The sequence below is a fragment of the Sharpea porci genome (assembly GCF_009695655.1).
Lineage (GTDB): Bacteria > Bacillota_I > Bacilli_A > Erysipelotrichales > Coprobacillaceae > Sharpea > Sharpea porci.
The window spans coordinates 1-40,475 of sequence record NZ_VUNM01000026.1 but is presented as its reverse complement, the minus strand read 5'-3'; the positions used below and the strand labels follow the sequence as shown (position 1 = coordinate 40,475).

General features: G+C 36.9%; 28 protein-coding genes and 2 pseudogenes. 6 read left to right on the top strand and 24 right to left on the bottom strand.

All coding sequences use genetic code 11. From position 1 onward, the window contains the following. Positions 1–345: 345 nt before the first annotated feature. The 8 genes from dcm to FYJ79_RS09830 all read right to left on the bottom strand — a co-directional run bounded on the left by dcm (position 346) and on the right by FYJ79_RS09830 (position 11,436). Complete coding sequence (gene dcm / locus FYJ79_RS09865; RefSeq protein WP_326803742.1) at positions 346–1,737, bottom strand: DNA (cytosine-5-)-methyltransferase; 1,392 nt, start codon at positions 1,735–1,737, stop codon at positions 346–348. Positions 1,738–1,808: 71 nt separating this feature from the next. Continuing rightward, positions 1,809–3,272, bottom strand: coding sequence for a Sau3AI family type II restriction endonuclease (locus FYJ79_RS09860; RefSeq protein WP_154517614.1), 1,464 nt, complete (start codon positions 3,270–3,272; stop codon positions 1,809–1,811). A gap of 191 nt (positions 3,273–3,463) precedes the next feature. Continuing rightward, a complete protein-coding gene (locus FYJ79_RS09855) occupies positions 3,464–5,926 on the bottom strand; it encodes a restriction endonuclease-like protein (RefSeq protein WP_154517611.1) in 2,463 nt (820 codons plus the stop codon). Positions 5,927–5,960: 34 nt separating this feature from the next. Continuing rightward, positions 5,961–7,742: an McrB family protein gene (locus FYJ79_RS09850; RefSeq protein ID WP_154517608.1), complete on the bottom strand. Its 1,782-nt coding sequence runs from the start codon at positions 7,740–7,742 to the stop codon at positions 5,961–5,963. Between the two features lie 404 nt (positions 7,743–8,146). Next, positions 8,147–8,659: an ABC transporter ATP-binding protein gene (locus FYJ79_RS12715; RefSeq protein WP_268233742.1), complete on the bottom strand. Its 513-nt coding sequence runs from the start codon at positions 8,657–8,659 to the stop codon at positions 8,147–8,149. Between the two features lie 248 nt (positions 8,660–8,907). Continuing rightward, entirely contained in the window at positions 8,908–9,465 is a 558-nt protein-coding gene (locus FYJ79_RS09840; RefSeq protein ID WP_154517602.1) for a hypothetical protein, read from the bottom strand. 40 nt (positions 9,466–9,505) lie between these two features. After that, positions 9,506–10,627, bottom strand: a complete 1,122-nt coding sequence (locus FYJ79_RS09835; protein WP_154517599.1) for an AAA family ATPase — start codon at positions 10,625–10,627, stop codon at positions 9,506–9,508. Next, positions 10,627–11,436: a DUF6414 family protein gene (locus FYJ79_RS09830; protein ID WP_154517596.1), complete on the bottom strand. Its 810-nt coding sequence runs from the start codon at positions 11,434–11,436 to the stop codon at positions 10,627–10,629. The genes FYJ79_RS09835 and FYJ79_RS09830 overlap by 1 nt, the downstream gene beginning before the upstream one ends. Before the next feature lie 461 nt (positions 11,437–11,897). On the opposite strand from FYJ79_RS09830, the gene FYJ79_RS09825 reads away from it, so the two are divergent. After that, positions 11,898–12,872, top strand: a complete 975-nt coding sequence (locus tag FYJ79_RS09825; RefSeq protein WP_154517593.1) for an Abi family protein — start codon at positions 11,898–11,900, stop codon at positions 12,870–12,872. A 438-nt stretch (positions 12,873–13,310) separates the two neighbouring features. Here the strand turns inward: FYJ79_RS09825 and FYJ79_RS09820 are convergent, their stop codons facing one another. From FYJ79_RS09820 to FYJ79_RS09750, 15 genes are all read right to left on the bottom strand, one after another. After that, on the bottom strand, positions 13,311–14,081 hold the full coding sequence (locus FYJ79_RS09820; RefSeq protein WP_154517590.1) for an ABC transporter ATP-binding protein: 771 nt from the start codon (positions 14,079–14,081) through the stop codon (positions 13,311–13,313). A 2-nt stretch (positions 14,082–14,083) separates the two neighbouring features. Continuing rightward, the gene (locus tag FYJ79_RS09815; protein ID WP_154517587.1) at positions 14,084–14,872 is read right to left on the bottom strand and encodes an ABC transporter permease; all 789 of its coding nucleotides are present in this window, start codon (positions 14,870–14,872) and stop codon (positions 14,084–14,086) included. After that, positions 14,865–15,788: an ABC transporter substrate-binding protein gene (locus tag FYJ79_RS09810; protein ID WP_154517584.1), complete on the bottom strand. Its 924-nt coding sequence runs from the start codon at positions 15,786–15,788 to the stop codon at positions 14,865–14,867. Before FYJ79_RS09810 ends, FYJ79_RS09815 begins: the two co-directional genes overlap by 8 nt. A 1-nt stretch (position 15,789) precedes the next feature. Continuing rightward, positions 15,790–17,865, bottom strand: coding sequence for an anaerobic carbon-monoxide dehydrogenase catalytic subunit (gene cooS / locus FYJ79_RS09805; RefSeq protein ID WP_154517581.1), 2,076 nt, complete (start codon positions 17,863–17,865; stop codon positions 15,790–15,792). 161 nt (positions 17,866–18,026) lie between these two features. After that, positions 18,027–18,839 carry an NAD-dependent protein deacylase gene (locus tag FYJ79_RS09800; protein ID WP_229771446.1) on the bottom strand — a complete coding sequence of 271 codons (813 nt, stop codon included), beginning with the start codon at positions 18,837–18,839 and terminating at the stop codon, positions 18,027–18,029. Positions 18,840–18,925: 86 nt separating this feature from the next. Next, complete coding sequence (locus tag FYJ79_RS09795; RefSeq protein ID WP_154517578.1) at positions 18,926–20,371, bottom strand: hypothetical protein; 1,446 nt, start codon at positions 20,369–20,371, stop codon at positions 18,926–18,928. A 91-nt stretch (positions 20,372–20,462) separates the two neighbouring features. Then, positions 20,463–21,767: a fused HPr family phosphocarrier protein/2-hydroxyacid dehydrogenase gene (locus tag FYJ79_RS09790; RefSeq protein ID WP_154517575.1), complete on the bottom strand. Its 1,305-nt coding sequence runs from the start codon at positions 21,765–21,767 to the stop codon at positions 20,463–20,465. A 137-nt stretch (positions 21,768–21,904) separates the two neighbouring features. Then, the gene (locus FYJ79_RS09785) at positions 21,905–24,013 is read right to left on the bottom strand and encodes a YhjD/YihY/BrkB family envelope integrity protein (RefSeq protein ID WP_195837069.1); all 2,109 of its coding nucleotides are present in this window, start codon (positions 24,011–24,013) and stop codon (positions 21,905–21,907) included. A gap of 68 nt (positions 24,014–24,081) precedes the next feature. Further along, entirely contained in the window at positions 24,082–25,014 is a 933-nt protein-coding gene (locus FYJ79_RS09780) for a carbohydrate kinase family protein (protein ID WP_154517569.1), read from the bottom strand. A gap of 12 nt (positions 25,015–25,026) precedes the next feature. After that, complete coding sequence (locus tag FYJ79_RS09775) at positions 25,027–26,223, bottom strand: class I SAM-dependent rRNA methyltransferase (protein ID WP_154517566.1); 1,197 nt, start codon at positions 26,221–26,223, stop codon at positions 25,027–25,029. Positions 26,224–26,230: 7 nt separating this feature from the next. Next, the gene (locus FYJ79_RS09770) at positions 26,231–27,424 is read right to left on the bottom strand and encodes a hypothetical protein (RefSeq protein WP_154517563.1); all 1,194 of its coding nucleotides are present in this window, start codon (positions 27,422–27,424) and stop codon (positions 26,231–26,233) included. Positions 27,425–27,609: 185 nt separating this feature from the next. Then, the gene (gene nadE / locus FYJ79_RS09765; protein ID WP_154517560.1) at positions 27,610–28,389 is read right to left on the bottom strand and encodes an NAD(+) synthase; all 780 of its coding nucleotides are present in this window, start codon (positions 28,387–28,389) and stop codon (positions 27,610–27,612) included. Positions 28,390–28,453: 64 nt separating this feature from the next. Then, the gene (locus FYJ79_RS09760) at positions 28,454–28,702 is read right to left on the bottom strand and encodes a hypothetical protein (RefSeq protein ID WP_154517557.1); all 249 of its coding nucleotides are present in this window, start codon (positions 28,700–28,702) and stop codon (positions 28,454–28,456) included. Between the two features lie 102 nt (positions 28,703–28,804). After that, positions 28,805–31,177, bottom strand: a complete 2,373-nt coding sequence (gene feoB / locus FYJ79_RS09755; protein ID WP_154517554.1) for a ferrous iron transport protein B — start codon at positions 31,175–31,177, stop codon at positions 28,805–28,807. Continuing rightward, on the bottom strand, positions 31,177–31,560 hold the full coding sequence (locus FYJ79_RS09750; RefSeq protein ID WP_195837067.1) for a metal-dependent transcriptional regulator: 384 nt from the start codon (positions 31,558–31,560) through the stop codon (positions 31,177–31,179). The genes feoB and FYJ79_RS09750 overlap by 1 nt, the downstream gene beginning before the upstream one ends. Before the next feature lie 247 nt (positions 31,561–31,807). Between FYJ79_RS09750 and FYJ79_RS09745 the strand changes: the two are divergent. The 4 genes and pseudogenes from FYJ79_RS09745 (at position 31,808) to FYJ79_RS09730 (ending at position 35,520) form a co-directional block, all read left to right on the top strand. Further along, positions 31,808–32,788, top strand: a pseudogene (locus FYJ79_RS09745) (siderophore ABC transporter substrate-binding protein). A 48-nt stretch (positions 32,789–32,836) separates the two neighbouring features. Continuing rightward, positions 32,837–33,769, top strand: a complete 933-nt coding sequence (locus tag FYJ79_RS09740; RefSeq protein ID WP_326803744.1) for an ABC transporter permease — start codon at positions 32,837–32,839, stop codon at positions 33,767–33,769. Next, positions 33,759–34,766 carry an iron chelate uptake ABC transporter family permease subunit gene (locus FYJ79_RS09735; protein WP_154517545.1) on the top strand — a complete coding sequence of 336 codons (1,008 nt, stop codon included), beginning with the start codon at positions 33,759–33,761 and terminating at the stop codon, positions 34,764–34,766. Before FYJ79_RS09740 ends, FYJ79_RS09735 begins: the two co-directional genes overlap by 11 nt. Before the next feature lies 1 nt (position 34,767). Further along, positions 34,768–35,520 (top strand): annotated as a pseudogene (locus tag FYJ79_RS09730) (iron ABC transporter ATP-binding protein). 145 nt (positions 35,521–35,665) lie between these two features. Here FYJ79_RS09730 and FYJ79_RS09725 read toward each other — a convergent pair. Further along, positions 35,666–39,802: an EAL domain-containing protein gene (locus FYJ79_RS09725; RefSeq protein WP_154517542.1), complete on the bottom strand. Its 4,137-nt coding sequence runs from the start codon at positions 39,800–39,802 to the stop codon at positions 35,666–35,668. A 455-nt stretch (positions 39,803–40,257) separates the two neighbouring features. Between FYJ79_RS09725 and tnpA the strand changes: the two genes are divergently transcribed. Next, positions 40,258–40,475 (top strand): IS200/IS605 family transposase (gene tnpA, locus FYJ79_RS09720; RefSeq protein WP_154517539.1); only part of this gene is annotated, 218 nt, incomplete at its 3' end.

The window sequence follows — 40,475 nt, the reverse complement described above, 5'->3', positions numbered from 1 at the left end:
CTGAGGAGAAGTATCTAGTCTCGCAGTTCGAACGATACAATGAGAAGTTCCTGAACCGCGTGCACAGGGGATTTGGAAAAGTCACAAGCTTCTGGTTCAATGACTCTTATGGAGAAAGCGCTTCCTGCAAGTAGCAGCATGTAACTGCATATTCAGCTAAGAATTAAATCATCAGACAGAAATCATGCGAAGAGGGATTATCAATTTACACAAAATTATTGACACTATCAAGTACCTGCCTTATGTTGCTACAAATAATATAAAATCAGCAAATTTTCAATTAAGCAAATAACTAAATAAATCAGAAATCACCATATTAATCTATACAACCACAAAAAAAGACACTTATTCAGCATCAATGATACTGCTAAGTGTCTTTTCCATATCACTTATTAAATTGACTACTAACGCATTTCCCATCATAAATCTACGCTTACGTAATGGCATTTCAACGACTTTTCCATCAACATCACAATACTTTGTATGTTCAGTAGGAAAGCCTTGAATTCTTTCTGCTTCCTCAGCAGTTAATAGTCTAATACGGCCTGTTTTTCTATCCCTCACAATGTGAGTGGAACGACTAAATGACCCTTCTGATGTAAGCATAGTTCTAGCTGGCTTATCTTCTTCATCAATCATAGCAATTGGGCCTTCTGAATATATATATTCGTGTCCATTAGCAGATTTTCTTAAAAGCTTCTTAGCACCTTTAAGATACTGCCAAGTCTTTCTTTGTTGGATTGGTAATTTTCCTTGTGATTCATCACTACGATTTATTTCAGGATCCGTGTAATATAATTGCTCTTCAGGAATGAAATAAGATTCATCAACATTCCCTGTTTCCATAACATCTCCTAAAGTGATTTGTTTTCCAAAATATTGAGGTGTAGTTTTGATTGTGTAAATTATACCATCTTTCATTACACCACAATTTTCAAAGTTAAACTGAAAAGAATCTGATATATCACCAAGATTTTCTGACAACGAAATTATCTTTATCTTGCTTTCTTGAATAGGTTTTATTGCAAAAGTCTTAGCAAAAAATCCTTCAGCTCCTAATAGCTTTGCAGCACTAGACTTACTGTCATTATCTTCGCTACTGCAACCAACAGTCTTTGAAATATGCTGAGCATATTTAGTCGTATTTTTATAAGCAAAAATAAATGTTCTACGTCTTCTTTGCTGATAGCCATATTCGGCAGCATTAATAACACGCCATTCTACAGTATAGCCTTCATCTCTAAAACAAGCGAGCATGATGCCGAAGTCTCTGCCTCTCTGACTAGCTGGAGATTTTAGCAATCTATCAACATTTTCCAATAAAACAAATGGTGGCTGCTTAACTTCAATCATTTTTCTTATCGACCACCACAAAACGCCTTTTTTACCTTCTAATCCTTTAGAAGTAGCCAATGATGAAGCAACTGAATAATCCTGACATGGAAATCCGCCCACAAGCAGCGAAAAATCCGGTATGGTTGATTTATCAACTTTTTCAATATCAACATTTGTAGTGTCATTACCATTCTTATCAAGACAAACTCCAAAATGATATTTGTAACAATCATGAGCATACTGCGTACTCTTTTCTGCAGGTTCCCATTGATTATACCAAACTGTCTTCCATTTTTCTTTAGCATTGTTTTCTGGAGAATAAACAACACTCTCTTTAATGTTATTAAGGCCACAACGGAATCCGCCTACACCAGCAAATAACTCACAAACTGTCTTTTCCACAAATAATTCTCTCCTAACTGCTTTTGTACTCCCATTATAGCAGTAGGTTTATATAAGATCAAGCATTACTTTTAATCAATACAATCTAATTGTTTTAATACATAATCATTGTTTAACCAAAAGCTCATTTTCGTCATATATTCCCCATTAGGAAGTTCATAAGCATCGCGATTTACATTACCATACTCTTCGCCATTTTTAAAGCGATACGCTGCCTTTATGGCATGTGGTCTAATATGAATAATTTTTGTTTGTTTTTTGTTAGGAAAATTATTCTTAAACTTGATTTCTCCATTTGAATTAACACACTTTGTGAATTTAACGCCTTCATTAATTACATGCTTTACGTCTTCCCACTCTTTTCGAACAGTATATTCTAAATCATCATGAGGCATATTCCAAAGCTGACAGCCCTTAACACGATATACATCACCATCTTGTACCCAAACAAAGAAGAACAATTGTGTTTGATCAAAATATTCATAAAGAGCCGAATCATCAAATTCTTCATTAGCTATATCCATAAACTTAAAAGTTGAAAAAGACATATTTTCTCGAATAGAATGATTTTCGTTTATTCTGATTGTTTTAACTCTAATATTTGCTTTTTCAAATTCATCAGCATGTTCATTACGAACTCCTAGAATCTTAAAGGCCAAATCATTCCATTGTGCTTTATTATTGTTATATTCACGATGGAAAATCTTGCATAATTCTTTATCTGAGAAATCTATATATTTTTTTACAATATCCTTAAGGATTTCACTAAATGATTTCTTTTTTAATTCTTCTACATTTTTTACAATTGCATCATTTGCTTCTTCGCCTGCAATATAATGATTAAGAACATATGTCATATAAGAATTCTTAAAACAAAATGCTCTCTTTTTTGCTGGTAGTTTTTCGCCATAGAATTGTGGCACAATACTTTTCTTTGCTGATGCTCCTTTAGTACACGCTCCAAGATACATTGTATCCCCTTCTGAGAGCTCATGTGCTTTACCATCTTGTATTTTTTTTACAATGTACTCATAATCTTTTTTTATTATCGCTAAGTCCTGTTCTGGTGGAGTAAACATTTGGACATACTTTATCTGATAATCAAGGTTACGCTTTAAGGCCTTATTTCTCCAATAATATATCAAGAGTATTAAATGCATTTTATCCCATGCATGTGATTGATAAAAATCGTTTTCAACAGGACCATCATAATTAATCATGGTAATGACCAATCGTTCACCTGCTCTTAATTGCCCCTTCTTGGTATATTCAAAAGGTGTTGCTTTTAGCTCCACACCAGCTTCAGGAAAATCTGATTCTTGCTTTGAGTTAGCTTTGTATCCAAAATAACCTTCTTCTAATAAATTTCCTAATCCACCTTTTCTTAACTTATTTGCATAGGATTCAATATCCTCGCTTGTTATTGAATCGTTTTCACTAATGACTTCATAAAAAGTTTTGTCTTTAAGACCCTCAGCAAATTGTTCTATGCTATCAGGACTTGCAGGGTCATAACCCAATTTAGCATCAAACATCTAACCACTCCATTCATTATTTAACATTTATACATAATCATATTTAACAGTAATACATCACAAGAAAAAAAGCTAAATCTCTCAAATGGGAACACCAATTCCTATATCACTAATTATATATTTAATGGCTTCATAATGGCAAATAAAGATGGTCATGCTGATAATCAAAGAAGTTAGATCCGGATAATTTCCTATTCATTTTCTTTAGCAACGTACCTCTGTAACCTTCTAAACATTGCATTTGGATGTCTTGAAAAATCTTTTAGTGTACAACAATCCAAAAGTTTCCCATCGCGGAAAAGAGTAATATCCCCATCCTCAAACAATACTTTCAGACTTCCAAGTTCAAATCCAGTTTTTGTTTTGTTTTCTTCTAACACCTTTCCTGTCCGACGCTTAAGTTCCGTATATAATCTATATTCCTCTTCAGATTGAAGTAAAAGCTCAGGTATGAATTCACAATTTTCAAGTAAAAATGAGTTTGTAAACTCATTAGCAAATCCTGATTCTTTAGGAAGTATCGGTTTATCTAGTGAAATCCATTCACTCACATCAAACCTATAATAGGGTTCAACTGGATTAGTATTACTATTTATTGGAAATTCTTGGATATCCTTTCTTTGTTCAATTGTTGAGCTTAAAACTTCTCCGTAATAATATATACCTGCATTGTTTGAAAAAATACGGGGTATTTGGAAAAGAGCCACATAATGAATTGGTAAATCATTATTTTTAATATTTTTACATGGTATATAGTAAAAATTATTTTTTAGACATGCTTCAAATTGTGCATGACTTTGTAACCCACCAATTAAAACATCCCTCTTATTCCAATCTACTCGTGCAAGACGTTCTTCAATACCTATCGGCAATGTTGCACGTTCAAAGGCTGACTCAGGAGAGTCAGAAATCAATTCATCAAGCATTTCCGTAACAAGATCTGTAGCTGATGGTAAAAAAGGCAATCCACCAATATTAACTTGATCAATACTTTTATAAAATCTATGTTGTTTATACTCTTCTTGATTTCTATAAGGGAATAGCACATAGGCTCCAAACATAGTACGCTCATATGGAGAAGCATCATTTTGATTGACAATTGCATCTCTATAACGGTGCATTGTATTGATATCTTCTTCTTGAGGTCCAGGTGTATTATACATTTGTTGATACATACTACCCTTGAGTGCTGGATTTATTTTATATTTCGCATCAAACACATACTCATAATTGAATTTTGCACCTTTCTTTTTCAAACTCAACACATTATCCGGCTTTTGTGGAACAGTTGCTCCTGCAATTTCCTTAGGATTATATGAAAGCGTTATGAGTTCTCCATTTTCTGGATTGCGATAGCGAACCCTACTACGTTGTCCTTTAACTAAAGAAACAAATAACCCATTCCCAACTACTTTTATAATATCTTGCGAGATTAACTCATAACGTTCCTTCATTAAATTATTAAGTTTAATAAAGCACCAGTACTCGTAAAGAACTGCCAAATCTTTAACTGAGACATTGAATATACTACCACTTATATAAAGACCATGCTGAAGAAGCAAGTAGTATCGATACAATTCTCTGTATCCAGGTGCCATACTAAAGACCAATGACATACTTGATTTGGTTGGAATAGCTTCAACTTCTCTCATAAAACCAGTGCTATATCTTCTACGTATTCCTTGAATCATATTATCAAGTTGATTTATCAAACTTACGTCTGTTTCTCTAGCTAACTTCATATATTGAGATTTAAAATTTTCAAGGCGTTTCATTGTGGTTTTCAGGATGTATTTAGTCATACGATTCTCATTCGTATCATATGTAATGTGTTTCTCCACAGATAAGGCTCGATCAATCATTATACCCTTATTTGTCTTTAAAACTTGCTCAGGATGTTTCTCAATCCAGCGAACAGTTCGATTATCCGTCCGCTTAACTTTATATCCAGGAAGTACTAAATATTCCCTTTCAAGAACATGGTTAGGCTTTGCGTTAACCATGTCAGCTGCAGTAACAAATTCCTTATATATTTTACGAATGATTGAAAAGAACTCTACTGGTGTAGATTGTTGTTTTGAAGAAATATCAAATGAATCATATGTCTTTTTTAAAAAGTCGAAAATGAGGCTATAAAGTTCAGTCATCACATCAGCCATAATTGCCTTATAATCATCTTTATAACCTATTTTTGAAGGAAATACTTCTATCGTCATTTTAAGATAGTTTGTACCATCCACTTTGATAAATAAATCAGAATATCCAATATCATTTCCAAAATTGATAATTCCAGAAAGCATATTTGATTTACGGCCAACTGGTGTGACGTTTTTACGAATATTGTAATTTTCATGCCAAAACTCTACAATATGACCTTCCTCTGGTTCAATTACAATCTCATATTGTTGCTGCTCAAAGAATACTGGAGAATGCCGATATTGTTCTATGCAAGACTTTCCTAAATGCTGTTTTGAAATAGGGGTAGAATCCACTGCCATGTTTAATTCAAAAATATCATCACATGATATCTGTAACGTTGCATCTTTATCGACAAAGTTAGTTCCTGGGAAAGAAGGATGAGAGGCATTACCTTTGATTGTCACTGTTAAAATATCTGTCTGTATATAAATTAGCTCATCTGTATTTTTACTCATGGTTTTTTATTCCTTCTTTAATTTGAATGATTATTTATAACCAATATGATGTAAATCCGTCCTCTTCAAATCTTCTAACCATAAGTTCTAGTTTTTCTGCACTCTTTCTGTATTTACAACTAATGTCTTGATCTACTAGAATTTTTTTCATTTTCTCAGAATCACTATCACCTGTTTTTTGTGTATAATCAGCTGCACAAACTTTAAATAGTTCACAAAGCATATCATGTATTGTATTAGAACTTCCTTGAATTCTAGGAAGTATCTTTTGCATAATTTCATTATCCATTGCTTGATCATGAGAAAGAAGATCTCCAGATTGTTTGTTGTTAAGTAGGTAAAAGACTATTTCATCTCTTACACGATATCCTACGTGAGCATTTGCTTCTAACAAAATTTCATTTATCTTTTGTAATTCATTACAAATATCTACAACATAATTTGCTTCAGCAATGCAATCCTGACCTAACACAAGATAGTTAGTACAAAGAAAACTATTAGATAGCTTTAAAGGATCCACACTATTACCAACATCACTAAAATCAGGGACAAGGTCAACGAAGCTAAATTCAATTGTATTTGCACGATCAAGAACTTTCTTACTAAATGGGAATGTTGTTTCATCCATGTTAACAGTACCAACGATATACAAATTATCAGGTATACCTTCTTGATACTGAGCAATTGCTGTAGTTACTATTTTGTCTTGCTCCCTCTCCCTTGATTCAATTACAGAAAGAAAATCACTAAGATAATACTCTACCCTAGCTAGGTTCATTTCATCTAAGCAAAGAATCACAGGAATATCAGGATTTTTAATTGCATCCTGAAAAGCACTACAAATTGGTCCTTCAATAAATCTGCCATTTAAATCTGTATGACCAAAAAGATCACTCCCATCACTCCAGTCTGGACGCACTGAGACCAAGTGATATTTAGCAGAAATTGCTTGAGAAAAAAGCTTAACTAATCGCGTTTTACCAGTTCCTGAAGTACCTGCCAAAATAACAAATGGTTTGCTTTTCAGACAAAGGTAAAAGTTTTCAATCAAACCATCAGGATAACTAAATCCTTTTGATACTATATAATCTTTAATCTGTGCAATTGCATCTGTCGTTGATATAGACATAAAAGATACCTGCTCTTTCCCATCATCTTGTTCATTTGTTTTATCTTTTACTTTTTCATCCTTATTATTAAATAGATATTCATAATAGGGTATTAATAATCCCGCAGCTTTTAAAACTTCTTTTTCAAAAGAATCATCATCTGTATACTGTTCATCTTTAAATACATAAGATACTTGTACCTTTTTTAATCCCATTGCTTTCACAATGCTATTATCTCTCTCATTTAATACTCGGAATTCATCTTCATTGTTACCGCCTGAAATATAAACTAACTCTTTTTTAAGAGGTATGTCCAAGAGTCTTTTATACGTTTCTAAATCATCTTTTTGAGCCTTATCAATAGCAAGTTCAATACTTAGACGAAATCGAAAAACGTCATCTGCTTTTTCAGCAAATAAAGAGAGACTTATTTGGCTGTTTTTATGACTTGAACGTTTCATTTGGCACCAAAAATAACTTACAAATGTACCACTATTTTGCCACTGAGAAATACGTTCATGAGTAAAATCATATTCTTTTTCTATTATTCCAACCAATGATGTAAACGCATTTCGCGCTTCTTGCCCGGCTTTTTTTGCCTCATTCATATATAATTTTTCTTCTTCAGTACATTTTTCTTGTTTTTTATATTGCTTACCATGATACTTTATTAAAAATGATAATAAACGTTGATAATTATTACTCATATAGTAACCTCTTCATAATAGTTATTTTGTATTTTTTATAAGTCTTGTTTCCTCTGTTCACTACAAAGTATGATGCATTTATTATACCAGCTTCTTATTATTGATAACAGAGCCAAGAAATAATAAACATGTAAGAAAAAACAAGCCTTAACTTGTTAAATATGATATTCAAGGTCACAATCAACTTTCTTATTGAAGATTTCAAAGACCAAGCCCTCCCAACATAAGTAAAGGAAGCATTGTAGCATATTATTATGTCAATAGAGGTATATGGTTTGAGGATGCATACTTGAAAGAGCCAAAGAATCTGGTTCCTTTTAAGATTAATGATTGTTCTCATGATAAGAATCTATAATCCATTACTTATTGGTAGGCGTATGCAATAAAAAACAGGCCGTAGCCTGTTAAATATAATATTCAAGATCACGATCAACTTTCATATTGAAGATTTCAAAGATTTTGTCTCTGATGTGAATAAAGTCATCGGAAGTACGGTCTCTTTCAAAAGGCATGTGGACATCCACAATGCTTTTAATACGACCTGGATTAGGTGATAATACGACAATACTATCAGCTAAATAGACAGCTTCTTCAATATCATGTGTGACAAAGATAATTGTTTTCTTTTCTTTCGTAGAAAGAAGACGGGTATCATCCTGAAGCTTCATTCTTGTGATGGCATCTAATGCCGCAAAAGGTTCATCCATGAAAAGTATATCTGGATTAATTGCCAGTGCTCTTGCAATTGCTACACGCTGTTGCTGTCCACCTGATAACTGATGTGGATGACGGTCTTTATAGTCTGATAGTCCAACAAGTTCTAAATAGCGCTTGATGCGTTCATCTTGTTCTTGTTTGTTTAAGCCCTTTGTTTCTAAAGGTAAAGCAACATTCTTTTCAACACTACGCCATGGCAGCTGAGCGGAACTTCTGAGTGCGGAACTGTTCAGTTATCAAGAATCAGTGGGAAACTTTATCGCTTCTCACTAACTTGATGTGGACGGCTTGCGCTCAGGTCGCTAAAACTTTTTGAAAAACTTTTTCTGTGGGATTTGGAATGAGCCGAAAGGTTCGGAGACATGAAAAAAGCCCTTGACTATCGGTTAGGATAGCCAAGGGGCTCTGACTTGGTTTACTTATTTTTAATGAATGAATTTCTTTCTACTTACTGCTGTTTTTCGACCGCAAATACTAGATCCTGCAACGTCTTACCTATAACAACCTCTGCATTGTTTCGGTCAATATTTCGCCTAGCCTCAAGAACTTTTTTATAGGCTGCCAAATTAATTTCAACATGCTCAGTGTATTTCCTTACGGCAGAGTGATATTTTATATCTATCGAGATTTTATTCTCTTCACCAGATACATTATCCTGTCGAATACATGTCATAAATGAGTAGTTTGGCGGAATAGTGTTTCCACAAAAATCTTCGAAGACCGTAATATAATCTTCCACTTGAACTCTCTCTGCATTTTCATCTAATTCGATATTATCGATAATCGCTGCTGATTGCCCGTAATTCTTAAAACGAAGATAAAAAGCATTACCAATATGCTCAATCTGAGCGGTTATATAAGGTCTACTCGATTCTTCGAGCATTTTAGAATTTTGGCGAAGCGTTCGCAAAGAAATACAGACAGACACAATCGCAGTTGCTGCAGTAATTACTGACAACACATTTTCAGATATAAATTGTAAAATACTATTTAATATATTTCCCAAATCGCTCCCCCCTTGTCTGTTTTTACATTTCCGAATATAGCTATGGAAGAATTTTCTTGGCTCTCAATATTTCAAAATATATACTTTCTTCTATATCACTTCTCAGCATTCGAATATTATTATATGCTCCTTTTTGAATCGCATTCGAATAGAAATCCAGCAATTTTTCTTTAGGAACCATTCCTTGTTCTTCCGGGCTTAATTCATCAAACACTCTATTAAATGATATCTTCGCAATGCGAATACGGTCTGCTTCACTTATCGGTTCAAATCGAAGAACCTTGGTAAATCTTGAGTAAATGGCTGAGCCCAGATTTTTCTCTGCATCTTCCTCCGTCAAAAAATTTGAAGTGCATATAATAATACAATCAGACACATCGACTCTATAGTTTTTATCGACAAATTCTCCTTCATCAAACATCTGATAGAAAGCATTATAAAATCCGGGTGACACCTTATCAAACTCATCGAGTAATATAAGGTTACTCTTTCGCCGGATTAATCGCCGGGCCAAGCTATCTTCACCATGTCCACCTCCAAAAATATACTGTACAGCATTGTTGGTCTGTTGCATTGAGAACTGGATTCTAACCATGCCATTTCCGATACAGTCCCCGATGAAATTCGCGGTTTCTGTTTTTCCAATACCTGAAGTGCCCAAAAATAAAAGTGTTGCTGGTTTTTTTCTATGCTTCTTAATGAGTGAATATATTGCAGGTAAGATATCTTGAATTACATGCGGTTGGCCGATGACTGCCTTATCATATCCTTTAGATATTTTCATGAGAGCCTCTTCTGTAATTTTAGGATATTCAGTTTTATGTTCCTCAATCTTGCCTACGTATGTTCGTTTAATATCATCATAGATCTGAAGCGGTGGATTGCACATCCATACATTGCTAACTTTTAATCGAGGATTCTCGATAACATTAATTGAGAATCCCATCAAAGCCCATTCCTGAATGCCACCATAGTCATCAGTATGAATAATGAGATTTTCCACTTCCAGCGGCGAATCTGTTTTATTAACTCCATCGACTTTAACCTTTGTTTGATTTATATGGTTAAACACATCAACAAGATAAGTAGGATGCTGTATTCCAGCTATTGCATCTTCAAAGTCCTTATCTGATCCCCAGAAAACTTCTACCTTTTCGACCATTACTGTAAAACCCCCGATATTACGGCATCATAAACATCCAGAACATCTGCTTTTTCAGTCTCATTCTGTCGTTTATAGTCAAATCTCTCCGGGGTCTTCGCTCCAAACTCAAACTCTTTACTCACATCCAATTCATCAAGCGAAATCTGCCCCACTTTGATTGCATAATAGGTAAGTTCCATTTTGGGCAAGTCAGACATTGTATATCCGTTTCTGAAAGCTTGACGATTAAATCTAATAATGAATTTTTTGCCATTAGCAACACCAACAAATTCGTAGAATCCACGTCCCTTATCTAATGCCTGTTCCAACTTTGCGGGATCAATCTTTAGTGTGCTCCCATCAAGATCAACTTTGCCATCCATCATTGACATATATGGTGCTATAAGCATGAAGTACGAAAAAGAATTCTTGACCGGTTTTACTGTGATTTTCTTGAATACCTCAATTCCTTCACATCTTTTGTTTTTCGGTCGTCTATCATCAGCTTTAAGAATCGATACAAAATCAGACAGTAATGTATTTTCTAAAATGTTCTTTACTATCCTATCCCTTTTATGCGATATTTCAGCACTGGCCTTTCCTGATACAGTAAGATCTATTCCGGAAAAAATGCTGAAAATCTTTGCGATACCTTTTGTATCAGTTCCAGCCTTTGCATCGATAGCTGCTTCAGCATCAGCATTTGAATGTAGTTCACTTAAAAATTCACTAGTTTTCTTTAATTCCCCACCCGCTATAATCTGTAAAAAATCAGAGACGAACGGCTCATCAAAATATATAACTTTAAGGAAATCTCCGGCTTTCATTCTCATTCCTCCTATTTAATATTTTCATTTTATACTATTTATTATACTACAAACATATTTCATTTTCCGGACTCAATTACTTTACTTCCACAAAAAAGTGCCAAATATGAGGTCCTCACAACGGATGAACTGGTGACGCTTATGGGGTATCCTTCGCATGTCCAAGTTCATGGCCGCTCACGGAATCCAGCGCAGCAAAGGCGGAAGGAAGAAAAAATGAACGCAAAAAAGACAGGTCCGGACGCACTGATACCTCTACATATCATCAACTTGTAATTTGCAAAGTTTTTAAGTTATCCAGATCTGTCTTTTCTAAAAATCAGGCTTTATCTTATGTTTTATTTTTCAACCGCACATTACTATTTAAGCATCCATATGCCTTCTTTCTTGTACTAAACAGCTTTTTCTGATATCATTTAAGAAAATTATATTGATCATAAATTTAGAAAGAAGGATAGCGAATGGCTTCTCCTCAAACAATAAATGGACTAATGCGTCACCTGCGGAATGATTGCAATGTTCAAATCAATGGAAGTAAACAAAAAAAGCAGCTTGTAAGTTATGGATACTACCATGGATATAAGGGTTATCGCTTTGTCAAACAACAGAACACCCAGATCCCTTATACCGACTTCAGTGAAGTTGTAGCAGTTATCGAATATGATAACAATATGAAGGCTGCACTATATCCCACACTGATGTTTTTAGAAACTGCACTTAAAAACATTGTTTGTAACACATCAGTAGAAGGCTTGAGACAGGGAACGTTTGACTACGTCTACAAAGAACGAATGTCAGATAATCCATCCAATGCAAAATTGCAGCTCAAACGATTAAAGCTCCGGAACTCTGTATATTCTCAGGTATCCAGAAGATACAGCGACGAAGCTCGTCGAGAAAATCAAATGGTACGCCATTTTTATAACCGAGGTGAAGATGCACCTCTATGGGCAATTTTTGAGTTTTTGTACCTCAAAGATCTCGCAAGTTTTTTTGAATGCCTCAATACTGCAACTCGTGAGGATATTCTGAATCAGATTGATTTATTTGATGTTTCAATCGATACTAATCGAGGACTGCTCTCTACTGTTCTCTTCACCTTAAAAGCATTACGTAATGCAGTTGCTCACAACAACATTATTTTTGATACAAGATTCAAAGATCGCAAAATCAGTAATGTTCTCAAAAGGTGGGTTGAGAAAGAAACCGGAATACAAAATATCACGCTTTACTCATTGGTAGATTACATAATTATCATCTGTTGTTTACTTAAGCGAATTGACTTCAACAACACACGAGCAAACGATTTATTACGGCAGTATAAGGAACAGAATGATCTTCTTAAATCCTCGGTTACACCGGAGATTTATAGCATGATCATCCAGCAGAATGTTGCTTCCAAAATCACCTCACTCAAAGCATATTTGAACTCATAGTCCTATTCTCATACCCCCCACATTAAGCAAATAAAGCTTGCCTTCAAGTCTATGTTTTGGTATAATGATTTCACGATTGAGGTGTATGTTTTCGGACTGCACTGGGAGAGTCACTCTGTGGCTCTCTTTTTGTTGCCCAAATTTGAGCATATCTATATATTACTGATCTCTCAGTACTCTCATCCCCCTTCCCGTTTTTTATATCTCCAGTTTCAAGAACATATATGTATTCTGCCTCGTTTACCCTGGCCCGGCACCCGGCCAAAAGAAAAGACAGGTCCGAAAAAGCCTTATTTTAAGCGGCTTTTCGTCCTGTCTGTATTATTGTATCGTCCCCTGTGCTTGATAGTGGCAAGGCCTTATCAACACGATCTGTTCTGAGCTGAAGGATGTTTTTGATGAATGCTTCTTGCATTTTATTTGGTACAAGCTTGCCTGTTAAATATAATATTCAAGATCATGATCAACTTTCATATTGAAGATTTCAAAGATTTTGTCTCTGATGTGAATAAAGTCATCGGAAGTACGGTCTCTTTCGAAAGGCATGTGGACATCCACAATGCTTTTAATACGACCTGGATTAGGTGATAATACGACAATACGATCAGCCAAATAGACAGCTTCTTCAATATCATGTGTGACAAAGATAATCGTTTTCTTCTCTTTCGTAGAAAGAAGACGGGTATCATCCTGAAGCTTCATTCTTGTGATGGCATCTAATGCCGCAAAGGGTTCATCCATGAAAAGTATATCTGGATTAACTGCCAATGCTCTAGCAATTGCTACACGCTGTTGCTGTCCACCTGATAACTGATGTGGATGACGGTCTTTATACTCCGATAATCCGACAAGTTCTAAATAGTGCTGGATGCGTTCATCTTGTTCTTGTTTGCTTAAGCCCTTTGTTTCTAAAGGTAACGCAACATTCTTTTCAACACTACGCCATGGCAGCAAACCATAGTTCTGGAAGATGGTCACATAGCGTGTATCAGGTTTTGTGACTGGTGTGCCATCAATGGTGATTGTGCCACTTGTCACTTTCTCAAAGCCGGCTATGGCATTCAACAAGGTTGTCTTGCCACATCCTGATGGGCCTAAGAGACAGATGAATTCGCCTCGTTCAATAGCGAGATTGATGTGATCTAAAGCAAGAAAGCTGGTATTGTCTTGCTTGTATTCTACACTAACATCATGAATATCAATATACATATTTAGCCTCCAAATCCCCATGTTTTTCTGATGGCCTTTTCGAAAAGACCGATTGCTTGATCTAAGATCAGACCAATAATACCTATCGTAATGATGACAGCTAACAAGGCATCGGGACGCATAGTATTTTTGGCATCCATGAGCAGAAAGCCAAGTCCTGTCTGACTGCCAACCATCTCACCTGAGACTAAGAATATCCAGCATGTTCCTAGCGCTAAATGTAAGCTATGGAAGATTTGTGGAAAGGCAGCTGGCAAAACAATCTTGAAGATAGTCTGTAATTGTGTTAAGCCAAATGTTTTAGCGACTTTAAGATAAACCGGATCAACATTAATAACAGCTTTTACTGTGGATAAGAGAATGGGAAAGAATCCCGCAATAAAGATAATCGCAATGGCTGGTAGATTGCCAATACCAATCACTAAGACAAGAAATGGCAGCCAGGCAACTGGGGCAATGGGTCTAATAAGCTGGACAATCGGATTGACATAGCTGAAGGCTTTAGGAAACCATCCCAGCAATAAGCCAAATCCTATTCCTAATAATGCCGCCAGTAAATAGCCAATGAAGAATCTGACTAAGCTATCTTTGATATGAATCCATAGAATAGCATCGGTTGTTGAACCGGAGAGACCTTTTGTCGCTAAGCCAACAAAGGCATTGAAGACTTTTATAGGTGAAGGAAAGAGTGCTGTATTCATTCCCCCAAAGCTTATGGCAAGCTGCCAGAGAATGATGAGAATAAGAAATGAGATGAGTATGGTTCTTGTTTGTTTCAGTGTTTTAATCATGGGCAGTGACTCCTTGATAGATGAAATCTTGATAGCTTGGTGGATTAGGATTAATGCCATCCTGTTTCACTTTTAATGCCAAGTTATCATAATCTTCTTTGGTCAATGTTAAATCATCAAAGTGAATCCAGGCTAGTGACTTTTTGAGAACAGCTTTGTCTTGTCCAAGATATTTTGAAGCAATACGCATTGCTTCTTTTCCTTTTGCAAGTTTCTTGCCAGCTTGTTTATAAGCTGAGATGACTTGATTGATTTGTGTTTGTTTCTTCGTAATGGCAGCATTATTGAAGACCATCGCGCAACAAATAGAATTCTGCCAGAGTTCTTCCGATGTCTTGAGAACATGACCTATTTTCGTATTAATGGCTACTGCCCCAAATGGTTCTGCAACACAATAGGCATCAATAGCGCCACTATTTAATGAAGAAGGCATTTCGCTAGGAGCAAGCTGAATGATTTTGACATCATTCTTTGTAAGATGAGCTTTTTCTAAAGCGAGCTGAATTAAGATATTGTGGGAAGACTGGGCATGGGGTATGGCAATAGTTTTGCCTTTTAAGTCAGACATCTTCTTGATGTCCTTCTTGGCAATAATGACATTGCCATCTTTATGGCCTAATGCCACTGCTTTAAGATCAATGCCATTGCTTTTCGCTTTCATTGCCAGTTCGACAAGAACGGATGCTCCATCAATTCTTCCCGCATTCAAAGCATCCATTAAATCCGCCCAGTTACTAAATTTAGTAAGTTTTATATGAACATTTGTTTGATCTAAGATTTCTTTTGTTTCAAATACAGATAAGGCATGGGTGATAGGCAAATAGCCAAGGTTGATTGTCTTGTTGTTTTCAGCTTTACTGCTGCAGCCAACAAGAAATGATAAAACAAGAAGTAAAGCAGTAAGCTTACGGATCATTTTAATCCCAACCTAATTCTTGACGCTGTTTCTTGAAATCTTCAACAATCTGTTCACCCAATGCTTTTGGATCGACATTGACAATCATAGCTGATCCAAGTAAATCTTTTGTTTCTTCTTTGAGGAAATTGATGACATTGGCAGAGCCATGAATAGGCGCTTCAACGCAATGATAAGAATTCAATCCCATCAAACGGAAGCCAAGTGCCGCATCAATGCCCTTCTCATTCCCCCATTCAGGTGAGGAGAAGGCAAATGGCAAGTCACATAGTTTTTCACCAAGTTCACTGGCAATACCACCAAATATTGCTGAAGAACGCGCATTATCAATACATTCTCCTACATGCCATACTGGTGGTAAATCATCACCTAGTATTTCATGCAATCCTTCCCCCGCTAGGACGCCTGCACCTTTCTTACAATAACCTAGCTTCATGAGTGGGAAAGAAGCACAGCCATTTGTGAGAATAAGGACATTATTTTTAATCAGTACATCAGCAACATCGACAACTGTACGTTCATAAGGCACCTTAGGATTATTACAGCCAACCATATTGACAATACCTAGAATCTTGCCACTCTTAAGTGCTTGTGCCAATGGCTTCATTGAGCCAAAATGACGATGCACATATTCGAGCGAGAAGCCGACTTCAGCTTCAACTTCATATGGTGGAATATGTACTGGTGTGCCCTTTCTTGCCGCAAAGCTTTCAATCGCACGTGTGACAATCTTTCTGGCAATAGCCTTTGTTTCACCAATATTGGAATGATGATGATCATAGGCAATATGTTCTGCCCCTGGCAAACGTGCGGAATCACTTGTTGTAATGACAGTTGTCTTAAAGCATCTTGCCACGTCCATGATTGCTGGGAAGACATCCTGGACATCTGCCACCCATAAATCAAGTGCCCCTGTCGCAAGAACAAGTTCGGCAGTCACTGCATTGGAAAGCGGAATAACCCCTTCATAGCGATACATTGCTGATAGACCGCTGCAGCAGATTCCATAGAAACGGATGCCTTTAGCTCCAACATCCTTTGCCATCTTGATGAATTCTTCACTCTGTCCTGTCTTAACAATCTGACTGACAAGAGTAGGCAAATGGCCATGAACCGCAATATTGACATAGCCTTCCTTTAAAGCCCCCATGTTTGTCTTCGATGTCACACGATCACCAACACCAAATAAACCATCCGTGGCAATGCTTGTCGCTAATACCGTACTGAAGACAAATGTCAGACCACAACGTAAGAACTGCTGCATGACATTCTTCCAATCGCCATCCGTACCTACCCCTGTACGGTGATAAGCTTCAAATGTTTCATGGTAGGCGGAAATAGGCAGGATATCGAGCTGCTTCCAGATTTCCTGACGTTCTTTTGGGGCACAGGCTGTAATTGTCTTATATTCATCAGGCTCTGTTCTTGATAAATCTTCCAATAAAATATTAGCCAGGTCAATCGTGATATTTTTGATTTGACGATGTTCTGTCTTAATGCCAAACTGCTTGGCAACAGCACGAATCTTATTTTCGCCAATAAGTGGTAGATCGAGCTTTCCTTCAGCCGCCCACTTAAGTGAAAGAATCACTTCTCTGGCATGAATACCATGCTGGGCAACACCTGAAGCAGCTGAACGCAAGAGATTTCTTGCTACAATCAGATCAGCATCCGCGCCACAGACACCTTTAGGGCTCTTCTTTGTAATCTTACAAGGTCCCATATTACATATCTTACAACAAACACCGGATAAACCAAACGCACACTGTGGTTGCTGGCTATCAAAACGATCAAAGGCCGTTGGCATATCGAGCTCCTTCATTCTCACCAGCATCTCCTTAACAGCTGGATCAGGTGTTTTCTCTAAGACTTCATCAGCTTTAGGGAATGTCTTACGATAATCATTGACGGCCTGCATATAGTCAGCTGTAAATTCCGCTTCATGAATGTGGGTATAAAGATGTCCATGTTCATCCTCATGAGTATGTTCATGATGATCTGCAGGAACAATGACGGTAGGAACACCGTTCTTATCAAAGCCAATTAAGGCACGATGGGAATGCTTTTCTGTACTCATAGTCTTCTCTCCTCTATTTCCTATCTCTTCGGTAGGTATTTATGTTATTGGGGATATCATACGGGAGAAGAGAATATTCGTCAATACTATTTTTTATAGTTATTTATTATTTTTCTAAATGTTATTGTTTTTTGTCTTATAAATAAAAAAAGAGCTAACAACTAGCTCTTAAGAATAATATAATCCATTACTTTACCAATATTATCATTAAAAACAAGATCAGCCCCCGTTCTTCTACCTACCTCACCTTTATTCATAAGAATCAGATAATCCCCATGGAAATAGTCAATAAGATTAGCAGCTGGATAAACATTTAAGCTTGTCCCACCAATAATAAGGCAATCTGCCTGATTAATAAGATCTCTTGCATGCATCCAGGCATCACCAGGCAATCCTTCGCCATACATTGTCACATCAGGACGAATCATTCCCCCACACTCCGGGCAATAAGGCACTTCCTGTTTACAATTGAAAATATAATCAGCAGGATAGATTTTCTTACATTTCATGCAATAGTTACGATATGTTGTGCCATGAATTTCAAAGACATTCTTGCTGCCAGCCTTTTGATGAAGACCATCAATGTTCTGGGTAATCACGCCATCAAGCTTGCCCTTCTCTTCCATCAAGGCAAGCTTATAGTGCGTACGATTGGGCTTGATGGATCTTGTATCAAGTTTCTGACGATAGAATTCAAAGAATACTTTAGGATGATAGACAAGGCATTCATGGGAAAGAAGATATTCTGGTGAATATTGATCAAATTCCACATCATGTTGGTTATAAAGCCCATCTTTGCTACGGAAATCAGGTATACCACTTTCCGTTGAAACCCCAGCTCCGCCAAAGAAGACAATATGCCTACAAGCATCAATGATGGCATTAAGTGCCTCATATTTCTCATTCTCGCTAAGTCTTGATAGATAAGCACTTCTTTCTTTTCTTCCTTGCTTCATCCAATCTTTTTCAAGCATGATCATCACCTCTTGTCTCCATTATAAACCTTTATCTTATTAAGCGTACAAAAAAACGATCTTGTCATAAGATCGTTCTTTCATTATTAACGTGATGTCCAATAGCCATAAATGCCTAAAATAATCAATAAGCCAAACATGATTGCTGACTGCATGACATTAAAGAAGAGTGATGCAAATAAACCAACAATACCAATACCAATCACAACGGAGAACCAGTTGTGTTCTCGCTGAATGCGTTTAGCTGTGCGGCTCTTATCAAGCTCTAATGGCAATTTATCATGCATGGCATTTCCTTTAAGCATACTGCCCATCGATTGTGTTTCATACTGTTTAAAGATATAAGCTGATTTTTGTGTTTTTGTGGGAGCATGCGTATGATAAAGCATCTCTTTAGCCTGCTTGCTTTTGAGTGAAAAATGAGGCTTTGTCACACCACGATCCACCTGTTTATATGTCTTGCGCTTAGCGAGGGCAATACTTGGGAAAGTGATTTTCGTAACAGCCTTACTTACAGGCTTCGTCATTTTATAGTTTTGTTTATTGTAGCTTGAGAAGCTTATCTTTGTAGTAGCCTTACTTGAAGCCTTCTTGGGCTTAAGAGAAGACTCATGCGTAAAGTGAATTGTATAGTCATTTTGTTTTTTCTTAACTGGCTGAGGAATAACAAAATGAATCTTTGGTAGTTCTGCTGGTTTCTTAACCGGACGTGTCTCATGAATGAAATGAATCTGTGGGATAGCCGCTTGTTTACGTATTGGTTTTTCTTCACTTCTAAAGTGAATCTTAGGAATACTTTCAACGACTTTCGTTTCCTTATGTTCATTCTGAAAATTAATCTTAGGAATCTTATTAAGCGATTGTTTTTCTTTAAGTGTTTGTTCAAAATGTATTTGTGGCAAAGTCCTGTCAGGGGCTTTCTTGAAACTACGTTCTTCTTTGAAATGAATGTTGACAAGATCGGATTGTTTTTTCTTGAATTCTAGTTTTTGTCCAAAATGTATTTGTGGAAGTGTTTGTGATGGCTTAGGATTTGTGCGTTTTTGTGTTTGAAAGTTGATTGTAGGAAGCGGTGTGCGCGGATGAGCTACATGCTGATTGCTTTCAAAATTGATATGTGTCTCTTGTTTTAATTGTGGTTCTTTTAATGTCCCTCTTTGAAAGTTAATAGTAGGAAGAGGTGCTTCATAATGTGTCTTGTTGAGAAGTGATTCTCGTTCGAAATTTATATGTGACTGAGTGCCCGCTGTTTCTTTAGCTTGATAGGTTCTTTCATAATGACGATTGATATCACGTGACAACATTTCTTCATCATGAGTTTCATAATGCTTTGTGGATGTTGTGAGGTCAATCGAATCTTTCATTCTCTTTCTTTTATAGATTTCTAATAAGGAAGGTTTTCTAATACCTCCTGTTTGTTCATCTTTATAGGGACGCTTATATGCATTAGAAATCATATGAGATTGTTTTGTATAATATCGAGGTTCTCTTTCTAAGGGAGAATCGTCAAAAGTTTTCTTTTTTCTAGCCATGTCTTTCACCTACGTAAGTAGTATATACGAATTTCCCTTAAGAAACAACATAAGAAAAAAGGTGGCATAGCCACCTTTATGTATGAAAATATTATTTAGCTTTGACTTCAGCAGCACCTAAGTCACGGCCTTCATTGAAGTTACGTGCATTTTCCATAGTTGTTACTGCGATAGCCTGTAATGCTTCTCTTGTGAAGAATGCCTGGTGTGAAGTTAAGACAACATTAGGGAACATTGTTAAACGAGCTGTGATTGAAGAATGTAATCTTTCATCACTTCTGTCAGTGTAAACGTTAGCGTCTTCACCTTCATATACATCCAATGCAACAGCATGGAATTTACCAGCTTTTAATGCAGCAATTAAGTCTTCAGCATCAATTAATGGTCCACGTGCAGAGTTTACTAACATAACATCATCTTTCATCTTAGCAATTGTTTCTTTATTGATGATATGATATGTTCCACCTTCACCCATGATAAGTGGTAAATGTAATGAAATTAAGTCAGCTCTTTCAAATAATTCATCTTTGCTGACATAAGTTAATAAGCCTTCTTCTTCAAGCTTCTTATTAGGGAAAGCATCCCAGCCAATAACAGTCATGCCATATCCCTTAGCAATTCTAGCGAAGCATTGACCAATCTTACCTGTACCTAAGATACCACAAACCTTATTATGTAAGTCAACACCAAGTAAGCCATTTAAAGCGAAGTTATTATCTTTTACTTTGTTATAAGCTCTGCCAAGTCTTCTATTAGCTTCCTGAAGAATAGCCATTGCATGTTCAGCAACTGCATATGGTGAGTAAGCAGGAACACGAGCTACTTTAATACCACATTCCTTAGCAGCCTGTAAGTCAACATTGTTGAAGCCAGCACAACGTAATAAGATTAACTTAACACCACATTCAGCCAATGTTTCAACAACTGAACGAGGAGCTTCATCATTAACGAAGATACATACTGCATCGTAGCCTTTAGCTAACTGAGCTGTTTCAGGAGTTAAACGAGTAGAGAAATATTTAATATCTGAATTATAAGTACCAGGACCTTTATCTTTAACTAATTCTGAGAAGAATACTCTGTCATAGTCCTTTGTACCAAAGAAAGCAATCTTTAATACTTTTGCAGGTGCTTTTTCTTCGAAATCGCCATGTAATAAATCTTCAACCCGTTTAACTGCTTCTTCTTCATCAACACCTTCAACTGTTACATTCAAAGTATCGCCCTTCTTAGCTTCAAGAGCTAAAACCTGAAGTACGTTGTTTCCTCCAGCAGTCTTACCATTGCATTCAATTGTAACGGCACTTCTTAAACCAACACATAACTGTGCTAATAAAGCAGCTGGACGTGCGTGTACACCCATAGGGTTGACAACAACATAAGAAAATTTTTTCATCTGTAATAAGCCTCCTAATATTTTTACAATTCAATAATAGCACAAAATAATACACACGTTTAATAAAAACGTACTTTTCTCCAATAATTTAATAGCGTTAACAGAGATGCTTTGAAAGCGTCTCAAAAACGTTTATCTCATTTACGTAGAAAGACAAAAATGCCACCTATTTGAGGCGTATAGGGACTTGGATCAAACCCTTCAACTAAGACAAGTTGGTAACTGCTTTGTAAGCGCATCGCATCATAGTAATAAATAGATTTTAGAAAAGCATAAACATCTTCACTAATAATAATGACTTTCTTGATATTTGAGTGATAAAAGGATTGCGAAAGAATACTTGAGAACTGATGATCTGATAAATGGACAATGACTGTATCATAGTGATGGTGCGAGAGAAGCAGACTGGCACGCTGTTCAACAGGCCCCTTGTAAAGATGCATGTTGCTAAGATGTAAGTTCTTCTTGTTTCTCACTGCATCCTCAAATTCATAATCTTCTTCAAAGATACAACTCACATCACCTCTCAGTCCATATTCCATGATACCATTTCCACAATAAAGCGACAGAATCGTTTCCTCTTGATCGACAAGCTTTTGCATTCTTTCATTCCTGTCAGGATGAATTGTAAAGTCAGAGAGAGAAGAGAGGCGATAAGATCTATTTTCTACAACAAGATGATAATGATGACGACCATATATTTGTAAAGGCTGACTCAGTCTTACATAATGTCGCACCCGATTGACAGGACGTTTATAAAGGCCAAGGATGTGTTGATTGGCTTTAAGCCTATTGACAAGTTCCTCACTTAAATCGCCTCGACCACTTTGAATAAAGACAAGACAGCCCTCTTCGACACGCTTAATACGAACACCTTTAATACCCTTTTGGGTGGGATCATCATATGTTGAAACATGGCACTTATTGAAGGTGTCTTCAAGAAAGTGAAGGACATCATTGATCATTGTATCATTAAGGAGGCACTGACTTTTAAAAGTGATGCTTTCTTTAGTAAGTTCACCAAAATAAAGCGTTCCTTCATAATCATAGAGATCATATTGGACTTCTTGTAAATAATGAAGTGGGTTAAGCGGAGGCATGAAAGAAATATTGTCATTTTTAAATGTTGTAAAGCGGTTAATAAGCAAGGCAATTGTTTCTTTCTTGTGGGTTATTTGGGCAGAAGATGCCATATATTGGAACGAACAGCCTTCACAAAGATCTGCCTGCAGGCATACTGGTTGCAAGCGCATTACTGAAGGAATAAGAATCTTTATTGCTAGAGCATCAATGTCATGGGCTCTTTCTTTTTTGATGGCAATCTGTACAATTTCATGAGGGAGTACATTTTTAAGGAAAATTTTCTTTCCTGCTAGCGTTGCAATCCCCTGGCCAAGATGGTTAATCGTATCGACCTTAACTATACTAATAGAATGGGCTAAACGCTTTTCATAAAAGAGATGCGTGACATACATACCAACATAGAAAATCTCACAACCCCAATTCAAGACAAAGAAAACCATAACAATGGAAGCAAGTGGGCCATAGACATTGGAGAAGGACACATTCTTGAAATAATAACGAATAATGAAATAAAGAATGATATCTCCTAACGTTGTCACGACAGCCCCCTTCATAGCTTCGTTGAGAAAGATATGAGGCTTAGGAATAAGTTTATAGATTAATGAAAAGAAGAGAATGAATAAAGAAAACAACAAGATCTGACGCAACAATAGGTAATCATAGAAGACATTAAAGAATGCCGCAATAGGTCCAACGGCCACAAAGAAAACAAAGCCAATCGCAAAGAGTAATAAAAGAATAGTGATTTCAAAAGTATAAGCATAATAGCCAATAATTGTATCTTCGTCATTCTTTGCATCAGGAAAGAGTTCTTTGGAGATCTGATAGACATTGCCAACACCTCTACTTATGGCATAAAGAGACAAAGCAAAGACAACGAATGATCCTAATGAAATGGTTGGATTTTCGATAATATCTACCAACATAATGGCATAAGGACTTGTCAGGTATTGTTCTAATAAATCCACAAGTATATCCGAATTAAAATGAAAGAGACTTGTCGTAAAGGCAACAATAGAAATAGCGGGAACAATTAAAATAATCAAATAGAATGTTAAGGCAGCTGGCGCATAAGAGGGGACGTAATGACGATAATCTGAATAGATTGTGGCTGCTTTTTGATAATAAGCTTTGATCGTTTTCATGATTTCCTTTGTCTTCATTTCCATCCCTCCATCGTTATTATATCAAAATAAAAAAGAACATCCTAAGAAAAGGATGTTCAAAGCGATTATTCCTCAACATCAATATTCAAGCCAAATTCAGACGGTAAAAATCTCGGGCAAACATTTTCTTTTGTCGCAATGACACTTGATGCAAGTCTTGTCCCAATCGCACAGGCTTCACCCAAGCTCTTGCCATATGTTAAGCCAATCACAACCCCGGCAAAGAAGCTATCACCACAGCCTGTTGTATCAATGACTGAGACTTTCTGAGCAGGAATATAGCCATATTCCCCATCACAAGAAGCATAGACGGCGCCTTGTGATCCCATTGTGATAATCATTTCATTCAGTTCAGCACTTTGAATCTTGACCTTAAGAATATCACACATCTCTTCAGGTGTTTTGCCTTCGTAGTCATCAGAGAAGAAGATACCAGCTTCCTGAAGATTGCAGACAAAACAATCCGTACGTTTAATCAAGTCTCTGCGTTCAACCGCAATCGACATATTGGAAACAAGGGCATAGACTTTCTTATGATACTTTTCTGCCAAGGCAAAGACTTTCTTCATGATCTCTGCTTTCATATCAATTTCACAAACAACACTATCGGCATTCTTGATAATTTCATCACCCTGTTCATCAAGAATGGATGCAATTTCATCAAGATTAGGACGCTTACTAATAGAAGCAACAACATCCCCTTCATTATCGAAGACCGCTAGCCATGTTCCAAGTCCATCCTCTGTTTTACGGATATATTGTGTATTGACTTTATGACGGTTAAGCTTGTTGATGACATCATCACTTATACCGCTTTGATCGACAACTGAGACAAAGGTTGGTCTCAATTCAACATTAGCAATATCTTCAGCCACGTTACGACTAACACCACCATGAACCTGTGTTACTCTGCCGGCATTTCTTCCTGCTGGTATATATAATTCGTTAGGATATCCCTTGATATCCACAAATACTGCTCCAATAACGACTACGCCCATTACGTTTTCTCCTTATATGATCTGGAAGATATAAAATTTTAAATAACTTGTTTCTGCCATGCCCCAAAGAATGGGATGATCATGGTTTTGTTGAGTCACACTGACTTGTTTAAGCATGACACCTGTTTCACTCGCTGCTTGCCTAATCATTTTTTCATACATTTCTCTTTCCATAAAGCGTGAACAGCTACAGCTAATAAGATAGCCACCATGTCTTAAGACATTCATAGCTTTCTTATTGATTTCGAGATAGCCCTTGTAGGCATGATCAATTGTGCGGCGGTTTTTTGTGAAAGCTGGTGGATCAAGAACAATGATATCATACTGATTCTCTTTGATGGTATCAAGGAAGTCAAAGACATCAGCCTGGACAAACTTCATCCGATCTTCAAGATGATTTAATTGGGCATTAGCCAATGCTTCATCAAGAGCTGTCTTGCTGACATCGACAGCAGTGACTTCACTTGCGCCGCCCAATGCTGCATTGAGGGCAAATCCACCTGTATGGCTAAAACAATCACAGACCTTCTTGCCATAAGCCATTTCTCTAAGCAAGAGACGGTTGCTTTTCTGATCAAGAAAATAGCCTGTCTTCTGACCATTTTCAATATCAACATAGAGTTTTAAGCCATTTTCATTAATGATTGTTGTTGTCGATAGTTTTTTATTGCCATAAAAGCCTTTATAGAGTTTTAAGCCTTCTTTTTCTCTTGCTTTGACATCATTGCGTTCATAGATTGCCGCTATTTCTACACCATCCTGCTTGAAGACTTCAAGCAAGCACTTATAAAGCATATCCTTACGCATTTCTAAGCCATAAGATGTAATCTGCGTGACAAGTAGATCATTATAGCGATCGACCGTTAGCCCTGGAAGACCATCTGCTTCACCAAAGACATAGCGACAGTTTGTGAGATTCTTGCGTTCAACACATTTACGATAATCATAGGCAAATTTAATACGCTTTTTAAAGAATGCTTCATCAATTTCTTCATTCTGCTGACGTGTTAGAATTCTTACCACTACATGGGAGTCTTTGTTGAGAAAGCCTGTCGCAAGATACCGGCCATTCTCATAGATGATATCAACAACATCACCACTCTTTGCATGCTCATCCATTCTTACTAAGTTATTGGCATACATCCAGGTTTGTCCTTTTTCAATAAAAGGTGCCCCCTGATTTGATATCACAACTTGTTTTCGCATCATAACTCCCCTATTCATTACTCAGATTTTCTAACACTTTCATATGCAACATTGGCAAGCCAGAAAAGCCATTAATGGATAATGTGCCAGCTACTGTTACATGATCACCATTATTGATCTTGACATGAACACATTCATTCTCATATGCACTCGCCTTGACTAAGCCGTGATTTGTACGAAATGACAATTCTAGCCCACGAGCCATATCAAACTTGCGATATTCAGCGACTTCAACATCACGAATGACCCAATGTGGTCGATTGAATCCGGCATGATAGGGTTCAAAGGTATGATCTAATGCACGAACATTATCAATTGTGACAAGATCGAGATTTGTCTCTATATATGTTGGATTGTCATTCAGTTCTGGTACTTCGACATCAATACCATTCAACATTGTACCAAACAGCTGATATTTCTTATCTTCCTTATTGGGATTAAAGAAGTACTGAAGAAGGCCGACAAAGCGCTTATCAGCATGTTCTTCTAAATAGCGATCAAGTGGGTAGACGAAGCGACGACGAATCATGCCAGCACTATAAGGTGTATAGTTGCGACCATTATAGAGCAGTTGCTGATTACGTTTTTCTCTTGAAATAAGCACACGTTCCATGCATTTATAACGCTGGTCTTCTAAGAGCTGCTTGCCATCATGATATAATGTACGATTTTCCTTAATTAAGTCCTTGTTGGAAGCAATTGTTCCCATACAAGCTAAGGCTAAGGCATAGCGGTCATTCGCAAAGCATGAAGAAATCAAGTAGGCGATTCCTGAATTTGCGAGATAGGATTCTGGCAAGACAATATCAATGCCCTTTGCTTTATTGAGGAAACGGATAGTTTCCCCTAAGATCAGAATATTTCCTCTGACCATTGTTTCATCTTTATTGATATGTGTTAATGTATAAGCAATTTTCTTAATAACACATAAACGGGCAAAGATAATCGCCGCAAAGAGATTATCAACAGTATGTGAAGATAAAATGATAATTTTTTCATTTTCATCGTGGCATCTTTCAATTTGTGCTTTTAAAGGCTGTAATTCAGGATGATTGTTGAGATCTAACTCAATACGTTCATCAAACTCCTTAAAAGCATCCTGTGAAAGATTGTGTGATTCAATAACCTGAGCTACTAAATCCGTAACTTCATAGTCTTTTTTAATTTGTTCTAGATTGTGGCAGTTAAATTCATTCAATTTCATAATTTCCTTCAAAAATAAATACAATACACATAAATTTACAACACTAATTTAACACAAAATTCAGTAAAAATTAAGGATAAACCAAGGTGTAAGCGTAAACAGTTTTTTGTGCATTTTTTCAAAGAAAAATATTCATGAAAAGAAGAAAAAATTTGTTTTTAAACGAAAAAATAGACTCATAGAGTCTATTCATGTTCAACCTGATCTAATGGGAATGAAGGCATTAATTCAAGTTTATGTAAATTGATCTTATGTAAATGATCAATTCTTGTCTTTGTCTTTGCATCTTCACATTCACCAGTTAGGACATAGTGATCAAGAGTGGCATAAGTGAAGCCAAGCTTATCTTCATCCGTCTTGCCAGATAAGCCATCACTTGGTGCTTTTTTGACAAGCTTTTCAGGTAAATGAAGCACTTCGCCAATCTGATACACTTCTTCAACAAGAAGATTAGCGAGTGGTGAGAAGTCACCTGCTGCATCACCATATTTCGTCGAATAGCCAACATAGTCTTCTGAACGGTTGCATGTATTGACAACACGACCACCATGTGGAAGCATCTGACCTACGGCATAAAGTGTTGCCATACGTAAACGAGGTGGCAAATTGACTCTTGTATCCGTAGAAAGCTGATCAAGACCAGTGATTGCCTTGAGTTCATCACTTCCTTCAAGCATATCAGCCATGCCTTTAAAAGCCCCTTCAATATTTAATATAGCATGTGGCAAGTCCAATAGTTTAACAAGTAATTTAGCGTCATCAATATCTTTCTGTTCACCATTAGGCATCAGTATGGCAACAATACGATCTTTACCAAGTGCTTCTTTCAATAAAGCAGCACAAACACCACTATCCTTGCCCCCACTAATACCAATGACAGCCGAGCATTCTGGCCCATTCTTTTCAAAATAATCTCTAATCCAAGCTACAATTTCATTCTTTGTCTTTTCAGGATTCTTCAACATAATACATATCCTCCATATGTGTCCCATTATAGGCTCAATTCTTTATCAAAGCAATAAATTTTTATTATACAATAAAGACTCTCCCACAAGTCTGGCATGTATAACTGCCATCACTATTTTCAACGACATCCACACTGCCACAATCTGGACAGATGATCGTATTTTCGAGAAAAAAGTTACCGGCTGACATATCATCAGGAAAGTTAATATCATTTTCTTCAAGCACATCCAGTGCTTCGATAAAAGAATGACATTTTCTTATTTTGTGTTTCATTTCCGGGCTAAGTGTTTCATATAAGTCTTTAAGTTCCATATTTCTTCCTTCGCTTCTTATATTTTTTAATAAAATGATTCCCGCTTTCATTATAGCCTTTTTCCATTAAAACGAAAAGAAAAAGCCTGGATATGACCAGACTTAAAATAATAATCCAATTGTATGCACGACAAACGCACAAATATAGGCAACCACACACTGGAAAATGACAATAAAGCCAGCCCAGCGTCCACCTAGTTCACGTTTAATACTTGCGATAGCGGCTACACAAGGCGTATAAAGCAGACAGAAGACAAGCAAGCTTGCTGCGCCTAGTGTTGTCAATGTTGACATAAGATGAGCTGTGCTACCAAAAAGAACAGTCAATGTGGATACAACAGATTCTTTTGCCATAAAGCCAGTAATTAAAGCGGATGTAATGCGCCAGTCACCAAAGCCAAGAGGCTTGAAGATAGGGGCAATAAAGCTTGCACAATAGGCCAGGATGGAGTCATCAGGATTTTTGACAAGCTGTAAATGTAAACCAAAGTTCTGTAAGAACCAGATGATAATTGAAGCGACAAAGATAATTGTAAAGGCACGTTGAATAAAGTCTTTTGATTTTTCCCATAGAAGTTGTAGAACATTACGTGCACTAGGCAAACGGTAGTTAGGCAATTCCATGACGAAAGGTACTGCCTCACCCTTAAAGAAAGTATTCTTGCTTAAGAGTGCTGTCAATATTCCTACCGCAATACCCATAAAATACAATAATACCATGACAAGAGCACCCCTCTTTGGGAAGAAAGCTGCAGTAAAGAAGGCATAGATTGGTAGTTTGGCAGTACAGCTCATAAAAGGTACAAGCATGATGGTCATCTTTCTATCACGCTCACTTGGCAGAGTACGCGAACTCATGACTGCTGGTACTGAACAACCAAATCCCATCAACATTGGCACAACACTTCGTCCTGACAAGCCTATTTTTCTTAAGAGCTTATCCATGACAAAGGCAATACGAGCCATATATCCTGTATCCTCTAATAATGAGAGGAAGAAGAAAAGCAAAACAATTAAAGGCAAGAAGCTCAAGACTGAACCAACGCCCGTGAAAATACCATTAATGACAAGAGACTGCAGAACTTCGTTGACCCCGCCAGCCTTCATAGCTATGGCAACAATATGAGTCAGCTGATCAATCCCATTCGCAATCAAATCCTGGAAATAAGCACCAACAAGGTTGAATGTCAGATAGAAAATAATCGCCATAATAATGATAAAGGCTGGTACAGCTGTATATTTTCCTGTAAGAATAGTATCAATTTTACGGCTACGTTCATGTTCTTTGCTTTCTTTTGGCTTAATAACAGTTGCTGCTACACATTTTTCAATAAAGGCAAAGCGCATATCTGCAATTGCTGCTGCACGGTCAAGATGACGTTCTTTTTCCATTTGTGAAATGATGGCTTCAATGGTCTTCTTTTCTTGATCATCAAGATTAAGTGCACCAAGAACGACTTCATCACCTTCAATAAGCTTACTTGCCGCAAAACGAATAGGAATTTGTGCTTCATCAGCATGATCCTGAATTAAATGCATGATGGCATGAAGGGCACGATGGACAGCTCCCCCATGATCATTTTCATCACAAAAATCATAACGTGTAGGTGTTTCTTGATATTTCGCAACATGTAAGGCATGACGCACCAATTCATCAATCCCTTCATTCTTAGCCGCTGAAATAGGGACAACTGGTACACCAAGCATAGCTTCAAGCTTATTAATCTTAATACTGCCACCATTACCCTGGACTTCATCCATCATATTTAAGGCAACTACCATAGGTTTATTAAGTTCAATAAGCTGCATCGTTAAATAAAGATTTCTTTCAATATTCGTTGCATCAACAATATTAATAATACCCATTGGCTTTTCATTAAGAATGAATTGTCTTGAAACAATTTCTTCAGCACTATAAGGGGACATGGAATAAATGCCAGGTAAATCCGTAATCAATGTATCAGGATGACCTTTGATAGCCCCACTCTTGCGATCAACAGTCACTCCTGGGAAATTGCCGACATGCTGATTAGAGCCTGTTAGCTGATTGAAGAGGGTTGTCTTGCCACAGTTCTGATTACCAGCTAAAGCGAAAGTGAGTGTTGTTCCTTCAGGTAAGGGATGCGCATTCTTGTCATCATGATAAATACCATCTTCACCTAGTCCTGGATGATGATCAAAGGGTGAATTGGAAGCATCAAGATATGGCCGATCAAGATGATCAGGCGCATCACTTTCTTCATGAAGTGGTTGATCGGTAATTTCAATTTGTTTGGCTTCATTCAGACGTAATGTCAGTTCATAACCATGAATACGTAGTTCCATTGGATCTCCCATAGGAGCATATTTCACTAATGTAACCTTCGCACCAGGTATCACACCCATATCTAGGAAATGCTGGCGTAATTCTCCTTCTCCGCCAACCGTCTTGACATAAGCCGATTCATTAAGATTGAGGTCTTTGAGTGTTTTCATTATTGTTCGCCTCGCAATTCTTGAACTCTGGTTTGTATTCTTCTAAATGTATCATTGGAGATATCATGTTCGATGGCACAAGCCTCTTCTTCTGCCTGATGCTCATCAACGCCTAATTCCATCAAGGCATTTTTGAAGAACAGATGACGTTCATAGACATGCATTGCTGCCTTCATGCCAGCATCACTCAAGATAATATCTCTTCCTTCTTTTCTTAAATAGCCTTTCTCTTCTAGCTTACTTAAAGCAACAGAAACTGAAGACTTACGGTGCTGTAGATGGTTGACGATGTCAATAGAATGACATACACCTTTTTCTTTTGTAATCATAAGGACTGATTCAAGATAATCTTCTTCTGATTCAGTCAAATGTCTTTCTTCCATACACATTCCCCTTTCAAAACATAGTCACATTATAACCATTTGGTTAGTTAACGTCAACTAACATGTAATATCCTTGATTATATGTAATCACATCGATTACATAACATATACAAAAGATATATTTATATTCTAATTTTCATATAAGTTAGGGCTTCCTAACTATCTTATTGACAGTCTTGAAGTCTTCTTGTATAGTCTTGTTTATCAATCGGTTAGGTATTTCTAACCAAGAAAGAGAAGGAACAATATGAACAAGACATTGATGAAAACATTCACTACTTTGACAGTTTTAGCACTGCTTTCAGGTTGTGCTACAACAACCAAAGCTGATACGAATGTGCAAAAGACCGTTGAAATCACCGATGCCAAAGGAAAGGTCAAAGTGCCTTTTAAGCCAAATCGTGTCGTAGCGCTCGATAATCGTACTTTTGAGACGCGTGACGAGTGGAAGATTGAACTAGCCGCAGCACCTAAACCACTTATGCCCAAATCCCTATCGTATACAAAAAATGAGAAGGTTATAGATATTGGTAATCATCGTGAGCCTAATTTAGAAGCCATTGCCCAGGTTAATCCTGATTTAGTTATTGTAGGCCAGAGATTCGCAAGTTATTATGATCAGATCAAAAAACTTGTCCCTCAAGCTGCAGTGATTTCACTTGACGTGACTGTTGATGAAAGTGCGAAAGAACCAGACAAGGCATTAGTCAATGGCCTTAAAAACAATACAACAATTCTTGGGACAATCTTTGATAAAGAAAAAGAAGCCAAAAAACTAAATAGTCAGTTTGACGCGCCTATCAAAAAAGCGAAAAGCCATTATGATCCATCAAAGAGTGTGATGTCATTAACGACAACTGGTGGGGAGATCACTTATGTTGCCCCACATTATGGACGCGTATAGGGTCCACTTTATGACATCTTTAACTGGAAGAGCGCTTTAACTGTCGATCAGTCAACATCAACCGATAAAGGTGATGATGTCTCAGTTGAAGCCATTGCCAAAAGTAACCCTGACTATATTGTTGTATTAGATCGTGATGCGGCTATTTCCACTGACAGTGATCAAGCTTCAGATATCATTGCCAAGGCCTCTGCCCTGCAGAATGTCAAAGCTGTCAAAAACAATGCCATTGTCTATGCCCCAAATGACACTTATACAAATGAAAGCATACAAACCTATATCAAAATCATGAACAAGCTTGATACTCTCTTTACTAAGAAGTAAGTAGGCTGGAAAGGAACTTTCTATGCGTAAAAAAAATACCAGCTTTGCATACTTGTAGTAATCGTTTTATTATTGGCGATGATTTCCCTTCACGTTGGTGTCTATGACATCTATAAAGATGATGGTGGCATGAAGATGCTTTTCCTGACAAGAATTCCCCGGACGATTGCCCTCCTTCTTACTGGTGCGGCGATGTCCATCAGTGGGCTAGTCATGCAGACATTGACCCAAAATAAGATGGTTGAGCCAACAACAACCGGAACAATCGAATGGGCATCACTAGGCTTATTGCTTGTTTCTGTGATTTTCCCTGCCCCAACAATCACTATGAAGATTATTGCCTGTATTGTATTTTCCTTTGTTGGGACAATGATATTCTTTGTCCTGCTTTCAAGAATTAGGCTGAAGTCAAGTATGCTTGTGCCTATTATTGGGATGATGATGAGTGCTGTGATATCGGCCTTCGTAAATTTCCTTGCGTTAGAGTTTCAGGCTTCCCAGATTGTTTCGAACTGGTTTGTAGGGAGTTTTTCAGGTATCCAGAAAGGTCGTTATGAATATTTATTCTTGATTATCATCATGACATTTCTTATTTACCTCTATGCCAATAAGCTCGCCGTTGCCTCACTTGGTAAGGATATCGCAAAGACATTAGGGGTGAACTACAATCGTGTAGTGCTTATAGGTACAGCTTTCATTTCTCTAACAGTTGGTATTGTGGCTGCTGTTATTGGCAATTTACCTTTTCTAGATTTGATTGTTCCTAACTTGATTTCTCTTATTCGTGGTGATCACTTAAAAGAGAATCTACCCTATGTTGCTTTAGCGGGCATGGCAACGATAACCCTATGTGATATTCTCTCACGCATACTCATTGCCCCTTTTGAAGTCCCTGTATCGCTTATTCTTGGTACAGTGGGTTGCATTGTTTTTATGATGATTCTTTTAAGAGAAAGGAAGCGTGGAACTCATGGAGCGTAGTACACAAGCATTTCCAACAAGACAGTCATTACGCCACTATCATATGTCGATGATTATTATGAGTATATTATCTATACTCTTTACACTTGGCCTCATTCTCTATAAAAATCCTGTTTCCCCCTCATCCCCTGCTTTCATGCCGATTGTTTTAAGACGGGGCGTGGCAATTATTGCCATGTTGTTAGCGGCATTTGCGAATACAACCGCAACACTCACCTTCCAGTCACTCACCAACAATCGCATCATCACCCCTTCCTTACTTGGCTTTGATGCCCTTTATGGATTAATTCAGACTCTAATGGTTATGATATTAGGTGTTGATACCTTTAGTTCTTCTCATAATCTTGTCACTTTTATTTTGGAGATTATTTTGATGATGGCTTTATCTTTGTCAATCTATGGCACACTTCTTAAAGACAGCCAGAAAGATATGCAATATGTTCTATTGATTGGCATTATTCTTGGCACTGGATTACGCGCCATTTCTTCATTTTTCAACAAGCTACTTTCCCCTAGTGAATTTGATGTCCTGCAGGCAAAAATGTTTGGTTCTGTTAATAATTCGAAATCAGAATATTTCCTTATTGCCATTCCCATCATCTTCTTATCCGTCATCATTCTCTTAAGACTTTCCAAAAAACTCAACATCATCACATTAGGCAAAGATATCAGCAGTGTCCTTGGGATCAACCATCGCTTCTACTCTCTCTTACTGCTTTCCATTATTTCCCTCTTAATGGCTGTTTCGACAGCCATGCTTGGATTACTTACTTTCTATGGCTTTCTCGTTGTGACTTTCACATATGAAATTGTTGGGACATCGGATCATCAATATACCTATCCCTTTGCGATTCTATTCGCCTATCTAGTCATCACAGCGAGTTACTTCTTTATGTATCACATCTTTAATGCTCAGGGTGTGGTTTCTATTATTATTGAACTTGTTGGTGGTATTGTCTTTATCATCATGATGCTAAGAAAACATCGAGGAGAATAGTATGATTGAATTAAGAAATGTCTCAAAAACCTATGCGACAAAAACAAAGATTGGACCCCTTTCCTTAACGTTTCCAAAAGGTGGGCTGACAAGCATTATTGGCCCCAATGGTGCAGGCAAGAGTACAACCTTACATATGATTGGCAGATTGCTTGGGATGGATGAGGGTGAGATTGAGATTGCAGGCATGGATGTCGTCAAAAGTCATAGTGAGGATCTTGCGAAAATCATGACGATATTAAGATAGGAAAATCATTTTGTGACAAAGCTCACTGTCCGTCAGCTTGTCTCTTTTGGCCGTTATCCTTATAGTAAAGGGCGTCTCAGTGCAGAAGATGAAAAAATTATTTCACGCTATATCGATTTCTTTGCCTTAAAGGAATTAGAAAATCGCTATCTTGAAGAGCTTTCGGGTGGCCAGCGTCAACGTGCTTATGTCGCCATGGTTCTTACTCAGGATACGGATTATATTCTTCTTGATGAACCACTGAATAATCTTGATGTCGCAAGGTCAGTCGATATGATGAAACTTTTACGTAAGGTCTGTGACCAGTTTGTTAAGACGATTATTGCGGTAATGCATGATATCAATTTCTCAGCCCAATATTCTGATTATATATGTTGTATGAAAGATGGCAAGATTGTTGCTTATGGTGACATTGATGAAATCATGAATGGTCAACTGCTAACTGAAATCTATGAAACACCCATTGACATCATGCTGACACCACGTGGGAAATATGCGATTTATTAATAGAACGGGTACTATATTTAATGATATAGTACCCTTTTGTTTACAAAAAAGAGGCAGTTAGACTGCCTCTGTCATCGTTACAACATCCTAGGAATTTACCTTATGACCATATTGAAATAAGTTAACCAAGAGATGGTCTATTAGCTTAGATATGACTTAATAGCTTGTCATCAAGAATTTCAGAAGTCATTTCGTCTTCAAATACTTGTTGTGTTAACTTCTTAAGTAACTTAATGACTTCTGGTGTATAAAAGACTTTCACTTTGGCATAAAGTGAGCAAGGTACACCATGAACTATACGTATATTATTGATGCCTTCACGAATACCATTTGCCATTGTCACAAGTTTCTGTGGTGACAAATAGCTTGTCGTAATCGCAAAACATCCAGTATCTAAATAAGCAATTGCTGCTCGCACATTCGCAACTTGAGCAATTACTTCATAACATTCACGTGTGACTTCATGCATAATTTCACGATCGAAATTCTTTCCAATTCTCAATAGTTCAGGTATTCTCACAAAAATCACGCCAAAACTCTTTTGATTAAGTTCAAAATCATTCTTAAAAGCAATTAAGTCGTCAATAAAATGCGAAGTGCTCATAGTTGCTAAAAGTTTATCTGGATCATTTCTAAGACTTTCTCCATCTAATAGATCCTGATCGAGGAAGCAGCCCATTAAGCCAGAAATCTGACCCTTTTGGTATGTTGGCCATTTTGAGGCATAAATTTCATGGCTGACACCATGCACAATGCATTGACCTGGCATATTGTAATAGGATTTACCTGTTTTGAGCACGTTCTCTTCAATAACTCTGTAGTTTTCATTATTGGGATGCCATTTCATATCCTCATCTGTTTTTCCAATGAGTTCTTCTTCTGAACTAAAACCATAAAATTCTAAGAATGCCTTGCTTACGCCAATAAAACGACGTTGATTATCTTTCCAGAATAAGGGAATAGGACAATGATGAATAAGATCTTTAAAATAGTCTGCATCCACCTTAAATGATTGAAGAGCATCCGTCATCTTGCTTTCATCAAACATCTCCTGATTACCAATCATCTTTACATCATCCATTATCCGAATCACATAGAGAATACGCATTTCATGACTATTAGGAATCAATAGAATGAGATGGGTCATCCAGACAAAATGTCCTAAATAATCTTGTGTACGGAAGGCTTCAACGATTTCTCCATTTTTTGAATCCTTCAAGCGTTTGATTAAAGAAGCTGGATTAATGAATGTATGGTATCGTTGTTCATCTTCTGAAAAGATTTTTGGCAATGTATTAGCATATTGTCCCTGCTTGTTGAGAAGTGGGACAGCATCACTTTGGGCCATCGAGCTATTAGTGAAAAGTACACTTGTCATCATCATTGTCTGTGGGTCAATACTATAAATATAGCGGTAGAAATAACTTAAATTGAGAAGCATGTCTGTTTTGAGATTCATCTCGTCATTCCAATCACCATAAGCATAGATATTGGCGACAATTAAAGAAGTCCCATCGTATTGACCAAGTAAATGATAGCTGAGTAAACGTTCTTTATTATTGAATGGGATGATCATCTTTCCTGTATTTCTTGACATATTCGTCATTTTCGCAGCTTTTATCAATTCCCGACCAATAACATTATTCTGATTATTAATACTGTTTTCAATCTCAGTACTATCTACAAAGCCATCTCTATGCATGATAGCTTTGAGCTGTTCATTCACAAATAGAATATGAACTTTCCCCTCTCGATATTCCGTAACCACCAATGGAATATCAGACATGAAATTGACTTGTGACAGCTGATCATAACAAACTTTCTGCTTTGCCCCTTCAACACTAAGACCTTTTTCATGACATGCTTTCATTAAATCCTCAAAAGGCATTGGTTGACCAAAATAATAGCCCTGCATCTTTTCACAGCCACATTTCTTTAAGAATTCAACCTGCTCTGCTGTCTCTACCCCTTCTGCTAAGCTTCTGATTCCAATATTCTTATCCATATTGATAATAGAAGCAATAATATCACGAGAACGGGAAGAATCTTGGTGCAAGAAGACCATATCAAGCTTTAAAACATCAAATGTATAGTCTTTTAATAAATTAAGCGTTGAATAGCCACTACCAAAGTCATCCATCCAAATTTCATAACCCGCTTCCTGGAAGGACTGGAGCGTTTGGAGAATATGATTTTCTTTGGAAGTCATAATGCTTTCCGTAATTTCTATATGAAGCATACGACGTGGCACATCATATTCCATAACTAGTGCTTCAATCTCCCGGAAAATATCACAATAGAGGAAGTCAAGACGTGATAAATTAATTGAAACAGGAATTTCCGCAATCCCCAAACGATAACGCTGGGCAATCTGCATAATGACTTTTTTAATCACATAGAGGTCAAGATGCCATATCATACGCGACTCTTCCAAAGCTGGAATAAATGATATAGGTGGAAGTAAGCCGCGCTCAGGATCCTGCCAGCGTGCTAATGCCTCCATGCCACATATTTTATTGGATAATGTACGCACAATTGGCTGATAATAAACAACAATCCAGTCATTTTTAATTGCATCATATAAATGTGAGACAACATAGGCTGACATTTCTAGCTTTTCACCTGTCTCTTTGGAATAGTACGCATAAAAATGACCCACATTATCACGACTTTCATCATTCGCAATACGTGCACAATTACACACCTTTTCAGCAGAATAGGTATAATCATCCCAGACACAAATGCCAATACTGCAATCAATATTATCTGGGAATAATGTCTTGATAATAGTATGTGCTTTTCTTACCCGTTCATCTAATTGAATCGTATTGGTCAAGATCGCAAAACGGTCACTTTCCAAGTGCGAGATAATATCATGAGGGAAACATTTTTTAAGATCATTCGCCATCTTCACTAAATACTGATCACCTGCGTTAATACCATAACGTATATTTAGTGTTTTAAAATTCATTAAATCAAAGTAGAGAACAGCAAGTTCACCATCTTTTCCTACATTACGCTCTTCTTTACGCTTTTCACTGATGAGCTTAAAGAATGTATGCATTGTAGGAAGGCCTGTCAAAGCATCAAGAGTCTTTTCTTCATTTTGGCTATTTTTCTCTTTATGCTCTCTATCTGATAAAGGAATAGAGCCAACAATCTGGCCAACACCTTTATGCTTTGCTTCATAAAGATAATGATCTGCTTTATTAATAAGTGTGGTGATTGTCTCTATCTGGCTAACGAAGTCACCATAATAGCCAATACTGCAGCTCATATGAAGATCGTTATGATCTGCTAAAGTCTGACTTAATTGGTATAACTTGGTACGAAAGATGTTGGTTTCTTCGTTAAAAGCAATCATGAGGAACTCATCGCCACCATAGCGATAGCCAATTTCATGATCTTCATTGAATACTTTTTTAAGATCCTGACTAAATACAGTCAAAACCTCATCGCCTTTACTATGACCATAATGATCATTGTAGCTTTTAAAGTAATCAATATCGATTAATGCGACACATAAGTGCTTATTAATAAAGGTTGGAAAATCTTCACGTAAGGCATAACGATTGAGGAGTTGTGTAAGCTCGTCGTGACGACTATCTTGATAAAACTGATCCTTTTCTTTGATCATTGCTTGTCTGTTACGCTCTTCTCTTACAATACTTACTAATCTTGCATAATTCACAAACAAACAGATACCTTGCATAGCGATAATATCGAGAATATCCTGCCAGGCAATGGGATAATTTGCGATCCCAAGAACACATATCATGGCTATTAAGTTAATAAAGATATTACGAATAAAAACAGGTATTGTCGCTAAAGGAATCAAATTAATGATCAATGTCACTAAAATATATTCAAAAAAGAAACTACTACTTCTCTGGGTCGTATAGAATGTTAAGTTCGCAATAATCATATTACAAGCCAAGAACCATTTCATCACCCTACCAGCTCGTTTGACTCTTGTTTTGTCATAAGAATTCAGTTCATGAATTAACAACAATATAAAGAACAAGTTGATAAAAAATGCCAACAAATAAACAAACGTAGCATTAATGATTGGCAAGACAAATCCTGATGCAAAAGGACTAAAAGCTCCTACCATCCCAATAAAGAAAATAATACAAAGAATCAATGCTGCCGTAATACAAAGAGAAAGATCATAGCGATAGAATTCCATTCTTATAGCTGGTTCTTTCATGGACACAACGATTTCCTGCTTTCCATATATCATTTCAAGTTCTTGTAGAGCCTTCTTTAAACTTAGCTTCATGTTTATTTTCCCTCCTCATATAGTAAAAGGTCATTTTCTAATGTGATAATCATGTTCCCTAAGTCTTATCCTAAAGAATATTATATGTCATACTAGAATATATATGAATACTTTCTATGTTTTTATGTGACTTATATCCTGCAAAAAATGAACATTCCTAAACAATATCGCCATCAGATAGAAGTTAATCATAGTTTTAGGCAATTATACACAATTTATCCTGAATTCTCAAATAGTATCAAAGGAAAGTAAGATCGACAAGAACGATTGTTTTAATCAAGCAAATCTTGCTTTCAATAAAAAATGATAGCAATGAGTGTGGTCATTACTATCATTTACCAAATGTCGCCGTAAAGCCCCTTGCTTTATCAATGGGGATATAAGGCGACAATTATCTTGCTGAAAGTTATCTAAACCCTTTTGTATTAGATAGGTAAGAGTGGTATAATATCTATATGAAATACAAATCTAATCGCAATGTAGTCTATTCCTGCAAATACCATGTGGTATGGTGTCCTAAGTATCGACGTTCCGTTTTAATAGACGGTGTTGATGTTCGTCTAAAGGAGCTGATTAAAGAAACATGCGACCAACTTAATGTCGAAATTATTGAAATGGAAATCATGCCAGACCATGTACACTTGCTTATGGAAGTAGACCCACAGCTCGGAGT

Excerpts from the sequence above, each read along its gene's own strand:
- FYJ79_RS09860 (WP_154517614.1), bottom strand. The coding sequence starts at position 3,272 with ATGTTTGATGCTAAATTGGGTTATGACCCTGCAAGTCCTGATAGCATA.
- FYJ79_RS09855 (WP_154517611.1), bottom strand. The coding sequence starts at position 5,926 with ATGAGTAAAAATACAGATGAGCTAATTTATATACAGACAGATATTTTA.
- FYJ79_RS09850 (WP_154517608.1), bottom strand. The coding sequence starts at position 7,742 with ATGAGTAATAATTATCAACGTTTATTATCATTTTTAATAAAGTATCAT.
- FYJ79_RS09835 (WP_154517599.1), bottom strand. The coding sequence starts at position 10,627 with ATGGTCGAAAAGGTAGAAGTTTTCTGGGGATCAGATAAGGACTTTGAA.
- FYJ79_RS09830 (WP_154517596.1), bottom strand. The coding sequence starts at position 11,436 with ATGAAAGCCGGAGATTTCCTTAAAGTTATATATTTTGATGAGCCGTTC.
- FYJ79_RS09825 (WP_154517593.1), top strand. The coding sequence starts at position 11,898 with ATGGCTTCTCCTCAAACAATAAATGGACTAATGCGTCACCTGCGGAAT.
- FYJ79_RS09820 (WP_154517590.1), bottom strand. The coding sequence starts at position 14,081 with ATGTATATTGATATTCATGATGTTAGTGTAGAATACAAGCAAGACAAT.
- FYJ79_RS09815 (WP_154517587.1), bottom strand. The coding sequence starts at position 14,872 with ATGATTAAAACACTGAAACAAACAAGAACCATACTCATCTCATTTCTT.
- FYJ79_RS09810 (WP_154517584.1), bottom strand. The coding sequence starts at position 15,788 with ATGATCCGTAAGCTTACTGCTTTACTTCTTGTTTTATCATTTCTTGTT.
- cooS (WP_154517581.1), bottom strand. The coding sequence starts at position 17,865 with ATGAGTACAGAAAAGCATTCCCATCGTGCCTTAATTGGCTTTGATAAG.
- FYJ79_RS09800 (WP_229771446.1), bottom strand. The coding sequence starts at position 18,839 with ATGCTTGAAAAAGATTGGATGAAGCAAGGAAGAAAAGAAAGAAGTGCT.
- FYJ79_RS09795 (WP_154517578.1), bottom strand. The coding sequence starts at position 20,371 with ATGGCTAGAAAAAAGAAAACTTTTGACGATTCTCCCTTAGAAAGAGAA.
- FYJ79_RS09790 (WP_154517575.1), bottom strand. The coding sequence starts at position 21,767 with ATGAAAAAATTTTCTTATGTTGTTGTCAACCCTATGGGTGTACACGCA.
- FYJ79_RS09785 (WP_195837069.1), bottom strand. The coding sequence starts at position 24,013 with ATGAAGACAAAGGAAATCATGAAAACGATCAAAGCTTATTATCAAAAA.
- FYJ79_RS09780 (WP_154517569.1), bottom strand. The coding sequence starts at position 25,014 with ATGGGCGTAGTCGTTATTGGAGCAGTATTTGTGGATATCAAGGGATAT.
- FYJ79_RS09775 (WP_154517566.1), bottom strand. The coding sequence starts at position 26,223 with ATGATGCGAAAACAAGTTGTGATATCAAATCAGGGGGCACCTTTTATT.
- FYJ79_RS09770 (WP_154517563.1), bottom strand. The coding sequence starts at position 27,424 with ATGAAATTGAATGAATTTAACTGCCACAATCTAGAACAAATTAAAAAA.
- nadE (WP_154517560.1), bottom strand. The coding sequence starts at position 28,389 with ATGTTGAAGAATCCTGAAAAGACAAAGAATGAAATTGTAGCTTGGATT.
- FYJ79_RS09760 (WP_154517557.1), bottom strand. The coding sequence starts at position 28,702 with ATGGAACTTAAAGACTTATATGAAACACTTAGCCCGGAAATGAAACAC.
- feoB (WP_154517554.1), bottom strand. The coding sequence starts at position 31,177 with ATGAAAACACTCAAAGACCTCAATCTTAATGAATCGGCTTATGTCAAG.
- FYJ79_RS09750 (WP_195837067.1), bottom strand. The coding sequence starts at position 31,560 with ATGGAAGAAAGACATTTGACTGAATCAGAAGAAGATTATCTTGAATCA.
- FYJ79_RS09735 (WP_154517545.1), top strand. The coding sequence starts at position 33,759 with ATGGAGCGTAGTACACAAGCATTTCCAACAAGACAGTCATTACGCCAC.
- FYJ79_RS09725 (WP_154517542.1), bottom strand. The coding sequence starts at position 39,802 with ATGAAGCTAAGTTTAAAGAAGGCTCTACAAGAACTTGAAATGATATAT.